At 44.8% G+C, this 50141-nt stretch carries 42 protein-coding genes, 1 tRNA gene, 4 pseudogenes and 2 riboswitches; of the genes and pseudogenes, 18 read left to right on the top strand and 29 right to left on the bottom strand.

Translation table 11 applies throughout. The features are described 5' to 3' along the window. Nucleotides 1-357 precede the first annotated feature (357 nt). The 4 genes from BpJC4_RS11380 to BpJC4_RS11365 form a co-directional block, all read right to left on the bottom strand. The gene (locus tag BpJC4_RS11380; protein WP_151697922.1) at nt 358-2340 is read right to left on the bottom strand and encodes a beta-glucoside-specific PTS transporter subunit IIABC; all 1983 of its coding nucleotides are present in this window, start codon (nt 2338-2340) and stop codon (nt 358-360) included. 200 nt (nt 2341-2540) lie between these two features. Beyond that, complete coding sequence (glcT, locus tag BpJC4_RS11375) at nt 2541-3383, bottom strand: glucose PTS transporter transcription antiterminator GlcT (RefSeq protein WP_151681032.1); 843 nt, start codon at nt 3381-3383, stop codon at nt 2541-2543. Nucleotides 3384-3523: 140 nt separating this feature from the next. After that, nucleotides 3524-4852: an NCS2 family permease gene (locus BpJC4_RS11370; protein ID WP_151681031.1), complete on the bottom strand. Its 1329-nt coding sequence runs from the start codon at nt 4850-4852 to the stop codon at nt 3524-3526. Between the two features lie 136 nt (nt 4853-4988). Then, a riboswitch (purine riboswitch) is annotated at nt 4989-5090 on the bottom strand. 175 nt (nt 5091-5265) lie between these two features. Further along, complete coding sequence (locus BpJC4_RS11365; RefSeq protein ID WP_151681030.1) at nt 5266-5412, bottom strand: family 1 glycosylhydrolase; 147 nt, start codon at nt 5410-5412, stop codon at nt 5266-5268. 442 nt (nt 5413-5854) lie between these two features. Between BpJC4_RS11365 and BpJC4_RS16840 the strand changes: the two genes are divergently transcribed. Next, entirely contained in the window at nt 5855-5977 is a 123-nt protein-coding gene (locus BpJC4_RS16840) for a hypothetical protein (protein ID WP_259370069.1), read from the top strand. 68 nt (nt 5978-6045) lie between these two features. Here BpJC4_RS16840 and BpJC4_RS11360 read toward each other — a convergent pair whose 3' ends face one another. After that, complete coding sequence (locus BpJC4_RS11360) at nt 6046-7263, bottom strand: MFS transporter (protein ID WP_151681029.1); 1218 nt, start codon at nt 7261-7263, stop codon at nt 6046-6048. A 176-nt stretch (nt 7264-7439) separates the two neighbouring features. Here BpJC4_RS11360 and BpJC4_RS11355 point away from each other — a divergent pair, with 176 nt between their 5' ends. The 5 genes from BpJC4_RS11355 (at nt 7440) to BpJC4_RS11335 (ending at nt 12543) form a co-directional block, all read left to right on the top strand. Beyond that, complete coding sequence (locus BpJC4_RS11355) at nt 7440-8078, top strand: response regulator (RefSeq protein ID WP_151681028.1); 639 nt, start codon at nt 7440-7442, stop codon at nt 8076-8078. Between the two features lies 1 nt (nt 8079). After that, complete coding sequence (locus BpJC4_RS11350) at nt 8080-9183, top strand: sensor histidine kinase (RefSeq protein ID WP_151681027.1); 1104 nt, start codon at nt 8080-8082, stop codon at nt 9181-9183. A gap of 141 nt (nt 9184-9324) precedes the next feature. Continuing rightward, complete coding sequence (locus BpJC4_RS11345; protein ID WP_151681026.1) at nt 9325-10260, top strand: ABC transporter ATP-binding protein; 936 nt, start codon at nt 9325-9327, stop codon at nt 10258-10260. A 16-nt stretch (nt 10261-10276) separates the two neighbouring features. Further along, nucleotides 10277-11398 (top strand): ABC transporter permease, encoded by a 1122-nt coding sequence (locus BpJC4_RS11340; RefSeq protein ID WP_151681025.1) that lies wholly within the window; start codon nt 10277-10279, stop codon nt 11396-11398. After that, on the top strand, nt 11398-12543 hold the full coding sequence (locus BpJC4_RS11335; protein WP_151697921.1) for an ABC transporter permease: 1146 nt from the start codon (nt 11398-11400) through the stop codon (nt 12541-12543). The genes BpJC4_RS11340 and BpJC4_RS11335 overlap by 1 nt, the downstream gene beginning before the upstream one ends. Before the next feature lie 51 nt (nt 12544-12594). Here BpJC4_RS11335 and BpJC4_RS11330 read toward each other — a convergent pair. Beyond that, nucleotides 12595-13670, bottom strand: a pseudogene (locus BpJC4_RS11330) (TIGR04053 family radical SAM/SPASM domain-containing protein). 152 nt (nt 13671-13822) lie between these two features. Continuing rightward, complete coding sequence (locus BpJC4_RS11325; RefSeq protein ID WP_151697920.1) at nt 13823-15508, bottom strand: MFS transporter; 1686 nt, start codon at nt 15506-15508, stop codon at nt 13823-13825. 188 nt (nt 15509-15696) lie between these two features. Here BpJC4_RS11325 and BpJC4_RS11320 point away from each other — a divergent pair, with 188 nt between their 5' ends. From BpJC4_RS11320 to BpJC4_RS16620, 3 genes are all read left to right on the top strand, one after another. After that, complete coding sequence (locus tag BpJC4_RS11320) at nt 15697-17175, top strand: DASS family sodium-coupled anion symporter (RefSeq protein WP_151697919.1); 1479 nt, start codon at nt 15697-15699, stop codon at nt 17173-17175. Between the two features lie 91 nt (nt 17176-17266). Beyond that, on the top strand, nt 17267-17635 hold the full coding sequence (locus BpJC4_RS16625; protein ID WP_151681021.1) for a hypothetical protein: 369 nt from the start codon (nt 17267-17269) through the stop codon (nt 17633-17635). A gap of 57 nt (nt 17636-17692) precedes the next feature. Then, nucleotides 17693-18208 carry an endonuclease I family protein gene (locus BpJC4_RS16620; protein ID WP_253693748.1) on the top strand — a complete coding sequence of 172 codons (516 nt, stop codon included), beginning with the start codon at nt 17693-17695 and terminating at the stop codon, nt 18206-18208. 37 nt (nt 18209-18245) lie between these two features. Here BpJC4_RS16620 and BpJC4_RS11305 read toward each other — a convergent pair whose 3' ends face one another. The 6 genes and pseudogenes from BpJC4_RS11305 to BpJC4_RS11285 form a co-directional block, all read right to left on the bottom strand. Then, nucleotides 18246-19688: a glycoside hydrolase family 1 protein gene (locus BpJC4_RS11305; protein ID WP_151681020.1), complete on the bottom strand. Its 1443-nt coding sequence runs from the start codon at nt 19686-19688 to the stop codon at nt 18246-18248. A 28-nt stretch (nt 19689-19716) separates the two neighbouring features. Beyond that, nucleotides 19717-19950, bottom strand: a complete 234-nt coding sequence (locus BpJC4_RS11300; RefSeq protein ID WP_151681019.1) for a hypothetical protein — start codon at nt 19948-19950, stop codon at nt 19717-19719. Nucleotides 19951-20384: 434 nt separating this feature from the next. Beyond that, on the bottom strand, nt 20385-22004 hold the full coding sequence (locus BpJC4_RS11295; RefSeq protein WP_151681018.1) for a glycoside hydrolase family 13 protein: 1620 nt from the start codon (nt 22002-22004) through the stop codon (nt 20385-20387). Nucleotides 22005-22025: 21 nt separating this feature from the next. Then, nucleotides 22026-22904: an ROK family protein gene (locus BpJC4_RS11290; protein ID WP_151697918.1), complete on the bottom strand. Its 879-nt coding sequence runs from the start codon at nt 22902-22904 to the stop codon at nt 22026-22028. A gap of 28 nt (nt 22905-22932) precedes the next feature. Continuing rightward, complete coding sequence (locus BpJC4_RS16910) at nt 22933-23388, bottom strand: PTS sugar transporter subunit IIA (protein ID WP_269467550.1); 456 nt, start codon at nt 23386-23388, stop codon at nt 22933-22935. A gap of 90 nt (nt 23389-23478) precedes the next feature. Then, nucleotides 23479-24897: pseudogene (locus tag BpJC4_RS11285) on the bottom strand (sucrose-specific PTS transporter subunit IIBC); the annotation flags it as partial. A gap of 213 nt (nt 24898-25110) precedes the next feature. Here BpJC4_RS11285 and BpJC4_RS11280 point away from each other — a divergent pair. Beyond that, entirely contained in the window at nt 25111-26592 is a 1482-nt protein-coding gene (locus BpJC4_RS11280; protein WP_151681015.1) for a sucrose-6-phosphate hydrolase, read from the top strand. Nucleotides 26593-26608: 16 nt separating this feature from the next. Next, the gene (locus tag BpJC4_RS11275) at nt 26609-27604 is read left to right on the top strand and encodes a LacI family DNA-binding transcriptional regulator (RefSeq protein WP_151681014.1); all 996 of its coding nucleotides are present in this window, start codon (nt 26609-26611) and stop codon (nt 27602-27604) included. 241 nt (nt 27605-27845) lie between these two features. On the opposite strand, the gene guaA is transcribed toward BpJC4_RS11275, so the two are convergent. From guaA to BpJC4_RS11245, 6 genes and pseudogenes are all read right to left on the bottom strand, one after another. Next, complete coding sequence (guaA, locus tag BpJC4_RS11270) at nt 27846-29399, bottom strand: glutamine-hydrolyzing GMP synthase (RefSeq protein WP_151697916.1); 1554 nt, start codon at nt 29397-29399, stop codon at nt 27846-27848. An 86-nt stretch (nt 29400-29485) separates the two neighbouring features. Continuing rightward, nucleotides 29486-29587: riboswitch (purine riboswitch) on the bottom strand. Between the two features lie 149 nt (nt 29588-29736). After that, a pseudogene (locus BpJC4_RS11265) lies at nt 29737-29928 on the bottom strand (AAA family ATPase); the annotation flags it as partial. Nucleotides 29929-30036: 108 nt separating this feature from the next. Further along, nucleotides 30037-30864: an NAD(+) synthase gene (nadE, locus tag BpJC4_RS11260; RefSeq protein WP_151681011.1), complete on the bottom strand. Its 828-nt coding sequence runs from the start codon at nt 30862-30864 to the stop codon at nt 30037-30039. Between the two features lie 99 nt (nt 30865-30963). Then, nucleotides 30964-32430 (bottom strand): nicotinate phosphoribosyltransferase, encoded by a 1467-nt coding sequence (locus tag BpJC4_RS11255; protein WP_151681010.1) that lies wholly within the window; start codon nt 32428-32430, stop codon nt 30964-30966. A gap of 27 nt (nt 32431-32457) precedes the next feature. Next, entirely contained in the window at nt 32458-33012 is a 555-nt protein-coding gene (locus BpJC4_RS11250) for a cysteine hydrolase family protein (RefSeq protein ID WP_151681009.1), read from the bottom strand. Nucleotides 33013-33084: 72 nt separating this feature from the next. Beyond that, complete coding sequence (locus tag BpJC4_RS11245; protein ID WP_151681008.1) at nt 33085-34149, bottom strand: dipeptide epimerase; 1065 nt, start codon at nt 34147-34149, stop codon at nt 33085-33087. A 250-nt stretch (nt 34150-34399) separates the two neighbouring features. On the opposite strand from BpJC4_RS11245, the gene BpJC4_RS11240 reads away from it, so the two are divergent. The 3 genes from BpJC4_RS11240 to BpJC4_RS11230 are packed head-to-tail and all read left to right on the top strand — an operon-like array spanning nt 34400 to nt 37543. Then, complete coding sequence (locus tag BpJC4_RS11240; protein WP_151681007.1) at nt 34400-36076, top strand: DUF6044 family protein; 1677 nt, start codon at nt 34400-34402, stop codon at nt 36074-36076. Between the two features lie 29 nt (nt 36077-36105). Further along, the gene (locus BpJC4_RS11235; RefSeq protein ID WP_151697915.1) at nt 36106-37095 is read left to right on the top strand and encodes a glycosyltransferase family 2 protein; all 990 of its coding nucleotides are present in this window, start codon (nt 36106-36108) and stop codon (nt 37093-37095) included. Between the two features lie 4 nt (nt 37096-37099). Continuing rightward, nucleotides 37100-37543, top strand: a complete 444-nt coding sequence (locus BpJC4_RS11230) for a GtrA family protein (RefSeq protein WP_371862190.1) — start codon at nt 37100-37102, stop codon at nt 37541-37543. A 13-nt stretch (nt 37544-37556) separates the two neighbouring features. On the opposite strand, the gene BpJC4_RS11225 is transcribed toward BpJC4_RS11230, so the two are convergent. The 3 genes from BpJC4_RS11225 to groES all read right to left on the bottom strand — a co-directional run bounded on the left by BpJC4_RS11225 (nt 37557) and on the right by groES (nt 39932). Beyond that, a complete protein-coding gene (locus BpJC4_RS11225; protein ID WP_151681005.1) occupies nt 37557-37775 on the bottom strand; it encodes a WYL domain-containing protein in 219 nt (72 codons plus the stop codon). 196 nt (nt 37776-37971) lie between these two features. Further along, nucleotides 37972-39594 carry a chaperonin GroEL gene (gene groL / locus BpJC4_RS11220; RefSeq protein ID WP_151697914.1) on the bottom strand — a complete coding sequence of 541 codons (1623 nt, stop codon included), beginning with the start codon at nt 39592-39594 and terminating at the stop codon, nt 37972-37974. 53 nt (nt 39595-39647) lie between these two features. Further along, nucleotides 39648-39932, bottom strand: a complete 285-nt coding sequence (gene groES / locus BpJC4_RS11215; RefSeq protein WP_151681003.1) for a co-chaperone GroES — start codon at nt 39930-39932, stop codon at nt 39648-39650. A 310-nt stretch (nt 39933-40242) separates the two neighbouring features. On the opposite strand from groES, the gene BpJC4_RS11210 reads away from it, so the two are divergent. Both BpJC4_RS11210 and BpJC4_RS11205 read left to right on the top strand, forming a co-directional pair. Next, the gene (locus tag BpJC4_RS11210; protein ID WP_151697913.1) at nt 40243-40974 is read left to right on the top strand and encodes a CPBP family intramembrane glutamic endopeptidase; all 732 of its coding nucleotides are present in this window, start codon (nt 40243-40245) and stop codon (nt 40972-40974) included. Further along, a complete protein-coding gene (locus tag BpJC4_RS11205) occupies nt 40971-41168 on the top strand; it encodes a DUF4305 domain-containing protein (RefSeq protein ID WP_151681001.1) in 198 nt (65 codons plus the stop codon). The genes BpJC4_RS11210 and BpJC4_RS11205 overlap by 4 nt, the downstream gene beginning before the upstream one ends. Before the next feature lie 140 nt (nt 41169-41308). Here the strand turns inward: BpJC4_RS11205 and tatC are convergent, their stop codons facing one another. Next, nucleotides 41309-42073: a twin-arginine translocase subunit TatC gene (gene tatC, locus BpJC4_RS11200; RefSeq protein ID WP_151681000.1), complete on the bottom strand. Its 765-nt coding sequence runs from the start codon at nt 42071-42073 to the stop codon at nt 41309-41311. A gap of 160 nt (nt 42074-42233) precedes the next feature. Further along, nucleotides 42234-42908 (bottom strand): redox-sensing transcriptional repressor Rex, encoded by a 675-nt coding sequence (locus BpJC4_RS11195; RefSeq protein WP_151680999.1) that lies wholly within the window; start codon nt 42906-42908, stop codon nt 42234-42236. Between the two features lie 279 nt (nt 42909-43187). Here BpJC4_RS11195 and BpJC4_RS11190 point away from each other — a divergent pair, with 279 nt between their 5' ends. Together BpJC4_RS11190 and BpJC4_RS11185 are read left to right on the top strand one after the other, a co-directional pair. After that, entirely contained in the window at nt 43188-45107 is a 1920-nt protein-coding gene (locus BpJC4_RS11190; RefSeq protein ID WP_151680998.1) for an ABC-F family ATP-binding cassette domain-containing protein, read from the top strand. A 634-nt stretch (nt 45108-45741) separates the two neighbouring features. Further along, nucleotides 45742-47252 (top strand): annotated as a pseudogene (locus BpJC4_RS11185) (IS1182 family transposase). Here BpJC4_RS11185 and tsaD read toward each other — a convergent pair. From tsaD to BpJC4_RS11160, 5 genes are all read right to left on the bottom strand, one after another. Then, a complete protein-coding gene (gene tsaD / locus BpJC4_RS11180; RefSeq protein WP_151680997.1) occupies nt 47185-48201 on the bottom strand; it encodes a tRNA (adenosine(37)-N6)-threonylcarbamoyltransferase complex transferase subunit TsaD in 1017 nt (338 codons plus the stop codon). The pseudogene BpJC4_RS11185 and the gene tsaD overlap by 68 nt on opposite strands. Then, nucleotides 48202-48657, bottom strand: coding sequence for a ribosomal protein S18-alanine N-acetyltransferase (rimI, locus tag BpJC4_RS11175; RefSeq protein WP_151680996.1), 456 nt, complete (start codon nt 48655-48657; stop codon nt 48202-48204). 3 nt (nt 48658-48660) lie between these two features. Beyond that, nucleotides 48661-49362, bottom strand: coding sequence for a tRNA (adenosine(37)-N6)-threonylcarbamoyltransferase complex dimerization subunit type 1 TsaB (gene tsaB, locus BpJC4_RS11170; RefSeq protein WP_151680995.1), 702 nt, complete (start codon nt 49360-49362; stop codon nt 48661-48663). Next, a complete protein-coding gene (tsaE, locus tag BpJC4_RS11165) occupies nt 49359-49814 on the bottom strand; it encodes a tRNA (adenosine(37)-N6)-threonylcarbamoyltransferase complex ATPase subunit type 1 TsaE (protein ID WP_151680994.1) in 456 nt (151 codons plus the stop codon). The genes tsaB and tsaE overlap by 4 nt, the downstream gene beginning before the upstream one ends. A 235-nt stretch (nt 49815-50049) precedes the next feature. Next, a tRNA-Met gene (locus BpJC4_RS11160) sits at nt 50050-50123 on the bottom strand. Nucleotides 50124-50141: the final 18 nt, after the last annotated feature.

Raw genomic sequence — 50141 nt, 5'->3', positions numbered from 1 at the left:
GATCAAACTCTCGATAAAAGATGTTTGATAAAAGCTCGTTAGAAAATTGACGTTTCGCTTTGTTCAGTTTTCAAGGATCAATCTTGCGTCGCCCGTTTAACAGCGACTTAAATATTATATCATAACATCTAATCAGCGTCAACAACTTTTTTATTGTTTTTTCGTTTCCCACGAACCAGCTTAACCATAATATCACCATTCATATTTTTCGTCAATCTGAAAAAGCGGTGAAATTTTTTCCGGGTACGGCAAAAAATACAGCTGCCAAAAAATTCATTCACCTAACAGAAAAGCGGTGAGCTTCTGCCTTTTATGGCATCTCACCACTTTTAAACTTCTTGCCTGTTTGCTTAAATTTTATTTACCCTCAACAACCGCTTCTTGCTTTTTATACAAGTTCAACAAAGCTTCTTCTGCATAAGTTTCACCCAAAGCCGTTTGTTCAACCGCGTCATACGCCATCGTATTCGTGACAATGACCATCGTTGTGGTGTCATAACCGGCTGCTTTGATTTTTTCCGAATCAAATGTGCCGATCACATCGCCTTTTTTGATGCGGTCTCCGGCTTTGACATTAGAATTAAAGTGTTCTCCATTCAAGTTGACGGTGTCGATTCCGACGTGGATCAAAACTTCTGCACCCTGATCGGATTGGAGGCCGAATGCATGGTCTGTCGGGAAGGCAACAGATACTTGCCCGTCAAACGGCGCCACGACTTTTCCTTCTTCCGGCACAACGCCGACGCCCTTACCCATCGCTTCGGAGCTGAAGACCGGATCATTTACGGAAGTGAGCGGCACGACGCGGCCTTTTACCGGATTGTAGATGATTTCCTTCAGTTCCATTCCGGTTGTATCCACTTTTGGAAGTTCCGGGCGTTCTTTGTCCATTTTGCTTTCCAGCGCAGCTGTTTTCTTTTCAGTCAGGCTCTTTTTGCCCACTGATAAGTTCGCAAACATTGTTTCATTATTTTCTTCATTAAACCCAAAGATTAACACGAGCAGGAATGCGATCACCCATGCGACAATGACCGCAATGGCTTCCATTACAACACTTGAACCTTTGCCGATAAACAGCGGAAGTTCAAAGAAGTTCATAATCTGTGAATATTGGAAGGCTTTTACGCCGGCAAAGCCAGCAATGGCGCCACCGATTGCGCTTGCGATCAAACCGAAAATAAAACCTTTTTTGTATTTCAGGTTAATGCCGTAAATCGCCGGCTCAGTAATTCCGAAAAAGTTACTGATGGCAGCTGAAACAGCAATTTCCCTGTTTTTGGATTTTTTTGCTTTAAAAATGGCGCCTGCCACTGCACCAAACTGGCCGAATACTGCAACAAACATCATGGCCAGCAATGTGTCATAACCGTAGTTTTGAATGTTGATCAAGGAAATCGGCAGAATTCCCCAGTGCAGTCCGAAGACAACAAATACCTGGAACAAGCCTGCCAAAATAAATCCGGCAACGGCAGGGCTCAGGCTGTACAGGTATTTATAGCCGTAAGCAAGCCCCATACCGATGGCGTTGCCTAAAGGTCCGATGACGATAAAGGTCAAAGCACCGGCAACAAGCAATGTAAAGAACGGCACAAATACGAGCTGGGCAACGGCCGGAAGATGCTTTTTGAACCATCTTTCAATATAGCTCATGAGCCAGATTGCCAAAATCGTCGGAATGACCGCACCACCGTACTGTTTAAAATTGATGGCGTAGCTGCCTAAATGGCCGATTTTCGGGATACTGCTATCCGTCAGCGGATAAATCATCGCTGCTGCAAGCGCAACGGCAATAAAACGGTTTGTATTGAATTTATCAGCAGCCGTAATGGCAATAAAGATCGGAAGCAGTGTAAACACACCTGTTGCCAGTGCGTTCAGAATGCTGTACCAAACTGAAGATGTCGAAACAACATGCGTGCTTGCCAAAAGGATTGCAACACCTTTTAAAACGCCGGCACCTGCAAGAACAGAGATAAACGGCGTGAAAATACCGGAAAGAACTGCAACAAAGCGGTCAAAAATATTGCCTTTTTCTTCGCTTTCTTCCGCAGCCGCATCATTGTCAGATCCGACATCGGAAGCCGTAAAATGGTAAGCATCCATAATGGCGTTATAGACAGGAACGACTTCATCCCCGATGACAACCTGGTACTGTCCGCCTGCGTTTACTGCCGTCAGTACATTTGGCAGGTCTTCAAGCAGTTCTTTATTTGCTTGCCCTGCATCTTTTAAACGGAAACGCAAACGGGTCGCGCAGTGCACCAATGATTTAACATTATCAGGCCCGCCGACATTTGCGACAATATCATGGGCAAGCTGCGCATAATCTTTCTTTGCCATGTAAATCCTCCTCTTATTAAGTTAAGAAATTTTTGCCGGAAACAGATCGACCAGCACAGCAAACTTTTTTACACAAAGAAAAAGGCATGAGGAAAAAAGGAAAACATTTACGGGTAGTATGCCCATAAATGCATTTCCGTCATCTTTTTCACTCATGCCTGATCGAATCAGTAACACGTACAATATGATGAAGTTTTAAACTATTCCATCTTAGCCTGTATCCGCTGCAGATGCATCGTCAAGTAGACGGCCTCGGCATCATACACCGGTTTTTTCAATGTTTGCTGCATGATTTTAATCAATTTCCACGACAAATTATAACACCGCGGGTACTCCTGTTGCAAGAAATAATTTAATTTCTCCGGTTCATTCATTTTTTCCCCCGTCAGCACGCGGTCAATCGTATACTGCAAATGGCGGACAAGACGCATATAATTTGTGCTGTCTTTGTCTAAAGTGATTTTAAATTCATGTTCCACGGTTGAAATGAGCTGCGAAATCAGGTGGGAATGCCTGCTCAATTCGGAAAGCTGTTTATCCGTTACCGCACTGTGGATATGAAGCGCGATAAACCCGACTTCCCCTTCCGGCAAATAAACGTCCGTTGCCTCATTAATATAATCCACCACTTCACGTGCAATTTCGTATTCGCGCGGGTAGAGGATTTTTGTTTCGGCAACAAACGGATTTTTCACAGCCAGCCCTTGCCGGATGCGGTTAATGGCAAAAGCGATATGGTCCGTTAATGCAACATGAATATGTTCATTTAAAGGCGAATCGGTCCGGTTGCGGATCATTTCAATTGCTGAAATAATGACTTCGAGCGTTTTGTTATCAATAGAAGGGATCAATTTGATATATTGTTCCTGCTCCTTTTCATTTTTCAGCACAAACATTTTTTCTGCCGATTCCTGCGAAATGATTTCATCTTTTTTACGGTTAAAACCGATGCCTTTGCCAATTAACACGGTTTCTTCATATCGGGGGTGAGTGGCAATCAATACATTGTTGTTTAACACTTTTTTTACTTTAAAAGATTCCATTTCGATCCCCCTTGGCTCTAATCCATGCAATACGAATAGTGTAACTGAAATACTGTACGTTTTCAATTTTTCTCTCCTGCAGCAACAAGAATACAAAAAAGCCTGCAGGTGCGGCCTGCAAGCAGAAAATTGAAATAAAACTATTTTAAGAAAATGAAGTAGAGCAAAAAGACGACAAAGAAGAAGTACATGATCGGATGGATTTCTTTTATTTTACCCTTCACAATCATCGTAATCGGATAGAAGATGAACCCTATGGCGATCCCAGTTGCAATGCTGTAAGTCAGCGGCATTGTAATTAATGTAAGGAAAGCTGGTACAGCAATTTCAAATTTATCCCATTCAACGAACCTTAAATTCGATACCATCAAAACCCCGACAATGATTAAAGCCGGCGCGGTTACTGAAGAAGTCACCACCGACAGAAGCGGGAAGAAGAAAAGCGAAAGGATGAAAAATCCCGCTGTTACCAATGAAGCAAATCCTGTTCTTGCCCCTGCCGCAACCCCTGAAGAAGATTCAATATAAGAAGTTGTCGTCGAAGTCCCGAGCACGGAGCCGACCATTGTAGCAATTGAATCGGAAACGAGGGCCCTTCCGGCATTCGGAAGTTTATTGTCTTTCATTAAGCCGGCCTGGCTGGCAACTGCAACGAGTGTCCCGGCATTATCAAAGAAATCGACAAAGAAGAATGTCAGGATCACACCAATCATTTGCGCCGACCAGAAGGATGGATCATTAAATGAACTGAAAACCGCGCCAAAAGTCGGCTTAATGCTTGGCACAGAGCTCACAATTGCGTGCGGCACATCGATTAAGCCAAAAATCATGCCGACAACAGCTGTAATGATCATCCCTAAGAATACGGCAGCTTTGATGCCCCTTGTCATTAAAATAACAGTAATCACAATGCCGAAGATTGCCAGAAGCGTCGGCCCTTTTGACAAATCTCCGAGCGCAACAAACGTCGCATCATCTTTTACAATAATGCCGGCATCTTTCAAGCCGATAAAAGTAATGAATAAACCGATCCCTGCGCCGACAGCGTGTTTCAACTGGACCGGAATCGCGTTGATCAATTTTTCACGGATCCCTGTCAGTGTCAACAAGAAGAAGAACACGCCCGAAATCAATACGGCGCCGAGAGCATGCTGCCACGGAATGTGGTAGCCCAAAACGACTGTATAGGCGAAAAACGCGTTTAAGCCCATGCCCGGTGCAAGTGCAAGCGGATATTTCCCAAGGAGCCCCATCACGATAGAACCGATTGCCGAAGCAATTGCCGTTGCAACAAACACTGCGCCCTGATCCATATGCATAGAAGCCGGAAGCCCTTTTACGCTGGCAAGCGACAAGGTCAGCGGGTTAACAGCCAAAATATACGCCATGGCCAGGAAGGTCGTCATGCCGCCGATAAATTCCTGGCGGTAACTCGTCCCCAGCTTCTCAAATTCATAATAATTCTTCATCTTACCCTTTCCCTCCTGTGGAATTTCCGTTTCTGTCGCCATAACAGAAAAACGTTCCGAACGTAAAACGCCCGAAACGCCAGACTTAAGGAATGAGGAGGGGCAAAAATTGTTATTTTTCTGTACTTTGCCCTCTTAATCTATCTCATTACCTCGTAGTCAAGCTATTTACGGCAGCTTGGTAGAAACGTTCAGGCCATATCCCTGAATTTATACGATGGTATTTCTATTCAATTTACAAGATTGATTGTATCCGGAAAAGCACGAGAAGTCAACCCAAAACACGAACATTTTATTATATTTTTTTACCATCATTCAATTAAATACGAACAATCGTGGGATTTTGTCGTTAGAATTCCTTACAAGAATTTGTTTCACTATATTTTTTCAACCGCGAAAAACCCCTGTTTTTTTCAGCCGTTACGCCTCCGCGTCCAGGCAATGGAAAGCCGCAGCACCTTAAAGTCCATCTCGCCGGACAGGGCAATATCTTCGCGGTAACGGTGGTAAAAATCAATGCCCCGCCTTTTCGGATCATCTTGATCAGATTGCGTCCGCATAGCCGTTTAGATCTGCGCATCCGTGACCATATGGTGCTTATCGTACTCATCTTTTCCAATATCTTTCCGGTATACGGCCACATCAGTTGTTGGCATGCCTTTTCCGTCTTCATTCTAGGCCCCTTCCGCCCGGTTGGCCTTGATGACGCCGCTCCATAAAAAACTTCTGGAAATGTCTTGACTTCAGCCAATGATGTCCCCACCAATGATACAAGTCTTTCCTATTATGTTTTCTTTATGAAACCGGCTGGTCCTTGCAACAAATTTGTGCATGATCCGGCTCATCACATGGCCGGTTTTCACATTACTGAAGAAGTCTTCCTATGGACATGCTCGAATAATTCTTTCCGCATACCGATTTGATATTGATGTCGAGTTTATGCCCCAATACGTCACAATATATTGCAAATATTTACTGAGCAGATATAAACGAAGAAGCGATATGCTAGTGCCGACAATCTTCGCCCACTTCCCGACCGGCAGCAGGCTGTCGATCAACCACTGGACGGCAAGCGGAAACACCAGTTCAAAATGGGCAACCACTACAATACTGCTGAAATCGTAATAAAAAGCTTATATGCGCCAGGTAGTAAGAGAAAAAGCGGTGGTACATTGTTTTCTCCTATGTTGAAATTAACTGGAAGCATGCCGGGCGGAATAGTTCATTTTCTTCTTCGCAATCATCGCCAGCCGGATCGAAAATGCAATGGCCAATGCCATCAGCACGGCAATCATTAGCACAACGCCGTTCCACCCCATCCGGCTGTAAAACAAGCCGCCGATCGTCCCGCCAATGCTGGAGCCGACATAATAAAAAAATAAATACAATCCGGATGCCTGTGCTTTATCATGGGACGACAGCTGCCCGACCCATCCGCTTGCAATCGAATGGCCGGCAAAAAACCCGTACGTGAACACAGCAATGCCAATAATTTTCAGCCACAACTCCGGCACGAGGGTGATGCATGCCCCCGCAAGCAGGATCAAGAGTGAAACTTGCAAAATTTTCCTCTTCCCATGCCGGTCGGCAAGCATCCCCATCCATGTGGAGCTGAACGTGCCGACAATATAGACGATAAAAATAAATCCAACAAGCGTCTGACTCAGCGAATACGGCGGCGCAATCAACTGGAAGCCGATGTAATTATAAAGCGACACAAAGCTTCCCATTAACAAAAAGCCGATCAGAAAGAGATAAATCAGACCCGGTTCTACAAACTGCCGGACGAGGCTTCCGGTTAATTTTCCGATTTCAAACTTCCGTGCCGTAAAATGAGTGGAAGGCGGCAGCACAAACCAAAACAAGAGGCTTGCAAGCAGGCTGATCACGCCGATTACAGCCAAAGCAACATGCCAATTGAAAAAGTCGGTCAATGCACCGCAGATGATCCTCCCGGCCATCCCACCGATTGAATTCCCGCTGATGTACATGCCCATCGCAAGACCTAAACTTGTCGGCAAGATTTCCTCCCCCAAATACGCCATTGCCACAGCCGGAAGCCCGGCGAGCACAAGCCCCTGCATCACCCGGCAAAGAATGAGCAAATGGTAGTTTGGCGAAAAAGCCGTCAATATGCAAAGGATTGAAGAAGCAATGAGTGAAAAAGACATGACCGGTTTCCGGCCGAACACTTCCGATAATGATCCGGCAATCAGCATGCTAACTGCCAGCGCCACGGTTGTCGATGACAAGCTAAGGCTCGACATGGTCGGCGAAAGATGGAATTCTTTTGCGATATCGGGAAGCAGCGGCTGCATCCCCCACAAAATGGCAAACGTGTTAAATCCTCCCGCAAACAAAGCAAGATTTGCCAGTCGAAATTCCCGCGTCCCCTGTTCGATATAATTCATTTTGTATACCTACCCCTTTGTTGCAAATTCGAAAAATTTCCATACTTACATGATACCCCTCTTTTTCTTTCTGTTCCAATGTTTGATAATTGCCGCACTTCCCGTATGATGCAAGCCGGATTTCAGATATAATGGGAGTATCTACATAAGCGGGGCCGGGGAGGAAGACAGGTATTATGGACAAAATTAAAGTTTTGATAGCAGATGATAATTCCTTTATACGCGAAGGCTTAAAAATTATTTTATCTTCCTACGAAGATTTTGAGGTAGTAGTTACAGTGGAAAACGGGAGGGAAGCTATTTCATATTGCAAAAATCACGCTGTTGATATTGCCCTGCTCGATGTACGGATGCCGGATATGAACGGCGTGGAAGCAACAAAGGCCATTTCAGAGCAAACATCCGCAAAACCCGTGATTCTGACCACCTTTGACGATGACGAATATATCGTCGATGCTTTGAAATACGGGGCAAAAGGCTATTTACTGAAAAACAATGACCCCGAAAAAATCCGCGATGCGATCAAAAGTGTTTATGCCGGAAACAGTATTTTCCAGGACGTAATCCTCGATAAAATCAAAACCAATTTGGGCGACAGGGAGCCGGAACCGAAAATCGATCCAAAACTGTTCACCAAAAGAGAGCGTGAAATCATGTCCCTGATCGCAAAAGGCCTTTCCAATAAGGAAATTGCAAAAACCTTGTTTATTTCAGAAGGGACGGTCGCGAATTACATCACCTCGATATTCGGGAAAACCGGACTCGAGCACCGCACTCAGATCGCTGTTTATTACCTTACGGGGAAAGTGAAGTAAGATGGAAATCCGGATGATCTGCACGAAGCTTGCGTTGATGTGTTGGATAGCTTTTACATGCATACAGGCAAATATGCCGATGGCGCAGCCCGTGTTCCTGCTGCTGCTGTATTTTTGTGTAAATATCGCCATGTATATTTGGAAAATAACGGCGTTGCCTGCTGCCTTTTCCGCCCTTTCCATTTTCATTTCCATTTCGGGATATGTGTATGTCCACCCGCTATTTGCTATCTTGGCGCCGCTTTCGATTTTGGTGCTTCTGCAGGTGTGGATCCAGTCAAAATGGATATCTGCAGCCATCCTTCTGGCTCCCGCTTTTTCCATAAAAAGTGATATTGCCGGCCAGTATGTTTTCGCAGCAGCCGCTAGCTGGATCATTTGGGACCTGGCCTGCACCTACACAGGGCAGATGGAGAAAAAAGAAAAGCAACTCGATTGGGCGCGCGCTTCAATCCAGAAGCTTACGCGCAGTTTGAATGAAAACCGGGAATTCATCCGCCAGTCCGAATATACATACCGGCTTGAAGAACGGAACCGCATCTCGCAGGAAATCCATGACGATATCGGCCACGCAATGACCGGCGCGCTTATCCAGATGGAGGCGGCAAAACGGCTGATGGAAAAAGATGCACGGCAGGCACAAAACTTGCTGCAAAATGCAATTAACATAACAAAGGAAGGTATTGAAAGCATCCGACTGACGTTAAAAAGCTTGAAACCTTCCACGGAACAGGTCGGCATCCACCGGCTTCAGCTTGCTTTGGGTGAATTTTCCGCCGGGAATAACATCGAAACAATTATCACGCATCATGGAAATTTGGACATCATCACCCCTGTCCAATGGAAAATCATTCATGAAAATGTGAAGGAAGCGCTGACCAATGCGCGCAAATACGCCGATGCCACGCAGATTACTGTCGATATTCAAGTATTGAATAAAATGGTGAGGGCTGAAGTGAGGGACAACGGCAAAGGCGCGGTTAAAATCAAAAAAGGGCTCGGCATTTCCGGCATGGAAGAACGGGCCGCATCGCTCGAGGGCCATGTCATTACCGACGGGTCGCACGGTTTTTCTGTCACCACCCTCCTTCCGATCCAATCATGAACGGCTTCACCTGTAAAACATGAATTTTTTCATATAAAAGTCATGAACGATGCCACTTATCCGGGATCGTTCTTTTTTTTATACTGAAGTTACAAAGGGAGCGGCCGTGCACCTCTCCTAAACCAAGGAGGAAGAACAAAATTGAGCGTATTGGAGATCCGGGAGCTTACTAAAAAATTCGGGGATTTTATCGCGGTCGACCATATTTCGTTGCAAATAAAAGAAGGAGAAATTTTCGGCTTTCTCGGGGCAAACGGCGCCGGGAAGAGCACAACCATTAACATGATCGCCGGCCTGCTGAGAAGCAATGATGGAACAATCGAAATTCTCGGCAAAAACATTATGAAAAACAGGCGCTTTACGAAAATGAATCTTGGCATTGTACCTCAGGACATTGCCATTTATGAAGATTTAACCGCTTTTGAAAACGTCAAATTTTTTGCCGGGCTATACGGATTGCGCGGCAATGAATTGAATGCAAAAACAGAAGAAGCTTTGGCATTTGTCGGCCTCCAGGACCATCATAAAAATTATCCGAAAAATTTTTCCGGCGGGATGAAAAGGCGGCTTAATATCGCCTGCGCCATTGCCCACCAGCCTAAATTAATCATTATGGATGAACCGACTGTCGGCATTGATCCGCAGTCGCGCAATTACATTTTGGATTCAGTGCGGAAACTGAACGAAATGGGCTGCACAATCATTTATACTAGCCACTACATGGAAGAAGTTGAGGAAGTCTGCACAAGAATTGCGATCATTGACCATGGGAAAATCATTGCAGAAGGCACGAAGGAACAGCTGAAATCGATCATTACAGACAAAAAAGAAGTCTGGATTGAAGTGAAAACAAAGGAACCGGTTGATCTCGGGGAGATCAAGAAAATTAAGGGCGTTGAAATGGCATCCTTCCATGAAAACATGATCCAAATCCAGTCCGATGCAAGCATCAACAATTTAAATCTCATCCTCGAATTTTTGATCAGCCACCATATCGAAATCAGGGCACTGCAGGAAAAAGAGCCGAACCTGGAAACGGTATTTTTAACCTTAACTGGCCGTAATTTAAGGGATTAGAAAGGAGAAGAAAACATTGTTCAATGTCCTGCACATCATGAAAAAAGAAATCATCAGCGGCTTCCGCAACAAGCGGACCATGATTTTTATGCTTGCATTTCCGCTCGTTTTAATACTTGTGCTCGGTTCCGCCCTTTCCAATGCTTTTAAAACGACGGTTTCTGTCAGTGATATTCATGTGTTGTACGAAAACAATTTGAATGAAAATGCCAAACCGTATTTCAATGAATTCCGCAAATACACTGAAAAATCAGGGATCTATTTTGAAAAGGCCGGAAAAAATACAGACGGCATGAAAGAAGTGAAACTCGGCAACGCGGACGGTTACGCTGTTTTAGATGATAAAGGAGTCCGGCTGTATACGAACGGAAGAAACAGTATAGAAGGAAGCATTTTGGAAGGCTTATTTGCTGCATTTGCCGATCGATACAATCTTACCGCAGAAATCATGAAAACCGCTCCGGATAAAGTAGGGATTGCCTTTGAGAAGCCAAAAGACGATTATATTCGAACCGAATCCCTTCTGCCAAAGAAACAACCTGGTGCGATGGACTATTACGCGACAGTCATCACCACCATGATTTGTTTGTACGCTTCTTTAGGGGCCAGTACATTAATCCAGGGAGAGCGGGCGCGGAAAACGATTGACAGGCTCATTGCTGCCCCGGTCCGGAAAAGCGACATTTTAATTGGAAAACTTTTCGCCAGCCTTATCGTAAATACCCTTTGCATTGCCCTTGTTATTCTTGTGAGCAAGATGGTTTACAAAGCGAATTGGGGAGAACACCTCTGGCTTATATGCCTTTTGATTTTGACGGAAATCCTTCTTTCTGTCAACATCGGAATCGGCATTAGCATGCTCAGCAAGTCAACTGCTGCCGCCCGGTCGCTGCTTATTCTGATTATCCAACTGGCAGCCTTTTTCGGCGGGTCATATTTTAAAATTGAAAATCCGGGCAAATGGCTGCAGGCGATCATGGACCTGTCGCCATTAACGTGGATCAACCAGGCCATTACAAAAATCATTTATAATAATAACTTATCGATCGCCGTCCCGGTGGCAGCCGCGAATATTGGCGCCGCTCTGCTTATTCTGTTGGTGTCCATTACAGCGCTGCAAAAAAGGGAGGGTTTATAATGAAAGATGTTTTGAGGCTTATCCGTAACACATTAAGTATGACCTTTCGTAAAAAAAGAAATTTCCTCTATTATTTAGGGTTGCCTTTAATCGGCATTTTCATTGCCTTCCTTGCTTACGGAGGGAACAACGTGAATATCCTTCATGTTGGGGTCGTGGATGGGGACCATAGTAAAATTACTGCCGATACAGTCGATTTCCTGAATGGATTGGACAATGTCAAATTAACCGAAATTCCGCAGTCAAAAATGAGGAGAAAATTGGCAAATGGCAAGCTTGACTGTGTGATTATTTTTGAAAAAGGCTTTTCCGATAGCGTGCGGAGCGGAAATCCCGCTCATATCCGGATCACTTCCATCAAGGGGGCGGAAGTAACAAAGTTTATCCAATCTTATTTATACCAATACATTGATCATATCGCATCCATTAGCAAAGCCGCATCGGGAAACGAACAGGCCTTTCAAACGATGTATCAAGGATTCCAAAAGTCCGCATACAAGGTCAAAACAATCAATTTGCAGGACCTTTCCAAGTCCAATGATATGTCGTACCAGACAATGGGATTTTTAATCATGTTTATGCTGATGTCGGCCTGCAATTTATCTGAACTGATTCTTGCGGAAAAAGAAAACCGCACTTATTTCAGGTTGCTATCCTCGCCGATTAACGCGGGTAAGTATGTATTGTCCAATGTCATCTGTAACATGATCATTATGGCGGTTCAAGTCGCTTTGACATTGGTAGCCATGAAATACGTATTCCATATCTCCATGAATATTTCAATCTGGCAGGCTTTCGCAGTTATGTTCCTGTTTGCCTGGATTTCGATCGGCATTTCATTAATGATTGTGTCATTTTCAAACAACCGGAGTGCTGCCAATTCACTGCAAAACTTAATCATTGTGCCGACTTGCATGCTTGCCGGCTGCTTCTGGCCTGTGGAAATCATGCCGAAAGCACTGCAAAAAGTTTCCGATTTTCTGCCCCAGCGCTGGACGCTGGAAACCCTTGACCAGTTGCAAACTGGCCATCCGATTAGCAGCTTATATTTAAACTATCTGATCTTACTGGCCTTTGCGCTTGCGTTTTTCCTGCTCGCAATTTACCAGTTCAGCAGGAACCACAACACGCAAAATTTCGTATAGTCTTAAAAAAGCCGGCCATTTTCGGAGAGAAGCGGCCGGCTTTTTTAAAAATTATATTTCATCCCGGAGGCTCTTCGGGATATATGTACAATACGGTTCAGAAGCCTTATAGTCCCCTGTGACCGCATAGGCGCGCGCCCGCGAACCGCCGCATATATAGCGGAATTCGCACACCCCGCATTTGCCTTTTGTCAAATCCGGATCGCGCAGTGATTTCAAGACCGGATGATTCCGGTAAATCTCGGGAAGCGGCGTCTCCTTCACATTGCCGCAGTCAATCGGCAGAAACCCTGATGGATATACATCCCCCGTATGGCTGATAAAAATAAAGCCGTTCCCGTCGTTCGTCTCCCGCGGCTCCCTGGCGAGATCATCACAATGCCTTCCGATCGGTTCTTTTCCTTCTGCTTTCCGGCGCTGGTTTTCCTGAAATACAATCCGGCGGTAAAACTGGGCTTCTGTTGTCGAAATGATGAACGGCGCACGCTCCTTGAGCCGGAATGCCCAGCGCAGCACCTCATCATGGCGTTCGGGGCTGATGGGTTTCAATGTTTGCCGCGCCCGGTCGGCACCAAAAAGAAAAGCGTCCAGACCGCAGCCCCGAATTTCCCCACTAAATCGGCAATTTCCGGCAGCTTGTCCACATTGTATTCTGTTACGGTTGTATTTACCTGAAAGCTCATCCCTGCTTCATTCAAGTAAGAGATCATTTTCATTGTACGGTCAAAAATGCCGGGCATCCCACGGAAATAATCATGCGTTTCGGCGTCGGACCCGTCAAGCGACACCGCCCATCGGCTGATTCCGATTTCTTTTGTTTTCTGCACTGCCTTTTCCGTCACGCGCGGGGTTGCCGATGACGTTAAAGACACGCGCATGCCTTTTTGGACCGCGTATTCGGTAAGTTCAAACAAATCCTCCCGCATCAACGGATCTCCGCCCGAGAATACAAATAACGGATTATCCATCGAATAAATCTCGTCAATCAGTTTCTTCCCCTCTTCCGTTGTCAGCTCCCCCGGATACGGGTGCAGCTGTGCCTCCGCCCGGCAGTGCAGGCAGTTGAGTGGGCACATCCTCGTTACTTCCCAAATGACAATAAACGGATTTTGCTTATAATCCCGTATTTTCATCACCAAAATGCATTCTTCCACTCACATATGTGAAAAAATGAACAAAGGTAAGGATATGTAAATTCTGCCAACCTCTTTATTTATTATACTGTAATATGGTTCTAATCGCAGAAAAAGGCCTCAACAAGGCCTTTTTCATCTTATTATTATTCAAGTCCCCTAATCTCCATCCCCTTCACCGGCAAAAACGTTTCACCGGTATTCAAGTAAGTCACCTTCACAAGGTCGCCTTCTTTTAAATAAATCGCAAGCGGTACAGTATCCGAGCTAACGGTGAAGTTCTGCTTATTGTCGAGCAGGAAGGAGATATCGGTATAATCGCCTGATTTCTCTTTGTAAACGCGGAGAACCTTTCCGGAAACCGTTTTGGTGTCAGCTCTTGACGAACCGTCGACACTGCTGCCGCCGTGCTGGAGGGCAATTTTATACAGTTTCAGTGCAGCGTTCGGCGTTGCCGCATTCACGGAAATTTCCGGATTGGCCGCTGAGACGATGAAGTACGTCTGCAGAAAGCCGTTTGAATCGAGAACCGGCGTCAGCCAGCTCGCTTCACCGTAAAAATTGTACAAGATCGGCATCGAGCCTTTCCATTTTTTCTCGATGAATTTTTTCTCAACGATTTGCAGATTCCCTTGCGAATCCATATAGGACTCTTGCAAGTCACCTGTATAATAAACAGCTTTTCCGGTGCGCGCGTTTGTGAGTGAATAACCAAGCATTGAGTCAACGTCTTTTTTCGGGCTCGTAAAATCGGTAAAATAATACATCGTGCCTTTATCATCAAAAATCGGGCTGACATTCGCTTCTGTGCCTTCATCCGTCGGCAGTTTGACATCCCGCTTGCCGAACAGGCTGTTCCAATAGCCATGGACGTATTTTCCGAAGTAACTGTTTTGCAGGCTGACTGCTTCCGGAGAGACAGCCCCGTCAATAAAAGCCGGAGCATTTTTTAACGAATACGACTTCATTGCGCCCGTTTTCGGATCAATAAGCACTATCCCGTCCGCCTTAAATCCGTTCCTGGCCGAAATAAAATGCCCGAATGTCCGGATGTAATAAGGCTTCCCGTTATTATCCACTTCCACCTGCGGATCACCGTAAAAAATCTTTTTTGGGTATTGCAGGCGGATATGGCGTTCCAGGTTTTTCTGGAGATAGGAAGAAGGCGTATACACCATTCTTTGTTTAATAAACTTCGGATTGTCAGAGGCATCGGTTGCACTCATCACAAAATACCCCGGCGTTTCCCCTCCCTTGAGCCATTTAAAAAACCCTGAAAACTCAACCGGCGCGATATAGACGTATTTGCCGTTCACTTTCTGGATTTGCAAGTTTCCCAACTGATAATAGCTCGCATTTGGAACCTGCCCGAAAGATTTCTTCATTTTATTGCGCGCAAATTTCGGCGGTACACTTGCCGGGGTTTCACGCTCATCAAACGGCTCAATTTCCGTTTTTTGCGCCATTTTGGAGGAGGCGTATTTTTCCCCGGCATTCCACATCGGCGCCGTAAGCATATACCCGGCGAATCCCAAGGCAGCAAGAAAGACCAGCCCTTTCGCAAGCCGCTCTTTGCCCCGGGCGGTCATTGTGCCGCCCAGCGCTGCCAGAAGAAATGCCGGCCAATAGATCGATGCATTCATATCCCTTTTTGTGATGTAAAAAAAGATTGCAGTGATCACCCAAATAAGCAGAAATAAAGATAAAAACGTCTTCGCTTTTGTCGTGCTGTTTTGCTTGCCTGCCTCTTTAAGTTTTTTCTCTGAAAATGGAAACACCAATACTACCGCAATCAATGCAAAAATTGCCGAAAAAATTAATAATGTCGCCACTTCAACCACCCTTTCTCCTTTTATTTACGATCATGGGAAAAAGAAGTTTCAACTGACAGCGATTTCAAATGTACCTTATTTTTAACAATTTTTCCACATCACTTTGCTACAATAATAATAAGGATTACCTCTTACCTCTTGCCGGCAGCCGCCGGCGACTGGCATTTTAACAAAAAGGAGTGATAAACATGAATGATTCGGCTCAATCGAAAAAAACAACTTTACAATGGATTTGGATTGCACTTGCTTTTGCTGCGCTCATCATCATCACGCTGCTCCCGCATACAAAAGGTTTGCCGGTAGCCGGCCAGCGCGCGCTTGCCATTCTCGCTTTTGCACTCATTCTTTGGGTTACGGAAGCTGTTTCCTATCAGGTGAGCGCCGCCATGATAATCGGGCTGATTGCACTCTTGATCGGTCTTGCGCCAAGCGTATCCGATCCTTCCCAGCTGACCGGGACAAGCAATGCACTTACCATGGCGCTCAGCGGTTTCAGCAGCTCGGCTGTCGCATTGGTTGCTGCAGCTTTATTCCTTGCAGCCGCCATACAGGCAACCAATCTCCACAAAAGGCTTGCCTTGTGGATTCTGTCCAAGGTTGGTACAAAAACAAACAGCCTTGTTTTCGGAGCCATTCTCGTCTCCATCGTGCTTGCGTTTTTTGTGCCAAGTGCCACCGCCCGCGCCGGAGCCGTCGTGCCGATTTTATTGGGGATGGTCGCCGCATTCGGGCTGCCGAACAACAGCAAGCTGGGAGCGCTTCTGGTCATCACATCCGTTCAGGCGGTTTCGATTTGGAATATTGGCATCAAAACGGCCGCTGCCCAAAACATGGTTGCGCTTGGTTTTATTGAAAAAGAGTTCGGCAAGACGATTACATGGAGTTCCTGGTTTTTATATGCCGCTCCGTGGGCCATCATCATGTCCGTTCTGTTGTTCTTTGTCATGACCCATTTAATCAAGCCGGAAATAGAAGCGATTGAAATGGGAAAAGATTTGATTCAAAAACAGTTGGAAGAACTGGGGCATTTAAAACCATCCGAAATTCGTCTCATCATCATTTCCCTGCTGTTGTTATTTTTCTGGACAATGGAAGGCAAGCTCCATCCGTTTGATACAACGACTGTCACGATTGTAGCGATCGCCATCCTGCTGACGCCAAAGATCGGCGTGTTTGACTGGAAATCAGTTGAACGGCTGATTCCTTGGGGAACTGTCATTGTTTTCGCTGTTGGGATTTCACTCGGAACCGTCCTGCTCGATACACACGGCGCCCAGTGGCTTTCCAATAAAGTATTCGGTTCAATGGGGCTGGACAGCATGCCGATTATTGCAACGATTGCCCTTGTTTCATTGTTCAATATTCTGATTCATCTCGGATTTGCAAGCGCAACCAGTCTGTCTTCGGCCTTAATCCCGATTTTTATTGCGCTTACTTCGACGATCCATCTCGGAGATAACCGGATCGGGTTTGTGCTTATCCAGCAATTTGTCATCAGCATCGGGTTCCTTCTGCCGGTCAACTCACCGCAAAGCATGCTTGCCTACGGGACAGGCGCTTTTACAGCAAAAGACTTTTTAAAATCCGGCCTACCGTTGACGGTCATCGGATATTTACTGATCCTTTTGTTCAGCGTGACATACTGGAAATGGATCGGGTTGCTGTAAACATCCCTTTAATAACAGTATAATAGAACGGCTTTGCCGGGGAGGCGGATTTCCCCGGCCTCTGATGATTACACCAGGAAGTGGTTGAGGAATGAACCGCCCAAAAGGCAATCGGGATATGCTGCTGGAAAAAATCAGAACGAATCAGTACCGATATGAACAAGGAACAGAACGGTTCAGAAAAATTTTAACGCAGCATACAGAAGAAATGCGGCTTGATGCGGCGCATTATTATGATGAAAAGGCAGATCTTCTGGACCAGAAGCACTATTACCGGAAAGTGGAAAAGCATCCGGCTGCGGGACCGATGCTTTTTTACCTGTACCACGACCTTATGCAGAAAACGCATAAAAACCAGCTTCCTTATCACATCAGTAAAAACCAATATTTATATACGTGGGTCGATCTGCATCCCGACGGCACGGTATATTTATTCGGGGGAAGTGCGCGATCCGCATAAGGTGATCCGGGAAGACCACCATACCAGAAAAAAAGAAGCGAGCATTACTATCTGCTTTTGCAGGAAAAAGAGATTTCCACCGAGCAGATCAAAAAAATCGATGCTTCTTTTAAATATAACACGGAACATATTGTGCCCCAGTCATGGTTCCACCAAGCTGAACCGATGAAGGGCGATTTGCACCATTTATTCATCTGCCATCCTTCCTGCAATGCCAAGCGCTCGAATTTTCCGTACGGTGATTTTGATTTTTATAACCCTGAATCTGCAGATGAACCGGTGCTCAACCATTGCGGCATGGCCATAGAGGAAAGGTTCGAGCCGGAATACGGAAAAGGCACAATTGCACGGGCATTTGCGTATTTTCTGCTCCGCTATCCAAAAGCGATATCGAAAACAAAGCTGAAGCAGGTGGATGTTCCGCTTTTGGCCAGATGGCACGAAGCGTTTCCGGCTGGCCTGTATGAACGCCACCGCAACCAGGCCATTTACCGGATCCAGGGAAATCGCAATCCTTTTATTGACGATGCCGGCTTAATGAAAAGAATAATCGATTGTCTCGGAAAAATGTAAACAGGCAACACCCGCCCCCCGGATGCTGCCTGTATGTTTACTCTAATTGTTTTCCATTCGATGCAATCACATCTTTATACCAGTAAAAACTTTGCTTTTTGATTCTGCGCAAATCTTTGCCGCCTTCTTCATCCTGGTTCACAAAAACGAAACCGTACCGTTTTTGGAAACCGTTCAGCCAACTGAGCAGATCGGTAAATGACCAGACGCAGTACCCGAGTACATCGACACCATCCGAGATGGCTTCCTGAATGGCTTTAATGTGGGAGCGGATATAGTCGATGCGGTACGGGTCGTTCACTACATCGTTTTCTTCGACATGGTCGTATTCACCCAGGCCGTTTTCAGTAATTAAAACAGGCATGCGGTAACGGTCCGTAATTCTCCTCAGTCCGATGCGCAATCCGGTTGGATCGATTTCCCAATCCCAGTTGGTCGCCTCAAGATTCGGATTTTTAACAGTTTTAAACAAGCCCGGAATCCCCCTGTCCTGTGCGGTCCCTTTTTTGCCGGTTGTATTGAAATGTGCGTCCATCGTCGCCCCATCGAGCGCATTTTTTTCATACGTCGTCGTCCGGTAGTAGTTCACACCCATAAAGTCCGGCTTGGCGGATTTCAACAATTCCAGATCACCTTTCCGGAGCTCGGGCGCCAGCCCTTTTTCTTCAAGATAATGCCAGGCCGCTCTCGGATATTCCCCCCATGCATACACATCCATCCACCAATGGGAAAGGAATTCTTCAGCGTTTTCGGCAGCGAGAATATCTTCCGGTTTCGAAGAGAAAGGATACGCCGGCGAATAGGCGAAGCTCGGCCCAATTTTCCCGTCCGGCACATATTTACGGAATTCCTGGATTGCCCGCGCATTGGCCAGATTCGCATGGTGGTTGGCCTGGTAAAATAATTTTTCGTCTTTTACACCCGGCGGATGGCTGGCGAGCTGGTAGCCATGGGAAGTGAAGACGTTCTGCTCGTTTAAGGTCACCCAGTACTTCACACGGTTCCCGAATTCTTTGAAGAGAATCGTGCAGTAGTTGGCAAAATCTTCGACAATTTGCCGCGATTCCCAGCCGCCGTATTCATCCTGCAAAGCCTGCGGTAAATCCCAATGGTAAATCGTCAAAACCGGTTCAATGCCGTTATGAATCAGTTCATTGATCAGATTGTCGTAAAAAGCGATTCCCTTCTCATTGACTTCGCCCCTTCCATTTGGCAGCACGCGCGGCCATGAAACGGAAAAACGGTAAGCTTTCAGACCCATTTCTTTCATCAAGGCTACGTCTTCTTTGTAACGGTGATAATGGTCAACCGCGACATCGCCGTTTGTACCTTTAAACGTTTTGCCGGGAATGCGTACAAATTTGTCCCAGTTCGACAAGCCTTTCCCGTCCTCGTTCCAGGCGCCTTCCACCTGGTAAGCCGCGGACGCAGCTCCCCACAGGAATGTATTCGGAAAGTCTTTTAATTTCTCATGAATCATTTTCCATCACCCCTCTTCTACCAAAAAATCAAACTGCCTGTACGGAAAAATAAAGGGCGCTCCCCATTTTGGTCTGTTTGAAAACCTTTTTCAGATAATCGGCTGTCTCTGTTTTGCTTAAATCCGTTTTAACGGACATTGTAAAATCGATTTTTCCCAGTTCATCGATGGTGCAGGCTACTTTTTCATCCTCGTAGTCTTTGAAAAAGTCGCTCAAAAATTTAATTTGGCCGCATGAAACTTTTATTTTATGTACATTCATTGTGAATCCGTCCTTTTCGTTTACGATATTTGCTGCACTTTTATCGTAAACGAAAAGCGCTTACATTTGCAGATGCAGTTTTTCCTTTGCCAACGGAAAAAGGAACTATACTCATTGGAGACAGCCGAAGAGAAGCAGCACTGCAAGCCATACCGTCCACAAAAAACAGGCCCGGCTGTAAGCGGAACGGTAACATAACTGATCTAGTGCGGCGACGCCGAAAAAGGCAAGAAGCCCGGTCCAAATCGATGCAGCGGGAACCATTTTGGGAACGGGGCTTCATTTTGTTTCATAGCCACGACGTAGCAGAAAATGCCGATCCAGCTGCACGCAAAAGCAAAGCAGCCGGAGACGAAAACACTGCTTCCCAAACTTTGATATAAAAATTTCCAAACAAAAAGCAAATGCCCAAACTGCATTTGCTCAACTAATATTTATTCTTTCAACTGATAAATCACTGCTTCAAACGGCCTTAACTGGAGATGATTAATATTCTTAGATGAATCTTTATAATTACTTAGCAAAATTTGAATTTCAAGCGGCGCTTTCTGCTGATACTCAAACAAGGCCGGTTTGCTGTAAAAATTACAAACAACCAACAGTGCTTGGCGGCCGAGCACACGCTTATAAGCGTAAACATTCGGATGATCACGGTCAATCAGTTGATAAGTTCCCTCAATAAAAAGATTGTTTTCTTTTCTTAGGCGTATGAGTTTTTGGTAATGATAAAAGACCGATTCAGTATCTTTTAAATCTTTTTCTACGTTTATTTCTTTATAATTTGGATTAATTTTCATCCATGGCTCTCCTTGCGTAAAACCTGCATGTTTGCTTGCTTCCCACTGCATCGGGGTTCTCGCATTATCCCTTGCCTTCTTCTGGACGGAAGCCATGATGTCTTTTTCAGGATACCCTTTGCTGATTCTTTCTTTATACATATTCTGTGTTTCAATATCAGGATAATCGTGAATGGAATCAAAATATGCATTTGTCATACCGATTTCCTCACCCTGATAAATAAAAGGAGTTCCTTTCATGCCATGAAGCAAAGTAGCCAGCATTTTTGCCGACAATTTACGATACACCTTGTCGTCCCCCCATCGCGAGACAATTCTAGGTAAATCATGATTGTTCCAGAATAAACTGTTCCATCCGTCTTCAGCAAAAGTATCCTGCCATTTCGACAAAACATCTTTTAAATCGATTAAATTCAGTTCTTTTAAATCCCATTTATGCATACCCGGCTGCTTATCGAGCTGCATATGTTCAAATTGAAACACCATATTCAACTCGCATCGGGATTCATCTGTAAAAAGATGCGCATTATCCACTGTGGCTCCCCAAGTCTCACCTACTGTCATTGTATTTCTTGTACCAAAGGTAGCTTGATGCATTTCCTGTAAATACTCATGCAGATGAGGACCATTTTCTTTTATCATTTGATCAGGAACTTTCCCCAATAAATCAATCACATCCATGCGAAAGCCGCTAATTCCCTTATCCAGCCAAAAATTCATCATTTTCCATATTTCTTGACGCATCTTCGGATTTTCCCAATTCAAATCCGGCTGTTCCTTGCTAAAGAGATGCAGGTAATACTGCTTTGTCGTTTCATCGAAGGTCCATGCAGAACCGCCAAAATTGGATTGTAATTCGTTCGGATGATCTCTCCAAATATAGTAATCACGATAAGGGCTATTTTTGGATTTTCTTGCTTCTTGAAACCATCGATGCTGGTCAGAAGTATGGTTGACAACTAAGTCCATGATAATCTTGATTCCGAGCGCACTGCTTTCTTCAATCAAATTTTCCATATCTGACATGGAGCCGTATAATTCGGAGATCTGATAATAGTCACTGATGTCATAGCCATTATCAATTTGGGGAGATTCATAAACCGGGCAGAGCCAAATCACATCCACCCCCAATTTTTTTATATACGGCAATTTTTGAATAATGCCGTTTAAGTCCCCAATCCCATCGCCATTGCTGTCCATAAAACTTTTAGGATAAATTTGATATACAACACTTTTTTTCCACCAGTCTTTTCCCATCATCTGCCGCACCTTTCCACTTTAAAGGACAAAATTCGTTTTTGACGCTTCCTCTTTTGCAAGCAATAAACCGCCGATAATTCCAGCTTTATTTTGTAAACCCACAGGCTGAATATACTTTTCTACATCTGGAACATCCACATAACCATTCAGCATTTCCTTAAATTGCTGCCGGATGAATTGGAAAATCTGCTTCTGATTCATGATACCGCCGCCTAAAATAATTCTTTCCGGCCGGAGCACAAGTGTATAACTGACAAGTGCCTGGGCAATATAATAAGCCTCCAGTTCCCAAACTTTTGGATTGGTTGAAAGCTCAACCCCTTTCTTTCCCCAGCGCTTTTCCACGGCAGGTCCGGATGCCAGGCCTTCCAAGCAATCATGATGATACAGGCACATCCCTTCAAATTGGTCATCAGGATGGCGCTTCACTAAAAGATGCCCCATTTCCGGATGGCCGTATGCATTTAATATTTTGCCACTTTGGATAAACCCCCCGCCGATCCCTGTTCCAATCGTAAGATAAAGACAGCTTTCGGTTCCTTTAGCATTCCCTAATTTATATTCACCGTATCCTGCAACATTTACATCTGTTGTCCATGCAACCGGAACGGAAAATTTTTCCTTCAGTGCTCCTACAAAGTTATAATGGCGCCACGATAGTTTAGGTGTAGTTGTAATAAAGCCGTATGTGGGAGACTGACGGTTCACATCGATCGGTCCGAATGATCCTACACCAATCCCCTCTATTTTATATTGATTTAAAAATTGCAAAATTTTTGGCATAGTTTCATCAGGCGTGGTTGTTGGTATTGTAATTTCTTCTATTACTTCGCCATGTTCATTTCCTACGGCGGCAACAAATTTCGTACCCCCGGTTTCAATTGCCCCAAGTAGCATTTCGATCCCCCTTATCAAACGTTTTAAATTAAAGAGTAGCTTTCGGTGTTAAAGTGATGAACTGGCTCCCCTGTTTTACCTTATCATGATTAAATTCTTCAACAGCCGCATAATCTGCTGTGTTGGTCACGACGGTGATCACGGTTGGATCATAACCAAGTTCTTTAATTTTCTCCAGATCAAAACTGCATAGTTTGTCGCCTTGGTTTACCGTCTGACCTTTTTCTACGTAACTTGTAAAATATTCGCCTTTCAGATTAACCGTGTCAATACCAATGTGAATTAAAATTTCTGCTCCATCTTCCGTTTTAATGCCGTATGCATGATGTGTATCAAATACCGTGGTCAAAATTCCGTCACAAGGAGCATAGACATCGCCGTTTTTCGGCATGATGGCTGCCCCTTTACCCATTAATTCAGATGAAAATAATTTATCCTTCACATTTTTTAAGCTAATTGTTTCACCTTCAACCGGGGCAAAAATGATGCTATTACCAGCAGGGGCCGTAGCCGAAGCAGCCGTTTCTCCTATTTGTTCTTTTCCAGATACCCGTTCATTCGTAATCGTATTTTGTTCCTTTGCCGCCGCCCGTCTTCCATATATTTGCGTTGTTGTGAAGGCGATAACAAAACTTATTGCGCCACTCATGACAAAAGGCAAGATAGATTGTGAGCGAATGCAAATAAAACCAATTACACTTGCAGGTCCCATTGAAACTGATAACACATGGAACATGCCAATAAATATAGAAGCAATACCGGAAGCAACCATTGCACAAAAGAACGGATACCTTAATTTCAAGTTAATCCCGAAAATAGCCGGTTCTGTAATCCCCAAAAGAGCTGAAATACTTGCTGAAGAAGATAAGCTTTTTTGTTTTTTACTTTTTGTAATAAAGAATACGGCAAGACAAGCAGCACCTTGCGCAATATTAGCCATAGAGGCGATTGGGAATACAAACGATCCGCCGGTTTTTGCAATATCAGCCAAAAGTGTGGTTTCAATTGCAGGAAAACTTTGATGCAGACCGGTAATGACAATCGGTGAATAAAACAGTCCAAAGATTGCAGTTCCAACCGCGCCTGTTGCATTATATAACCACATAATTCCATTGGTTAACCCATCACTCACATCACGCATAACAGGCCCAACAAATGTAAACGTTAGAAATCCTGTAATGATAATGGCAAGCATCGGTGTGAACGTAAAATCAAATGCATTTGAAATATATTTATGGAAAAATTTCTCTAATTTAGCTAAAATCCATGAAACTACCAATACCGGCAAGACAGAGCCTTGGTAACCGGCCTGCGCGACTTTTAATCCAAAAATGTGCCAATAAGCCAACTCCCCTGATGCTTTTGCGCTAACAACATCATACCCGCTTGTCAATGCAGGAGATACCATGATCATCCCCATAGCAGCTCCTAAATACGGATTCCCACCAAACCGTTTGGTTGCGGAATATCCGATTAAAACCGGCAAGAAAGTAAATGGGGCAGCCGACATGGTATTGATAAATGACGCTATATCTTTCAGTCCCGGGTACAATTCCACTATTGCCTTCTTTGTGAATAGGTGTTCCGCTGTCAATACATTGTTTAAAGCCATCAGCAAACCGCCGGCAACAAGTGCAGGAATAATTGGAACAAAAATATCAGATAATACCTTGATTAATCTTAATAATACATTTCCCTGTTTTTCATTCGAAGTTTTTTTCACATCCTCCGTTGTCATATCCGGAAGGCCGGTTAATTTGATCAACTCAGCATAAACTTTATCGACATCCCCCGGTCCTATAATAATTTGGTACTGGCCGTTTGTTTTAAATGTACCTTTTACATCCGGATGCGCATCCAATGCTTTTTGGTCTATTTTTGATTCATCATTGATAACTAAGCGCAGCCTTGTCGCGCAGTGGGCTGCAGCTTTTATATTATCTTTGCCATTTAAAGCGTTTAACACGTCTTTTGCAACCTTTGCATGGTTCATCGTGTACACCCTTTCATATTTTTGTAACCGTTTCACATACTAATATACTATCTTTTTATTATATGTCAATCGTTTATCATATTTTTTATTATTTTTTTATGTTTTACCATCATTTAAGATATTTTGTATGTTATACGATTGACACATCACTTTGTTTACAGTACATTAAATCCAGGAGAACGCTTTCCTTGAATTTGGGGAGGTTTTATATATATGGAATGGAATCGAGCATTACGTTATAAAAATCTAAATGAGTGGTCTGAGGAAGAAAAAAAGCATTTACTTCTTCAAATAGAAAATTCTCCGTGGCGGCTGCATTACCATATTCAACCTGAAAGCGGATTGTTGAATGATCCAAACGGATTTTCTTTTTTTAATGATGAATGGCATCTATTTTATCAAAATTATCCGATGGGGCCTGTCCATGGTTTAAAATGCTGGTATCATCTTAGTTCAAAAGATCTTATCCATTGGAAAGGGAAGGGGCTGGCCATATTGCCGGATACAGAGTATGACAGTCACGGCTGCTACTCCGGATCTGCAATCCCGGTTGAAGACCGTTTATTTATCATGTATACAGGAAACGTCCGAGATAAAAACTGGAACAGATTCCCTTACCAGCTTGGAGCGTGGATGGATAAAAAAGGTCGGATTTCCAAATTAAAAACTCCATTAATTGCAAAACAGCCAGAAAATTACACGGACCATTTCAGGGATCCGCAAATTATCCGTTATCATAATTCTTACTATGCTTTGATCGGTGCCCAGACGAAACAAAAAGAGGGGAATATCTTGGTTTACCAATCCAAAGACCTGAAAAACTGGGAATTCAACGGACCGCTTGAATTCCCGTTAAAGAATTTGGGATATATGATTGAATGCCCGAATATCGTATGGGTGGATCAAAAGCCGGTCCTTATATTCTGCCCGCAAGGCCTCGACCAAAATATTTTACACTATCAAAATATTTATCCCAACACTTACTTAATTGGGGATACGTTCGACCCTGAGAAAAACCGTTTTGAATCTAAATATCTCCTGCATAATTTGGATGAAGGATTCGATATTTACGCTACGCAGGCCTTTAACGCACCGGACGGGCGCACACTTGCAGTCAGCTGGATCGGCCTTCCTGAAATCGATTATCCGACAGATCAGTACGGTTGGGCGCATTGCTTGAGTTTAATCAAAGAATTGAAAATACAGGACGGCCATCTTTATCAATTTCCTGTAAAAGAAACAGAGAGCCTTCGCGGAAGGAAAATTGAATTGGACGGGGTCTTAACAGAACAGACCCAGCTGATATTGAATCAAAATGAGACAGCTTATGAATTGGAAATCATTCTGAAAGGGAACGGGGAAGGTAAATTACAATTGGCTTCGGACGGGCATCAAGCGTTAAATCTTATTTTCAACTTTGCTGATGGAACATTGGTCCTGGACCGCAGCCATGCGGGTATCCCTTTTGCACAGCAATACGGAACTTCCAGAACCGTCCAAATTCCAAAAAATACCCCGCTGAACCTGCATATTTTTATGGATGCTTCTGTCGTTGAAATTTTTTTAAACCATGGACACGATGTGTTAACATCTCGTCTCTTTCCAAGCAAAAAACAAACAAAGATCTTCTTGGAAACAAACCATCATTTAGCTTATAATGGGAACTACTGGAGTCTTCATTCTATTAATAAATAGAGAAGGATAATGAAAATTGAGACCAAAATTAACAGATGTAGCTAAAGAAGCAGGAGTTTCCCCAACAACAGTATCCCGGGTCATCAATAATTATGGATATTTAAGCGAAGAAACGAAAAATAAAGTGTTCCAGGCTATGAAAAAACTGAACTATCAGCCGAACACTGTTGCACGTTCGCTTCACGGTAAGCAGACCAATCTGATTGGCGCCATTTTTCCTTCCGTCAGCAACCCTTTTTTCGGGGAACTGATTGAAAAAATAGAAAATAGGCTTTTCCTTTCCGGATATAAAACAATTTTATGTAATAGTGCAGATAATAGAGAAAAGGAACGTTCCTATATTAATATGCTTATTGCCAATCAAGTGGACGGCATTATTGCGGGTGCCCATAATTTAGGGATAAAGGAATATGACCAGTTTGGGCTTCCCATTATCTCTTTCGACCGATATTTATCCGATAATATTCCAATTGTAAGTTCCGATAATCATCAAGGCGGTGAGCTTGCAGTTCAGGAACTCTATCAAAATGGTGCAAGAAATATTTATTTATTTGCAAGCAGCAATAAGCCGAACAGCCCGACACACAGACGGAGAACCGGTTACTTGGAGGCAATGGCCCAATTATCTTTAGAGCCCCATGTAAAAGATATCCCTTTTGAAATGCTACCAAGTGTAAAATCGCTAACCATCAGGCAAATTTTGAGCTCAGAAAAAATCGATGGCATATTTTGTACAGATGATTTGACTGCCCTTATTGTATTGCAGCAGGCAAAAGAGTTGGGAATAAAAGTTCCACAAGAATTAAAAGTTATCGGGTATGACGGAACAAAATTTATTCAAAATTATCATCCTGAACTTTCCACAATTGAACAACCGATCGAAGACATTGCGCAACTATTGGTTGAATTACTCCTTAAAAGAATTACGGACAAAAAAGTGCAATTAGAAAAACACTATATGCTACCGGTAAAATTAATCCGCAGCAAGTCCACATCACAATTTGTCGACTGAATTAATTTGAAGAGCTATTCCGCTGGGGACTAAGCTGTTTAAAGAGGGAAAGACCAGATCACAGAGAAACACCCGTTAAGAAAAATTCTTTTTCTCAACGGGTTTTCCTATTTAAGTTGCATTTGGGGAAAGCTCTAACTCTCATTTAGAGTAAAATCAATATCGGTCAGGCAACTTTTTGGCAAATTCTTTAAAAAAGAATTTGCCAAAATTGTTGTTACAAACAATTGTCCCGCGCTTCCTACTCCCACTCAATCGTTGCCGGCGGTTTGCTCGTGATGTCGTAGACGACGCGGTTGACGTGCGGAACTTCGTTCACGATGCGAGTTGAAATTTTTTCAAGTACTTCCCACGGGATGCGCGCCCAGTCGGAAGTCATGCCGTCGATGGACGTGACGGCGCGGATGCCGATCGTATAATCGTATGTGCGGGCATCACCCATAACGCCGACGCTGCGGATATTCGGCAGCACCGTAAAGTATTGCCAAATGTCGCGATCCAGCCCGGCCTTTTTGATTTCTTCACGCAAAATATAGTCGGATTCGCGCACCATTTCCAATTTTTCTTCGGTAATCTCGCCGAGCACGCGGATGCCGAGGCCCGGACCCGGAAACGGCTGGCGCCAAACGATTTCATCCGGGATGCCGAGTTTGGTCCCGACCGCACGCACTTCATCTTTAAACAATGTATTGAGCGGCTCGATTAAGGTGAACTGCATATCTTCCGGAAGGCCGCCGACATTGTGGTGCGATTTGATTGTCTGAGCGGTTTTTGTCCCACTTTCGATAATATCCGTATAAAGCGTGCCCTGGGCAAGGAACTCAATCCCTTCCAATTTCGCCGCTTCATCATCAAACACATAAATGAACTCGTTACCGATAGTCTTCCGCTTTTGCTCAGGTTCTGAGACACCTTCCAATTTTTTCAAGAACCGTTCTTTTGCATCGACTTTGATGACGTTCATATGGAAGCCTTCCGAGAAAGTTTTCATGACGCTATCGGCTTCCCCTTTCCGGAGCAGGCCGTGGTCAACGAAGATGCAAGTAAGCTGGTCGCCGATCGCTTTATGGATCAAAACTGCGACAACTGATGAATCGACGCCGCCGCTCAGCGCACAAAGCACCTTTTTATCGCCAACCGTTTGGCGGATTTTCTCGATTTCCATTTCGATGAAGTTTTCCATCGACCATGTCCCCGCACAGCCGCAAATTTTAAACGCAAAGTTGCGCAAAAGGTCATTGCCGTACACAGAGTGGCGTACTTCAGGATGGAACTGGACGGCATATAGCTGCTTATCCACATTGCTCATTGCCGAAATCGGGCAGGCGGGGCTGCTGGCATCAACCGTAAATCCTTCCGGCACTTCTGTCACCAGATCCCCGTGGCTCATCCAGACAACTTGATCATCTGGAAGCCCGTCAAACAGCCGGCTGGCGGTTTTAACATGAATCGTCGCTTTCCCATATTCACGCTGGTTTGCCGGTTCCACTTTGCCACCGAAGGCTTTTGTTATGAGCTGCATGCCGTAGCAGATGCCCAAAATCGGCACGCCAAGGTTGAAAATTTCTTCGTCAACATGGAAGGCATTTTCATCATAGACGCTGTTCGGGCCACCGGAGAAAATAATGCCTTTCGGGTTCATTGCCTTGATTTCTTCAGCTGTCAAAGTGTGCGGGTGCAGCTCGCTGAACACGCCAAACTCACGGATTCGGCGCGTAATCAGCTGGTTGTATTGGCTGCCAAAATCCAAAACGATAATTTTTTCCAAATCTTTTACATCTAATGCTTTTGCCATTGTTTTTCCCCCAAAAACTTTGATCCAAATAAAAAACCGGAATCCGATCTTCAAAGCTGAAGGCAGAATTCCGGAGCGGTTTTTACGGTACACGAAACTGCCTTCATAGTCCGGCCATTTACGGTGGCCGGGTAGAAACTTTCGAACCTTATTATCGAAATTATATGAAGAAAGTATTCTGGTCATTCAATTTGTCCCCATTGTAACCTTGAATCAGGGAAACGGTCAACCGCTTGTCTTTTTGATTAAATTTTCCCACAAATCCATCAAATCTTTCCAATCCGACGGCGATGGAGACCCCGGTCACATCGGACGGCAGCAGATCCGGCGTAAATTAGATTCTTTTAAACTCCGCATCGACCGATTTGGCAAGCTCCCTGACCATCATCGTTTTTCCAACGCCCGAGACATCTTCAAGCAGGACATGCCCCTCGGCAAGCAATGCAGTGAGGCTCAATTCCGATATCTCCGTTTTTCCGATCATCATATTTTCAATATTGACCAAAATCCGCCGTAACGTCTGCTGCATGCTGATCCCCCTTCATACTATAATTTCAGAAAAATAAAAATGGAAAGATTTTAAATAGTATAGAGAAAAAATCAGCCGGGCACCTTTCTTAAGTGCCCGGCCTTGTCCTTATTTCCAGAAATCATCAAAAATCGTAATCGGCATATGGCGTTTATGCTGCCCTTTTAAATACCACGATTCAATCTTCGCTTTTGCTTCCGGCGAAACTTCTTTTCCTTCCAAATAATCGTCGATATCGTTGTATGACACACCAAGTGCAGCCTCATCGGAAAGCTGCGGGCGCTCGTCTTCGAGGTCGGCAGTCGGCGTCTTCATATAAAGGCGTTCCGGGCAGCCGAGTTCTTTTAACAGCATTTTCCCCTGGCGCTTATTCAGCCTGAAAATCGGCACAAGATCTGAACCGCCGTCACCGTATTTCGTGAAAAATCCGGTTACATTTTCCGCAGAATGGTCCGTCCCAAGCACAACGCAATTTTCCATCGCGGCAATGCTGTACTGCACTTTCATCCTTTCACGCGCTTTTTCATTCCCTTTCGCGAAATCAGAAAGGATGATGCCCGCTTTTGCCAGGGAAGCTTCACTTGCATCGACAGCCGGTTTAATATTAACGGTAATGTCCTTGTCCGGCTGAATAAACTGGACGGCCAATTCAACATCGTCCGCATCTTTCTGTTCGCCGTATGGCAGCCGTACCGCAATAAATTTATAGTCCTGATTGCCGGTTTCTTCCTTCATTTCGTTAATGGCGATTTGGGCAAGCTTACCGGTCAAAGTGGAATCCTGCCCGCCCGAAAGGCCGAGCACAAAACCTTTGAAGAATGGGTATTTTTTCAGATAACTTTTCAGAAAATCAACACTTTTTCGGATTTCCTCTTTTGGGTCAATGACAGGTTGTACTTTCATTTCTTCCACGATTCTCTTTTGCATTGCGTCCATTTTCGTTTTCCTCCTTGTTCACATGATAATCTCTTTATGTCATAAATTCCGCACTTTTTTCTTTAATTAGATTATACGCCTGAAAAATGCGGGTGTCATTTATTCTTCTTCAAACCGCATGACTTTTTGACGTACTTCTTCTATATTGCGCATTTTGTTGTCCCAGCATTTTTGACTCAAATCGACAGGGTATTCTTCCGGGTTCAAGATGCGCTTGTACTCATCCCACAGCAGTTCCAAATTATCTTTCGCATATTTTTTGATTTCATCAAGGCAGGGCAGTTCATACACGAGCCTACCCTGGTCGAAAATCGTTTCATGAATATTAATGGCTTCAAAATTTGTGACATATTTGCTGATAAACGTATGGACAGGGTGAAACATCTTCAGCCGCTTTTCTTCCGCCGGGTTTTCGTCGTACATCGTAATGTAATCGCCTTCCAGTTTATTCGTCCGCTTATTGAGGATGCGGAATACTTTCTTTAAACCCGGTGTCGTTACTTTTTCGGCATTGCTTGAAATTTTGATTGTATCCCGCATTTCCCCGTTCTCGTCTTCTATGGAGACCAATTTATAGACTGCTCCAAGCGCCGGCTGGTCGAACGCAGTAATGAGCTTTGTCCCAACACCCCATGCATCGATTTTTGCACCTTGGGCTTTCAAATGGAAAATCGTATACTCGTCCAGATCGCTTGACGCAAAAATTTTCGCATCCGGAAATCCTGCTTCATCGAGCATTTCTCTCGCTTTTTTCGACAGGAAAGCCATGTCGCCGCTGTCCAGGCGGATGCCAAGAAAATTGATCTTATCGCCGAACTCTTTCGCGACTTTAATGGCATTCGGCACCCCTGAGCCTAAAGTGTCATATGTATCAACAAGGAAAACGCAGTTTTTATACGTTTCCGCGTATTTTTTAAAAGCCATGTAATCATCCCGGTACGCCTGCACCATCGCGTGGGCGTGCGTGCCGCTCGTCGGCATGCCAAACAGTTTGCCGGCCCTGACATTGCTTGTCCCGTCAAATCCGCCGATGTATGCGGCCCGCGTTCCCCAAATCGCGGCATCCAATTCATGGGCCCGCCTCGACCCGAATTCGTATAAAGCGGCGTCTTCCCCCGCCACCGTCCGGATCCTGGCCGCTTTAGTCGCAATCAGCGTCTGGTAATTAATAATATTCAAGAGCGCCGTTTCGATGATCTGCGCTTCGGCTAAAGAGGTTTCGACCTGGATGAGCGGTTCGTTTCCAAACACGAGCTCCCCTTCACGGACTGACCGTAGCGTTCCGGTAAAGCGCATTTCCGATAAGTATTGCAAAAATTCTTCGCTGTAGTTGTCGGTGCTCCGCAAATACGCGATATCATCTTCTGTAAAGCGGAAATTTTTCAGATAATCCACGATTCTTTCAAGCCCTGCAAAAATCGCAAACCCGTTTCCGAAAGGAATTTTCCTGAAAAACGCTTCAAAAACCGCTTTACGGTTATGAATGCCATCTTTCCAGTAGGCCTGGGCCATGTTGATTTGGTATAAGTCAGTGTGAAGAGCTAGACTGTCATCTTGATAACGCATGATTCCGTATCACTCCTATTGATGGTTTTACCGTACTTCCGCCCCAAGCGAATTTTTAAAATGACTTAATGCCCATTTGTGGCCTTCCGGATCGAAACTTGCCACCGCATTTTCATGAATCACCAGCTTAAAACCTTTATTGTAGGCATCCACGGCGGTATGCAGCACGCAAATATCCGTGCAAACCCCGCATAAATGGACTTCTTCAATGCCCCGTTCCCTTAGCCTTAATTCCAGGTCAGTCCCGCAAAAGGCGCTGTACCGGGTTTTATCTATCGTATGCACATGTTTGCTCCCTTTATATTTTTCAAAAAGCCGCTGCAGTTTTCCGTATAAATCCCGTCCGGTTGTGCCGGCGATGTTATGCGGAGGGAATAATTTCGTTTCCGGATGGTAAGGGTCGTTTTCCTCATGGCAGTCAATTGCAAAAACAACATAATCCCCGTTCTCGAGAAAAGATTTCGTCAGTGCAAAGATATTCTCTTCAATAAGCTGCCCCGGTTTGCCGCATGTTAAACGGCCGTCTTCCGCCACAAAATCATTCGTATAATCAATATTGATCAATGCTTTTTGGGCACCCATTTTCCATCCCCCGTTCATTTGAAATTATCCTTATTTTACATGAAAGTTCTTCCGTGGCAAAGGCTTTTTGCACTAGACCGGCTGGACGACCCCTATCCCGGGCCGGCCGGGCAGTAATACATTCTCGCCGTCATACGTTAAATGGTCGGGTTCTTCGGACAGCCAAAGCGGGGCATCCAGATCCAAATAATAAACGTTTGGATGGGCTGCAGCAAAGTGAGCGGCTGCAGCCACAGAAAGGGACGGTTCCATCATGCTGCCAACCATGCATTTGACCCCGTTTGCCTCGGCAATACCTGCAATTTTCCATGCTTCCGTAATCCCGCCGCATTTCATCAGCTTAATATTGATTAAATCCACATAACGCCCGGAAACAAGCTTCAATGCATCTTTTGCCGTAAACAGGCTTTCATCCGCCATGACCGGCAGGCATGTTCTTTCCGTCACATATTTTAAGCCTTCCCAATCATGGGCAGATACCGGCTGTTCCACAAATTCAATGCCAAGTTTTCTTTTTTCCAGTTCTCGCAGGATTTGGACTGCCTGTTTCGGTTCCCATGCCTGGTTTGCATCCAGCCGGAATTTTGTATCCGGCGGCACTGCCCGGCGGATCGCCTCTATCCGATTAATATCAAGCTCCGGATGCGTGCCCACCTTTATTTTTAACAAATGGAAGCCCGCCTCCACGCTCTTTTCTGCATCCCAGGCCATCTTTTCAGGTGTATCAACCCCGATCGTCATGGAAGTTTGGAGATTTTTCCGGCCTCCAAGATAAGCATACAGCGGAATATTCAGCCATTTGCAATATGCATCGTAAAGCGCCATATTTGCAGCTGCTTTTGCGCTTGTATTGCCGATACAGCATAGCTGTACCTTTTTCAAGGCTGTTTGGAAATCATTCAGGTCATGCCCGACAAGCACTCCTTTTATGGGCCCAAGAAGCGCGGACATGATGCTTTCGGTTGAATCGCCCGTAATGGCAACGGCCGGCGCAGCTGCCCCCATGCCTATTATTCCGTTGTCCAGTATCACATTCACATCAACGCTGTCGATATCATTGGCTGTCCGCAATGCCGTTTTAAATGGAACGAGCAGTGGAATGTTCCGGTAATGCACTTGCACATCTTTTATGATCATGGCAGCTTCTTCCCTTCATCCTGGCATTTGAAACCATTTTATGCTTCTCCTATTATATCATTAATATAAGGAAGTAATTATTTAAAACCTCGCACGATTTTTAATTCTGTGCCAGTTACGTCCGCGGCGTTTTTCCGGATGCTGTGAACTTTTTTTCCCATACAGTCGTCTATTTAAAAGTGTTTTAAGGAGTTGGAGGCTTCCGTACCAAGCCTGGATAAAAAATAAGAGTTGGATGGTGTCGAATGGGATGAATACAAGTTTTAAAGAAAAAAAAGCATTGTGGGTGGCAGTGATCATCCTTGCCGTCTATCTTTCCCCCATGTATATTCTTGGCGGCAATATGCATATCCGGGTCCATGACAATTTGGATTCGAACATCGCGTGGTACCGTGTGCTTGACCGGAGCGGGGAATTATTCGGCCCTCTGAATGCGACGATACCGCAGATTATTAACGGACTGCCGAGAAACGCATTTGGAACGGAATTCAGCGGGATCCAATGGCTATACGCGCTGTTTTCACCCGTTGCCGCTTATACGCTCAGCCAGACAATAACAAGAGTATTTGCATTTTTGGGCATGTATCTCTTATTAAAAAGGCATTTTGTTAAAAGCAATGATGCCTATCCAATCCGGGTATGGGTATCGCTTGCCTTTGCCATTACACCTTTTTGGCCGTCCGGGATGTTGAGTACATTGGGAATGCCGCTTGCACTTTGGGCATTCTTAAATATCAGGGAAAGGCAGGCCACTTGGAAAGAGTGGCTGACGCTCACGCTTTTGCCTTTCTATTCCAGTTTTGTGCTTGGGTTTTTCTTTTTCCTAACAGCGATGGGGCTGTTATGGCTGCGGGATGTTTTTGTGAAAAAGGAATGCAATTGGAAATTCTTTTTCGGCATTGTTTGGATGACATGCCTATATTTAGGGATTGAATACCGTCTTGTTTATTCCCTAGTCTTTTCCCATGAGCCGACCAGCCGGAATGATTTTGTCAGCTCCAAACTCGGATTTTGGCATACATTGCGACTCGCGTTGTGGAACTATTCTTTCGGGCATACACACGATATGACAGTCCATACACTTGTCATTCTGCCGCTTTCTTTTGTCGTGTTATGGCTGATTTACAAATCAAAAGCCTGGAAAGAAGAAAAACGCTATGTGCAACTTTTTGTATTAAATGCCGTATTATCCCTTTGGTATGCTTTTTGGTTCAACAAGGCATGGGAGCCGCTAAAAGAACGAATCAGCCTGCTCAATACTTTTAATTTTGCGCGGTTCCACTTTTTGCGGCCGCTCGTCATATATACAATGTTTGCCGCAGGCTCGCTTTTTCTCTGGAAGCGAAGTGAAAAGTGGAAAAAGTTTGTGAAAGTTTGTTTAATCGCGCAGATTGTCGTCCTGTTTGCTTTTAATCCTGAAATATACTACCGTGTAGCAGGAAAACCGTCATTTAACCAGTTTTATGCGGTGCAGCAGTTCAACGAAATCAGCCGCTACATCGGGAAGCCGAAAAGTTCCTACCGCGTGGCGAGCATCGGGATTCATCCGGCCATCGCCCAGTATAACGGTTTTTATACATTGGACACGTACAATAACTACTATCCATTGTCCTATAAAAGGCAGTTCCGGAAAATCATCGCAAAAGAGCTGGATAAAAGCCCGACATTAAAAACGTATTTTGACCAATGGGGAAACCGCTGCTATATTTTTGTCAGTGAATTGGGCAAAAACTATGAATTTAAAAAAGGCAGCGGGGTCAAAATCCACCACCTTAATATTGATACGAATGCATTTAAAAAACTCGGCGGCCGTTATATTTTTTCCGCCGTTCCGATTTTAAACACAAAAGAGGAGCATTTGCGGTTTTTAAAAGCTTTCCATAACCGCCAATCGGCCTGGACTATTTATTTATACGAAGCAGAATAACAAAATCGTATGGCAGAGGAGATATGAAAATGAACCATTATCCGAAATTAACCATTGTCGTTCCTTGTTATAATGAAGAAGAAGTGCTGCCTGATACGATGAAACAGCTGGCTGAAGTGCTGGAATCCCTTGCCAATTCCAATTTAATCAGGGAAGACAGCACACTGTTGTTTGTCGATGACGGCAGCCGCGACCGGACATGGGAAATCATTGAGACAGCCTCGGCCCAAAAACCGCATGTAAAAGGCGTAAAGCTGTCCCGCAACGCCGGGCACCAGAACGCCCTTCTTGCAGGGCTTTCGGTTGCAAGCGAACGTTCCGACTGCGTCATCTCGATTGACGCGGATTTGCAGGATGATATCCGTGTCATCCGGACGTTTGTCGAAAAATATTGGCAAGGCTATGATATTGTATACGGTGTCCGTGACAGCCGCAAAACGGATACATGGTTTAAACGGACAACCGCTGAAGGGTTTTATTGGGTAATGGGAAAACTGGGTATCCAATTGATCCCGAACCATGCCGATTTCCGGCTGATGAGCAAAAGGGCGCTCGAAGAACTTTTAAATTATAAAGAAACAAATCTTTTTTTGCGCGGCATTATTCCTTTACTCGGCTTTCCTTCCGCAAAAGTGTATTACGACAGGAAAGAGCGGCTGGCCGGGGAGTCAAAATACCCTTTAAAAAAGATGCTGGCTTTTGCATTGGACGGCATCACTTCTTTCAGCATTGCCCCGATCCGCTTTGTGACTGCACTTGGGTTTATAACATTTATTTTAAGCGCTGTTGTCGGTATTTACGCAATTGTACAGGAACTTATGGGCCGTACGGTTTCCGGATGGACGTCTCTGATTTTGTCCATCTGGCTCCTTGGGGGGCTGGAACTGATGGCGGTCGGATTGATCGGCGAATACATCGGAAAAATTTTCAAGGAAGTAAAAAGGCGCCCGCGCTATACGATCGAAACAAATTTATACAAAACAAGCCGGTCTTCCTTCGCATCCCGGAAAGAAGAATGATACAATGGGATTTACGGCAAAAGCTAACAACAGAAAGGTGTACAGCACGCTCATGAGCAGTAAAAAACAATATGCCTCATTTATTAAATTTTGTATTGTCGGTGCCGGTAATACGATTGTTGATTTTATCGTGTTCTTTATTTTAACGCATGTCCATGTGCCTTATTTGGCGGCGCAAGCTTGCTCTTATACGGCAGGCATGGTGAACAGCTATATCTTCAACCGTTTTTGGACGTTTCAAGTGAGGAAAAAGCCTAGTTTTTATGAAGCTTTTCGTTTTGTTGTCATTAATTTAATCGTATACGGATTTACCTCCCTTCTCCTCTTTCTGTTTCACCAGCAATGGGGCTGGCCGCTTCTTTACGCCAAAATCATTGCGACCTTGGCAGGGATTGCCGTCAATTTCATCGGCAGCAGGCTCTGGGTATTCCGTGAGCATACGGAATAGCCGGGCCCGTCCTTCATGCCCCCTTTTTTATTTTCCGCAGCCGGGCTATGCCCAAAACGTTTTCAAATTTAAACGTCCGGATCTTCCTCCTCAAATCACAGTAAGCAGTGAATGAATGCTCATGAACTGCCAGTACTTTTATCGTGCGCTGCGAAATCTCCCCGCACCAGTTCATATAGATCAGTTCCAAGCGTTCCCCCGTTTCCATCGCATTTTTGAGCAGGCTGATCATCCCGACTCTCCCCCTTCACGAATGTTTGTTCTCATTTTAACACGAACACACATTCTTTTTCAAGCGAAAATAGAACATTTATTCGGATATCCCGCCTCTTTCGAAAAACAGGAGGAGCGCTCTGCCTGCAAATGCAAAAAAGCCACTTCCCGAAATACGGGAAGCAGCTTTTTTATCTTTTGCCCTAATGGCAGCATTACATCATGCCCATGCCGCCCATGTCCGGCGCGCCGCCTGCAGGAGCCTGCGGTTCAGGTTTGTCAGCCACAACCGCTTCTGTAGTGAGAAGCATTGCAGCGACAGAAGCAGCATTTTGAAGTGCAGAACGCGTAACTTTAGTAGGGTCAACGATACCGGCTTCGATCATGTTTACCCATTCTCCATTCGCAGCGTTGTATCCGATTCCGGTTTCTTCTTTCTTCAAGCGTTCCACAATAACCGATCCTTCAAGGCCGGCATTTGCAGCGATTTGGCGTACAGGTTCTTCCAAAGCACGAAGTACAATGTTCACACCTGTGCGGACATCGCCTTCCGCCTCAATCGCAGCAACTTTCTTGATCACATTAACAAGTGCAGTACCACCGCCGGCTACAATGCCTTCTTCAACAGCAGCGCGGGTGGAGTTCAAAGCATCTTCAATACGCAGTTTGCGTTCTTTTAATTCCGTTTCAGTTGCAGCACCGACTTTGATGACTGCAACACCGCCAGCGAGTTTTGCAAGGCGTTCCTGCAGTTTTTCACGGTCAAACTCGGAAGTCGTTTCTTCCAATTGCGCGCGAATTTGGTTCACACGGGCGGAAATGGCTGCAGAATCCCCGGCGCCTTCAACAATTGTCGTCGTTTCTTTTGTGACAACAACTTTTCCGGCACGACCCAATTGATTGATTGTTGCGGATTTCAGCTCAAGGCCCAAATCTTCCGTAATGACTTCGCCGCCTGTAAGGGTTGCAATATCTTCAAGCATTGCTTTGCGGCGGTCACCGAAGCCAGGCGCTTTAACCGCAACCGCATTGAATGTGCCTCGCAGTTTATTGACAACAAGTGTCGCAAGGGCTTCACCTTCAACATCTTCCGCAATGAGCAACAGCGGTTTGCCCTGTTGGACAACTTGTTCCAAAACAGGCAGGATTTCTTGGATATTGGAAATCTTTTTGTCAGTAATTAAGATATATGGATTTTCAAGAACAGCTTCCATTTTGTCGGAATCTGTTACCATGTAAGGCGATGCATAACCGCGGTCAAATTGCATCCCTTCCACAACATCCAGTTCCGTTGAGAAGCCTTTGGATTCTTCGATTGTAATAACGCCGTCGTTGCCAACGCGTTCCATTGCTTCTGCAATCAATTGGCCGACTTCTTCGTCAGCGGCAGAAATGGAAGCAACCTGTGCGATGGAAGCTTTGCCTTCGATTGGTTTGGAGATTGCTTTTAATTCTTCAACGGCAGCAGCAACAGCTTTTTCAATCCCTTTGCGGATGCCGACAGGATTTGCGCCGGCTGTAACGTTTTTCAGGCCTTCGCGGATCATGGCCTGTGCCAAAACAGTAGCAGTCGTTGTACCGTCACCGGCTACATCGTTTGTTTTGCTTGCCACTTCGGATACGAGTTTCGCACCCATGTTTTCGAACGCGTCTTCAATTTCAATTTCTTTTGCAATGGTGACACCGTCATTTGTGATGAGCGGAGAACCGAATTTCTTTTCCAATACAACATTGCGTCCTTTCGGGCCCAATGTCACTTTAACAGCGTCCGCAAGTTTATCTACACCACGAAGCATGCCGCGGCGGGCTTCTTCGCCGAATTTAATTTCTTTTGCCATTTATAAAAACCTCCTCATATTCGTTATATTTTTCTATGTTCACGCAATCACGCTTATTCCACAATTGCCAAAATATCGCTTTCGCGAAGGATTAAGTATTCGTTGCCTTGGTATTTCACTTCTGTACCAGCATATTTCGAAAAGATGATGCGATCGCCTACCGCTACATCAATGGCAACGCGCTCGCCATTGTCCAGCACACGCCCTGAGCCGACAGCGACGACTTTGCCTTCCTGCGGCTTTTCTTTCGCAGTATCAGGCAGCACAATACCGCTTGCTGTTTTTTCTTCAGTTTCTACTAATTCAATTACGACGCGATCACCCAGTGGTTTTAACAAGTGAAACAACCTCCTTAATTCGTATTATGTAAAATTTTGTCCATTATTAGCACTCGCTATAGATGAGTGCTAACACAATTATTATAATAAATAATTCATTCTCCTTTTGCAAGTCTCTAACACAACTTTTTTTATTTTTTTTGCTTCCGGTGTCCCCTTATAAGTATGCTTTAACAACAACCGAATATGCAACTTAAAAGGCTGACGGACACAAGCATTTGAACACCGCTCCGTTCAATAGTACAATGTACATATTGGACCATTTTGCAAACCTTTAAACTCTGAACTGCCCAGGAAAGGAAATGAACGCGTGAAAAAAGAGTATGTGTATATTCTGGTGACGTACGTCCTCATGCTGTTGTCCAACATTATCGGCTACCCGATGCTCTACTGGACCGGGGTAAACCTATTCCATGAGCCGCCCGCCAGCATGAAAACTTTGACACCCCCGCTTTGGACGGTATTAAGTTTTATTGTCGGCTTGATCATCGTCCTTCATTTTTTGCGGAGAGCCGCAAAAAATGAAATGAACCGGGCTGAAGTGCTCCCGGCTGGCCCATCTGCCTTGTGGGCGGTATACGGCGTCTTTCTGTGCTTCTTCGCCCAGATTGTTGCCGCAAAAATCGAATCACTTTTCGGCATTCCGCAAAGCTCCAACAACACGCAGCAAATCATGGTGCTGATCGAAAGATTTCCGCTTGTCATTTTGATCAGTTCCATAGCCGGGCCGATTCTGGAAGAAATCGTCTTCCGGAAAATCATTTTCGGCACACTGCGCAGGCGGTTTTCCTTTATCGTCTCCGGAGTGGTCAGCTCCGTCATTTTCGGGCTTGCCCACACTGAGATCAGCCACTTGTTCCTGTATTCTCTTTTAGGGCTGACGCTTGCTTTTTTATATGAAAAAACGAAACGGATTACTGTCTCCATGTTTGCACACGTGTCCATGAACACCATTGTGGTGGTAATGCAGCTTTTGTATCCGTCCGTTCAACAGACATTACAATTTCAAGATTTTCACAGCTTAATTGGAGGACTTATATGATGAAGCCACTTTTTTCAGGTGTGGTCAATTGCCTGCTTGGGGCATTGTTCACTTATTTTGCCATCCAGCAAGTGCAGATGAGCGGCTGGGGCTTTTTTTGTTACCTGCTTCTTTTGATTGCCACTTTGGATCTGGGATCGGGGATCAGGCTGATTCTTTTCCATTTCAGGCTCAAACATTCGGCCAAAAAATAAAAAGCCGTTTTTTCCGGAACACTTCAAACAGTCCGGGAAAAACGGCTTTTTTGCATCACATTCCACTGATGATGATTGCGGATTTGCGGAACGCCTGCGCAGCAACGGAACGAATTTGACGGCCGTGTGCAAACCGGCACTCATTCAGAAATCATCGTTTGCTCATCAATGGTTATTTCTTTTTCTCCTTTTTTTGCTTTAAGGTATGAAAATTTTGAGACGACTGCGCTGATTTCGTACAGCAAAATCAGCGGTACGCCGGCCATCAGCTGCGAAAATACATCGGGCGGTGTAATGATGGCTGCCGCCGCAATTAAAGCAACATACGCGTATTTTCGTGCCTTTTTTAACAGCATTGGTGTAATGACGCCAAGCCGGGTGAGAAACATGACTACAACCGGCATCTGGAACACAAATCCAAAAGGAAGCGTAATTTGCAGAAGAAATTGGAAATATTCACGGATGCCAATAACCGTATGGACTCCCATTTCCGCCGACAATTCCATCATAAATTCCACCATAAATGGAAAAAGAACAAAGTAAGAAAATGAAATGCCAAGCATAAACAGCAAAATGGAAATGGGAATATAGCTTAATGTGATTTTCCTTTCCTTCTCATACAGGCCAGGGCTTACAAACGCCCACAGCTGGTACAGAATCACCGGGAGCGTCAGCAAGCATGCAATGACAACAGATACTTCCATAAAAACCTTAATCGGATCCGTCACCCTGAAGGCGTTCATCGTTAACACTTCGGCTTCTTCAGCATGCTGCAAATAACGGATCACAGGTTTGGCGGCAAATAATCCCACAATCATCGCAAACACAAAGAAAACGAGAACCGTAATCAGCCGCTTTCTCAATTCCTGAATATGCTCGGCAACCGTCATGTTTTTCGGATTCAAGGCCGTTCACCTTTCATTTCCGCCTTTCGATCCTCCCCATTTTCGGCTCCGCTATGCAACACCTTCAAACCAAAACTACCGGACAGCTTTCCCTTGAATTCCGTTCCCACTTCGGGCCACCCCCTGTACCCATTATGATAACGGAAAAAGAGCGTTTTGGCTATGATTTGACGGTTTTTTCTTTCGAATTTTCGGCATCATTTGAATAATGCTGCAAAAAGTAGATGAGGGCTTGCAGTTCCACGGCCAAATCAATATGGTGGACGCGGACATTCGGCGGGACATTTAGCCTGGCAGGCGTGAAATTCAAGATTCCCTTCACGTTTGTATCCGCAAGTTCATCTGTCACAGTCTGCGCGGCAATGGCCGGAACCGTTAAAATCACGACCGTCACGTCTTCCTGACGAAGCCGCTCCTTTAAATCGTTCATGCTGTAAATCGGCACATTGCCGACCCGTTTTCCTACTTTGCTTTCATCGTTATCAAAGGCCATCACAATCCGAGCGCTGTTGTTTTTGGAAAAATTATAGTTCAAAAGGGCAGTTCCCAAGTTTCCTACCCCAATGAGCGCCACATTTGTCATTTCATCCTGGTTAAGCGTCTTGCTGAAGAAAGACAATAAATATTTAACATTATAACCGTACCCTTTTTTCCCGAGCGCCCCGAAATAAGAAAAATCCCTGCGGATCGTCGCCGAATCGACTTTCACCGCTTCGCTCAGTTCCGCTGAAGAGACCCTCTGCTTGCCAAGAGTGTACAAATTTCTCAAATAACGGTAATACAATGGTAATCGTTTCGCGGTGGCTTGTGGTATTTTAGCTGATTCATCTTTCATGTGAAATCCCCCAAGTTGGTTCCTTTTAGTTTTCGAGATATTTGGCAGCGCTACCAATCCATGATTTTATATTACTCCTGTTTTTATAAATAAAAAATAACCGTCTTTGAAAAAATTTAATCTTACGCCCATTCTCTCTCCAACCATGTTAAATATATCACAAATTTGCATATTTTTCATTGATTTATGTGAAAAGATTTTTGACAATATTCGCGTGCCTCAGTTGAGTTGCAGAGCTGCATCCTGTACACTTACAATAATATAGAGGTGAAAATGGCCATGATGTTGCTGCAAGTTCAACAAGTCACAAAATATTTTGGTGCTGAACTTATTTTATCGAATATAAAATTGGAAATCCAGACAAAAGACCGCATTGCTTTAGTCGGAAGAAACGGGGCAGGGAAATCGACCCTGCTGAAAATCATTGCCGGCCAGCTGTCATATGATGAAGGAACGATTACGAAACCGAACGGGGTCGAAATTGGATATTTGGCCCAAAATTCAGGGTTGGAATCCAATCTTTCCATTTGGGATGAAATGATGTCCGTATTTAAGGGCCTGCTCAATATGGAAAAACAGCTGCGGGCGCTTGAACAAAAAATGGCGGATCCTTCCATTTATAACCGTCCGGCTGAATATGAAAAAATTTTACAGGCTTATGATGAGCTTCAGACCCGCTTTAAAGAGGAAGGCGGATACCAGATCGAGGCGGACATCCGCTCCATCCTGCACGGGTTCCGTTTTCATCAGTACGACTACAGCACCCCGATCCATACATTAAGTGGCGGGCAAAAAACGCGGCTGGGGCTGGCAAAATTATTGCTGTCCAAACCAGATATTTTAATTTTGGATGAGCCTACAAACCATCTTGATATCGAAACGCTCACCTGGCTTGAGCAATATTTGCAGGGCTACCAGGGCGCGATCCTGATCGTTTCCCACGACCGTTATTTTCTCGACAAAGTCGTCAACCAGGTATACGAAATTTCAAGGCATTCGATCAAGAAATACTATGGTAATTACAGCCGCTACCTGGAACAGAAAGCTGCCCAGTACGAACGGGATTTGAAACAATACGAAAAACAACAGGAAGAAGTCACGAAACTGCAGGAATTTATCCAAAAAAATATCGCGCGCGCCACGACGACAAAACGGGCACAAAGCCGGAGAAAACAGCTTGAAAAAATGGAATTAATGGACAGACCGCTCGGTGATGAAAAATCGGCCCATTTTTCTTTTGAAATCGAAAAACAAAGCGGCAACGAAGTGCTCCAAGTGCAGGAGGCTTCCATCGGCTATGGTGGGGAAGCTGTTGCGCGAAATATCAATCTTTCCGTGAAACGGGAAGACAGCGTTGCCCTTGTCGGACCGAACGGCATCGGCAAATCAACGCTCATCAAAACCATCTTAAATAAACTTCCCCTTCTATCAGGAACGATCCAATTCGGATCCAACGTAACAACCGGCTATTACGACCAGGAACAGGCGGACTTGTCTTCCAACAAAACCGTTTTGCAGGAATTATGGGATGAATACCCGCTTAAATCCGAAAAAGAAATCCGTACTGCACTAGGGAATTTCCTTTTTTCAGGCGATGACGTGCTTAAAACTGTCTCCTCCTTAAGCGGCGGCGAAAAAGCCCGGCTTGCCCTTGCCAAATTAATGCTGCAAAAAGCCAACTTTCTCATCCTTGACGAACCGACAAACCATCTTGACCTGGACAGCAAAGAAGTGCTCGAAAATGCTTTAATTGATTACCCGGGAACCATTTTATTTATTTCGCATGACCGTTACTTTATTAACCGGATTGCCACGAAAGTCGTCGAACTTTCGAAGGACGGCACACAGGAATTTCTCGGCGACTATGATTATTATGTGCAAAAACGGGAAGAAATGTTGGAACTTGAGCGGCTGGAAAAAGCGGAAAAAGAAGCGGAAAAAGCGATGCAGCCGACCAAAAGCACTTATCAACAGGATAAGGAAGCAAAAAAACTGGAACGCCAAAGAAAGCGGAGAATCGAAGAAATTGAAGCAAAAATCGAAGCGCTGGAAACCGAAATCAGCGGGTGGGAAGAAAAGCTGGCGGATCCGGATGTTTTCCAAGATCATGTGAAAATGCGTGAAGTAACGGATGAACTGGAAAAGAGGAAAAACGAGCTGGATGCCCTGATGGATGAGTGGGCGGAAATTGCGGAATAAGCATGCGGGTCGCTGTGGAAAAAGAAGTTGTGAAAAGCGGCGGGCTGATACCAATTGTGGTATGATCCCACCGTTTTTTTTATACAACTTTTTTAACGCCGGAATTTTTTCAACAAATATCAACAATTTTCGATAGCGGGTCGTCTCGATCATTCACAGATTTATTCACAGCTTGTTTGTTGGTTTCTTGCTTTTTAACTTATTTTTCCACAAAATCCACAATTATCAACAGATTTATCCACATTAATCACAGGATGTGCAAAAAATTTTTTAAAAGTTTTTCACAGAACGGATAAATTATAAACAGTTTTTCCACAGATTGTGCACAATTTTTCTGAATAACCTTCCGACAAAAAGGGGCTGTCCCAAAAGACGGTAATCTGGCTGAAGGGGCGCCCCTTTCTTTGTGAAAAAATTATTATCGTTGGTTGTTGATGATCGCGAAATTCACTCGCTTTCCGCATGCGTCGCGAGCCTCCTCGCTTGTTCCTCACGTCACTCGCTGCGGGGTCTCTTCTTGCTCGCTTTTCCCGCAGGAGTCTCGTAAATTTCGCGATCATCAACGCGTGCTAAACGAAGAAAGCGCAAAAAAACCGCCTTTTCCATTATAATGTAAGTGACTAGCAAACATTGAATGGAGGCGGTTTTTTTGAGTAACTATTCAGCTACCTTTATTGATTATAACATGGGACAACTCATTCTTCCAATGGATTTTAGTGATATGATTCCAGAAAGCCATGTAGCCCGCGTTGTCAATGATATGGTGAATCAAATCAGCGACGACTTCTTCTTCTCGTATTATAAAGGCGGGGGCCGTCCTTCGTATCACCCTAAAATGATGACAAAAGTAATTCTCTATGCTTACACTGAAAAAAGTTATTCTTGCCGGGGTATCGCAAAAGCCCTTCTTGAAAATCTTCCGATGATGTGGCTGTCTGGGCAACAAACGCCAGATTTCCGAACCATCAACCGATTCCGTTCGGAACGGATGAAAGACATGATCGAGCCCCTTTTTACCGAACTCATCAATCTTTTATTGGAACAAAAATATATCACGCTGGAAAACTACTTCATGGACGGCACAAAGATCGAGGCAAACGCCAATAAGTACACGTTTGTCTAGAAAAAAGTGACAGAAAAATATGAAGAGAAACTCCACTAAAATCTCCAAAAGATGTTTCAGTTGATCGACAATCGAATTAGATGAAAAAACGTTAAAAGAATGAAAGAACAAGCTGAACGCGTTAGTGCAGAGCAGCTGGAGAAAATTGCAAAAAAGGTGGAGCAAAAAGTCAAAGAAGCTGAAACAGACGCAGAGCAGGAAAAAGACAAGGAACTGAAGAAAGAGAAAAAGGCAGTCTATCGGTCGAAACGAAAAATTTACAAGAAACTCAAAGAAGACTACTTACCACGGCTGAAGAAGTATGAAGCATTTTTGGAGACCGGAACAGTTATTCCAAAACAGATCACGATGCCACCTTTATGCGGATGAAAGAAGATCATATGAAAAACGGCCAGCTGAAACCGGGTTACAATGTCCAAATTGGAACGGAAGACCAGCTTATTCTTGGATACACTATACACCAGAGGCCAACTGATACAAGATGCTTTGTGCCGCATTTGGAGAAGCTGAAAGCATCCGGCCTGCCTAAGCCAAAACGGATCATTGCGGATGCAGGTTATGGCGGGGAAGCCAACTATTTGTATGCGCATGAGGAAGAGTTCGAAGCATTGATTCCTTACAATACTATGAGGAAAGAAGAGACGCGGGCTTACAAAAAAGATATCCGAAATGTTTCTAACTGGGAATATCGTGAAAAAGACGAGCAAATCTACGCTCGAAGGAAAATCGAGGTAGAAAGCGTGTTCGGTCATATCAAAGGCAATCGGTCGTTCCGCAGATTTTCTTTACGGGGGCTTGAGAAAGTAAATATCGAATTCGGGCTGGGTGCCATCGTCCACAATCTTCTGAAACAGGCGGAAAAGAACCGCCTGTTTCAGAAACAAGAAAAACCGTTGAGAAAATTATTTTCTCAACGGTTTTTCTTGTTTAAGAAGGGGCTTTTGGGACAGCCCCCTAAAAATTTTCTATATCAAGCCCCGGATAAGCATTTAAATCAAGGGCACTCCTTTTCCCTTTTTTAAAAAGCACGGTACCACAAGCGGCGATCATCGCAGCATTATCTGTGCATAAATGGATCGGCGGGATGCTAAGCTCCACGTCCGGCAGCTTATGGAATGCTTCTTCCAAAGCGGCGCGCAATCCTTTATTCGCGGCAACCCCGCCGGCCACTAGCACTTCTTTAACTTCAAATTCTTTGGCGGCCTCTATTGTTTTTCCGACAAGCACATCAACCACACTTTGCTGGAAACTCGCCGCCATGTCTTCCGGCTTGATCGTTTCCCCGCGCTGCGCTGCATTGTGCAGCGTATTGATGACAGCCGATTTTAAACCGCTGAAACTGAAATCGTATGTGCCCTCAAGCCAAGCACGTGGCAAATCAATATTCGGTTCACCTTCATGGGCGAGCCGGTCGATCTGCGGGCCGCCGGGGTACGGCAGATTTAATGTCCGGGCCACTTTGTCATAAGCCTCTCCCGCTGCATCGTCCCTCGTTTCGCCGATGACTTCAAATTCGGCATGCCCTTTCATCAAGATAAGTTCCGTATGCCCGCCGGAAACGACAAGCGCCAGCAACGGGAACTTCATTTCATGCTCCAGCCGGTTTGCGTAAATATGCCCTGCAATATGATGGACGCCGACAAGCGGAATCTGATGCGTAAAACTGAGCGCTTTTGCGGCATTTACGCCAACAAGCAGCGCACCGACCAGTCCCGGCCCTTCCGTAACTGCAATAGCATCCAAATCCTGAAAAGAAGCTCCCGCCTGCCGCATCGCTTCCTCTATCACGATCGTAATTTGCTCGACATGATGGCGCGAAGCAAGCTCAGGTACGACGCCGCCGAAACGCTTATGGCTATTGATTTGGGAGGCGACTACATTTGAAATGATCTCCGTTCCATTTTTGATGACGGCTGCGGCTGTTTCATCACAGCTCGTTTCTATGCCTAAAACCAATATATCTTTTTCCATTTATAAATTCACCCACATCACAATTGCGTCTTCATAATTATCGGTATAATAACCTTTGCGGATGCCGCCTTCCCGGAACCCAAGTTTTTTATACAGAGAACGTGCAATATCATTGCTGACACGGACTTCTAGGCTGAGCGTTTTCGCATTATTGAGCCTTGCATACTCCATAACGTTCCTTAACAAGGCCTCCCCCAATTTCCGCCCCCGGTATTCCGGCAGCACGGCAAGATTGGTGACATGGGCTTCGTCCACGATCACCCATACACCGCAATAGCCGACCACTCTTTCCTGGTCGATCAGCACCAAATACGTTGCAAAATGGTTATGGACCAGTTCATTATAAAAAGCTTCCCGCGTCCACGGCAGCGAAAAAGAGTGCAGCTCCACATTGTAAATCCCGTCCAAATCCTCAAGCGTGGCTTTCCGCAGAATGATATCTCCCATTTTTATCATATCCTAACTTTTCTCCCGTTTATGCTTTTCCAGCCATTTGGCTTCTGCTTCTACTAAGCGTATGTAATTTGGAACAAAAGTGTGTACTGCTTCCCCGGGCTCGTCCATTCCGAGCTTCGCCAATTCGCTCGGCCGCGGATTATGCATCGTCCAATCCGCCGTAACCATATTACCTTGCAACTTTTCAGCGAGGACAGCTTCATGTAGCGCAACATTTTGGCCGATAAATAAAACAGGCTGATTAAGGTCACACAATCGTGAACCCCATTCAGCAGATAAAATATTGCAATCGTCAATCACCGTTTCTAAATTCCCATTTTCATAACGGTATAATCCTGTATAGATTTGTCCCCTGCGTGCGTCAAACAGCGGGGATATATACCCGTCGAAATAACGTCCTGCCGCCGCAATAAATTTAAGGCTGGAAACACCGACCAAAGGAATTTGCAGACTCCATGCCATCGTTTTGGCAATGGTCACGCCGATGCGCACGCCGGTATATGAGCCGGGACCTTTTGCCACCACAATTTTATCCAATTCGCCCGGGCGTACCCCACACTCCTCCATGACCTGCTGAATGGCAGGCATGACACGGACGCTGTGGTTTTTCTTCAAGTTGGTAATGTATTCTGCCAAAACTGTATTGCCATTCACTAATGAAACGCCTAGCACTTCATTTGAAGTATCGATTGCCAAAATATTCATCCAAAAGACTCCTCACATAATGATACGTATCGGTTCCCGACCGGCTCCGCTTCAATGCATCGCTGGTCGCCTTCAAGGCGGAGGATACGGATTTCCAAAAAGGATTCGGGCAGCTGGTCCTTGATAAAATGTGCCCATTCGATGACTGTAACACCATCGCCTTCGAAATATTCATCAAAGCCCAAGTCTTCCTGCGCATCTTCCAAACGGTACACATCCATATGGTAAAGCGGAATTTTTCCCTGGTACTCTTTGATAATGGTAAAAGTCGGACTGTTTACAGTACGGTGAATGCCAAGCCCTTTTGCAATGCCTTTCGTAAAAGTCGTTTTACCCGCACCCAGGTCGCCTTCCAATAAAATGACATCCCCCGGTTTTAGATGTGCGGCCATATTTTCCGCAAAGGAAAACGTTTCGTCATGGCTGTTGGATATTCGTTTATAGATCCCCATTTAGCCGAGTCCCCTCTACAACTTAATAAAAGGCCCAGTTATAAAGTATGTTGTTGGGCATTTCGATATTTGGAATGTACAACAATAAACAGCGCTTTATAAAAAAAGCCTTAGGAATTTTCCTAAGGGTGCTTGAACATAATTCTAGTTTAACCGATTTTGATGAAATGAGCAAAAAACATGGATAAAAATATAGATAACAAGCAGGGTTTAGACCTGACTTGTTATCAATCAATTGCGGGGGCAGGATTTGAACCTGCGACCTTCGGGTTATGAGCCCGACGAGCTACCAGACTGCTCCACCCCGCGATAATATAAAAGATATCC

Origin of the sequence: Weizmannia acidilactici, assembly GCF_008974185.1 — a bacterium.
GTDB lineage: Bacteria > Bacillota > Bacilli > Bacillales > Bacillaceae_C > Weizmannia > Weizmannia acidilactici.
Note: the sequence above shows the minus strand (reverse complement) of the source record. Positions and strands in the feature narration are given on the sequence as shown.

Bases quoted from the DNA above. Each gene is read 5' to 3' on its own strand.
- BpJC4_RS11380 (WP_151697922.1), bottom strand. From the start codon at position 2,340: ATGGCAAAGAAAGATTATGCGCAGCTTGCCCATGATATTGTCGCAAAT.
- glcT (WP_151681032.1), bottom strand. From the start codon at position 3,383: ATGGAATCTTTTAAAGTAAAAAAAGTGTTAAACAACAATGTATTGATT.
- BpJC4_RS11370 (WP_151681031.1), bottom strand. From the start codon at position 4,852: ATGAAGAATTATTATGAATTTGAGAAGCTGGGGACGAGTTACCGCCAG.
- BpJC4_RS11365 (WP_151681030.1), bottom strand. From the start codon at position 5,412: ATGCGGACGCAATCTGATCAAGATGATCCGAAAAGGCGGGGCATTGAT.
- BpJC4_RS16840 (WP_259370069.1), top strand. From the start codon at position 5,855: ATGCTAGTGCCGACAATCTTCGCCCACTTCCCGACCGGCAGCAGGCTG.
- BpJC4_RS11360 (WP_151681029.1), bottom strand. From the start codon at position 7,263: ATGAATTATATCGAACAGGGGACGCGGGAATTTCGACTGGCAAATCTT.
- BpJC4_RS11355 (WP_151681028.1), top strand. From the start codon at position 7,440: ATGGACAAAATTAAAGTTTTGATAGCAGATGATAATTCCTTTATACGC.
- BpJC4_RS11350 (WP_151681027.1), top strand. From the start codon at position 8,080: ATGGAAATCCGGATGATCTGCACGAAGCTTGCGTTGATGTGTTGGATA.
- BpJC4_RS11335 (WP_151697921.1), top strand. From the start codon at position 11,398: ATGAAAGATGTTTTGAGGCTTATCCGTAACACATTAAGTATGACCTTT.
- BpJC4_RS11320 (WP_151697919.1), top strand. From the start codon at position 15,697: ATGAATGATTCGGCTCAATCGAAAAAAACAACTTTACAATGGATTTGG.
- BpJC4_RS16625 (WP_151681021.1), top strand. From the start codon at position 17,267: ATGAACCGCCCAAAAGGCAATCGGGATATGCTGCTGGAAAAAATCAGA.
- BpJC4_RS11305 (WP_151681020.1), bottom strand. From the start codon at position 19,688: ATGATTCATGAGAAATTAAAAGACTTTCCGAATACATTCCTGTGGGGA.
- BpJC4_RS11300 (WP_151681019.1), bottom strand. From the start codon at position 19,950: ATGAATGTACATAAAATAAAAGTTTCATGCGGCCAAATTAAATTTTTG.
- BpJC4_RS11295 (WP_151681018.1), bottom strand. From the start codon at position 22,004: ATGGGAAAAGACTGGTGGAAAAAAAGTGTTGTATATCAAATTTATCCT.
- BpJC4_RS11290 (WP_151697918.1), bottom strand. From the start codon at position 22,904: ATGCTACTTGGGGCAATTGAAACCGGGGGTACGAAATTTGTTGCCGCC.
- BpJC4_RS11280 (WP_151681015.1), top strand. From the start codon at position 25,111: ATGGAATGGAATCGAGCATTACGTTATAAAAATCTAAATGAGTGGTCT.
- guaA (WP_151697916.1), bottom strand. From the start codon at position 29,399: ATGGCAAAAGCATTAGATGTAAAAGATTTGGAAAAAATTATCGTTTTG.
- nadE (WP_151681011.1), bottom strand. From the start codon at position 30,864: ATGGACGCAATGCAAAAGAGAATCGTGGAAGAAATGAAAGTACAACCT.
- BpJC4_RS11255 (WP_151681010.1), bottom strand. From the start codon at position 32,430: ATGCGTTATCAAGATGACAGTCTAGCTCTTCACACTGACTTATACCAA.
- BpJC4_RS11250 (WP_151681009.1), bottom strand. From the start codon at position 33,012: ATGGGTGCCCAAAAAGCATTGATCAATATTGATTATACGAATGATTTT.
- BpJC4_RS11245 (WP_151681008.1), bottom strand. From the start codon at position 34,149: ATGATCATAAAAGATGTGCAAGTGCATTACCGGAACATTCCACTGCTC.
- BpJC4_RS11240 (WP_151681007.1), top strand. From the start codon at position 34,400: ATGAATACAAGTTTTAAAGAAAAAAAAGCATTGTGGGTGGCAGTGATC.
- BpJC4_RS11235 (WP_151697915.1), top strand. From the start codon at position 36,106: ATGAACCATTATCCGAAATTAACCATTGTCGTTCCTTGTTATAATGAA.
- BpJC4_RS11230 (WP_371862190.1), top strand. From the start codon at position 37,100: ATGGGATTTACGGCAAAAGCTAACAACAGAAAGGTGTACAGCACGCTC.
- BpJC4_RS11225 (WP_151681005.1), bottom strand. From the start codon at position 37,775: ATGATCAGCCTGCTCAAAAATGCGATGGAAACGGGGGAACGCTTGGAA.
- groL (WP_151697914.1), bottom strand. From the start codon at position 39,594: ATGGCAAAAGAAATTAAATTCGGCGAAGAAGCCCGCCGCGGCATGCTT.
- BpJC4_RS11205 (WP_151681001.1), top strand. From the start codon at position 40,971: ATGATGAAGCCACTTTTTTCAGGTGTGGTCAATTGCCTGCTTGGGGCA.
- BpJC4_RS11195 (WP_151680999.1), bottom strand. From the start codon at position 42,908: ATGAAAGATGAATCAGCTAAAATACCACAAGCCACCGCGAAACGATTA.
- BpJC4_RS11190 (WP_151680998.1), top strand. From the start codon at position 43,188: ATGATGTTGCTGCAAGTTCAACAAGTCACAAAATATTTTGGTGCTGAA.
- tsaD (WP_151680997.1), bottom strand. From the start codon at position 48,201: ATGGAAAAAGATATATTGGTTTTAGGCATAGAAACGAGCTGTGATGAA.
- rimI (WP_151680996.1), bottom strand. From the start codon at position 48,657: ATGATAAAAATGGGAGATATCATTCTGCGGAAAGCCACGCTTGAGGAT.
- tsaB (WP_151680995.1), bottom strand. From the start codon at position 49,362: ATGAATATTTTGGCAATCGATACTTCAAATGAAGTGCTAGGCGTTTCA.
- tsaE (WP_151680994.1), bottom strand. From the start codon at position 49,814: ATGGGGATCTATAAACGAATATCCAACAGCCATGACGAAACGTTTTCC.